Source organism: Sporolactobacillus shoreicorticis, from assembly GCF_024125445.1.
GTDB classification, from domain to species: Bacteria; Bacillota; Bacilli; order Bacillales; family Sporolactobacillaceae; genus Sporolactobacillus; species Sporolactobacillus shoreicorticis.
The window spans coordinates 1-51005 of the sequence record NZ_JAMXWM010000033.1 but is presented as its reverse complement, the minus strand read 5'-3'; the positions used below and the strand labels follow the sequence as shown (position 1 = coordinate 51005).

The window sequence follows — 51005 nt, the reverse complement described above, 5'->3', positions numbered from 1 at the left end:
GGGCGGCGGAGGTCTTATTTTCTCGTATTGAGTTTAATGTTATTTCTTCGGTACGGTGTTAATGGGGAACTGTGTCGAAAGTAAAAAGACAGTGCTTTCTGGATTAGATCTGCACGTAGTCGATTGATTTTATGATCATCGGCGATCCGACCTAATTTAATTAATGAGTGTGTGATAAACAGTACCCCGCAATACAACCTGATCTGGTTCGTTTTCAAGAGAAAATTTGCGATAAACTTCCCCCATCCCTCACCTGCAATCGGTTAAATTTTAGATTTGCTGAAATCCATGTCATATTTTTCCAATCCAAATACGTGATGCGTGATCAATGAACAACCACCAAGCACTGTAGCCAGGGTAGTATTTGACGTAAGGTGGATAGTAAGCTTTGTCTGAGAAACGCTCTCGTAAGCCGTTTGGATCCCTTGCAACAGTTCCGGAATTTCTTCAATAAGCGGCGAGTTAAGAAAAATTTCATCAGGATCCAATAAACTTACCATGTTGTAAATCAAGCCGGCGATGGCGATGGCGAATTGCCTGAGAATGCGGGTGACCGCCTGATCTTCTTTTTTATAAAATTCGACAAGGTCTTCCCGATTAAGATTATTTAAGCCTTTGTGTTTTTCAACCTGGGCAATAATGGCATCTTCAGAGCACAGATTTTCAATATGTTGAGGTTGCATGCCGTCGCCCGAGTTAATAGCAATATTTGCCATTGTGCAGCCGACTTCGCCCGCCTCACCATGCTCACCACGGAATAATTCTCTTTTCAAAATAATCCCTGCACCGATGCCTTTATGTATACTGATGGTGACCATACTATTCATCGTTCTGGCACCGTTGAAATCGCGTTCAAAAATAGCTGACAAATTTGCTTCATTCTCAAGTATGACCGGAATACCGTATGCTTTGGTAAATAATGCATACAGATCTACTCCGTCCATATCAATCCATGGTGAATGCTTAATTTGATTATTGACGACAATTCCATGAATGGAGAAACAGAGCCCTAAAAGCCCGTTTTCCGTTGGGTCGTTTTGCCGGTACTTGGCAATGTAATTTCTGATCAAGTCAACCATTTCGTGAATTGATTTATCTTTGACCTTGGTCTGTTCATACTGCCAAACATCGCCATTCAAATAGTTGGCAATCACATGCAGATGACGATAGCCTAAGTCAAAAGTCACTGTATATCCGTAATTTTTATTAATATCAACCAACATTGGCTTGCGTCCGCCAGCTGTTGATGCTTCGCCCAAACCCAGTTCAATCAGATAGCCGGCAGCCATTAAACTATTATATAAAGATGATACCGTCGATTTGTTGAGTTGTAAATTACGGGCAATCTCAATTCGCGAAGTAGGGCGATTATTAAAAACCTGCTGCAAAACAAGTTTCAGATTCTGATTACGCAGCTGATTGTTATTCATGCTGTGGCGAATCATCTTGGTGTCCCCCTAACCAATATGACATATAAAAAGATACTGACAGAAAATATGAATAAGTTTACAATTTACATTAGTATAAGTAAGCTGGATAAGTCAAGGTGTTTTAACGTGTGATTTCGATAATCTTGGATAAGAAAAGGTGATAAAAAATCACACCAAATCTCCATGCGAAGCAGAAAACGAGCTTTGATTACTTTGAGAAATAACTGAAACAATTTTCACGACTTATCTATTGTTTGCGGGATAAAGGAAAGAGGAGGCGCATCGTAGCATCGCACAGAACTGATGTGTCCCCTCTTTTTTCATTACAAAAATTTAATTGTTATTCTTTCTGTATGATAAATATAACTTATTACCTTCTTCCTTTATTAGTCAACATTCCGCAAGCTGCTTGATCGCAGTGAAGCCTCAATTTGCTCCAGGCTTTTTCCGGCGGTTTCAGGAACCATGCAGAACACGAAAATAAATGCGATGACCCCCATGATTGCATATACACTGAATAATGCTGTGCCGAATCTCGCGAATAGGCTGGGGAAAGTCAAAGAGACCATAAGATTTGCAAACCAGTTGATTACTCCGCTGACGCCAAGGGCTACTCCACGGATGCGCAATGGAAAGATTTCTCCCAGAAGCACCCACATGACAGGGCCCCATGTTAATGAAAAGAACATAATATAGACAGAAAGGCTGATGACAGTCATAATGGATGTTGCTGCTCCGCTACCACTGGTAAAAGCCATGAGAAATAGACTTACCGACATGCCAACGTTACCGATCATAAGCAGCTTTCTTCTCCCTGCCCGGTCCATCAGCCAGACGGCCAGTACCGTCACGAGAACATTCACAATGCCGATACCTATAGTCCCTAATAGAGCTGCTGAAGAGCCTAGCCCGACTTTGGTAAATGTTGTCGGTGCATAATAGAGCACCGTATTACAACCAATTACCTGCTGAAAAACGGCCAATCCGATTCCAATAATTAATGATGGTCGGGCCCAGTCAGCAAACAGATCTCTGTATCCGCTATGTGGCTGATCATTTGTCAGTTTAATGTCGCTGATTTCATCATCTACACCAATGCCATGCCGAAGCTGATTCAGTATTTCTCTTGCCCTGTTTTCACATCCTTTTTCCACAAGCCATCTTGGACTTTCCGGTGCCAGTAGCATTCCAAAGAAGAGGAGAATGCCAGGGATAAAAGCAAATCCAAGCATCCAGCGCCAGTCTCCGGCTATATTTGCGAACAGATAATTAATAGTATACGCGAGTAGAATACCGATCATGATCATAAGCTGGTTCAGAGTTGACAGTGCGCCTCTGACTTTTGCAGGAGCAAGCTCGGAAAGATACATCGGAACTAATGTTGAGGCACCGCCTACCGCGGTTCCTAAAATTACTCGAAAAAAAATCAGTGATCCGACATTCCAGGAAACGGCGCATCCTAAGGCACCTATACAAAATGTTACCGCAGCTGCCAGGACGATTCGCCTCCGTCCATACCGGTCAGCAAGTGTGCCGCCGACTGCCGCACCAATCATTGCTCCCAGCAGAATTGCACTCACAACAATGCCTGTTGTAAACGTGGTTAATTTAAGTTCTTTGTCGATAAACAGGATTGCTCCCGAAATAACTCCAGTGTCGTAACCAAACAGCAGCCCGCCTAGAGCACCAAAAAAATAAATAAGCCCATTATTGATTTTATGCATAAGCCTCACTCCCCGTGTTATAAATGTTGAGCTTGATAGTCACTGTTTAACTCGGATACTGCGTGATACTTGATGTCTGTTCCCAAAATATTTAACGAACAATGTTATCGGTGCCAGATGCCATTAAGGTACTGGTGTTAAAGCTTCATTCGACCCAACTATGGACGGCTGATGATTGGTATCGACCCCGTGTCTATCTTAAGCTTTCACTCAGCGATGTTCTTTCAGAAGGCGGAAAACACTGCCCTTCGTGATTATCAAATTGATCCATCGTTAAAGCGCTGTTTAATGAGGACAAAACCGCACAGTTGCAGAGGCCTTCTGGAAGTTTGCTTGGCGCGCTGCAATTTGTCTGCGATTATCTCGTTCAACGAGAATTTTTCAGAGAAGGTGGGAAACATGAAAAAAAACCGGTAATCACACAAGTAATTATTATTATTGTGACCGGTTGAAAAGAGTAGTGAAAAGTACTAAATTAAGATTTTTGAAAACAGGTTGCCCCTATGGTGCATGATCAATAGGTCAACGTTTTAACAGACTGCGCTATTTCATAGGAACTTCGTGGGTAATCCATTCGTTCTGTTTTTCACTCCGCAAATCCTCTTTTTTTACATCTTTAAACATAGTAAATAGGTTCATGTTATCGTGACGGCGATAAACGTTACAAACTATGTTGCCGATAGTTCAGCAACTCCGCGCTGATGTCTTTTGTCCGCGCGTATACCTTGCGATAGATCTCGTAAATTTGCTGATATTTCTTAACATGATCCGAATCTGGTACGTAAACTTTGCCAAAATGGATGAACTGCTCGGTGCATTCCTGAAGGGAGTCAAACCATCCCATACCAACTGCGGCAATCATAGCTGCACCCATGCCCGGCCCCTGTTCATTTTTTAGACTGACAACTTTTCGGTTAAAGATGTCCGCCTGAATTTGCAGCCATAATGGACTTTTTGAACCGCCACCGGTAGAGACGACGGTATCAAAATTACTGCCATTTTCTTCATAGATTGCAAAAATATCGCGAAACGAGAAGATAATTCCTTCCAAAACAGCACGGACAAAATCATGGCGTTGGTGAGTGCCGTCGATACCGATAAAGCTCCCACGAACGGATGCATCTGCGTATGGAGCTCGCTCGCCGACAATGTAAGGCGTAAATAGTAATCCATTCGCCCCCACGGTCGATCTTTCGGCATTGGTAATAAAATCTGCAAAACTTTCCGAAGCTGCAAAGGTCTTTTGGAACCAGCTCAGCGAATAACCTGCCGCCAGAGTTACGCCCATAGAGTAAAATTTATTGGGAATCGCGTGATCCTCAAACTGTAAGACACCATGATAGTCAGTCTCTGCATTGGTTTCATATTTCAGAACCACACCGGAAGTGCCAATACTGGACAGCACTCGATTCGAATTCAAGATACCGGTGCCGATAGCACCCGCGGCATTGTCGGCCGCACCGCAGAAGACCTTTGTACCAATAGTCAGTCCGGAAAATGCGGCGTAGCTTGGTGTCACATTACCGGCCAGATCAATGGATCTGATCAATGGCGGACATAGGGAGAGCGGAATATGAAGCTTCTCGCAAATCGTCTTACTCCACGTACCGGCAGCGACATCCAGCAACACCGTTCCGGTTGCATCGGAATAGTCCGTTGCCAACCTGCCCGTCATTCGAAAGCGGACATAATCTTTGGGTAGGAGAAATGTCTTTGCTTTTGCCCAGATATCCGGTTCATTTTCTTTAACCCACAGTAATTTTGGCAATGTGAAGCCTTCCAGTGGCCGATTTTTTGTTATTGCAATAAACGAATCACCAAGCAATGTCTCGATTTCTTTGCATTGGGCCGTTGTCCGGGTATCGTTCCATAAAATAGCCGGGCGAAGTACTCGGTTATTTTCATCAAGAAGCACCAGTCCATGCATTTGACCTGAAAAACTAATACCGGTAATTGCTTTCAGTGTTAAGTGATCATGTTGAATCAGCCGTACAATCGCTGCCGTTGTGCCGGAGACCCAGTCTTCCGGATTCTGTTCGCTATACCCTGGCCCAGGTTGAATCAAATCATAGTCAGCGCTTTCCTGGGCAATGATCTGTCCGTTGCGGTTCAAGGCAGAAACCTTGACCGCACTCGTTCCCAAATCAATGCCGAGCACGTAATCACTCATGGATATTCCTCCTCAAGACACAGCATGGAAAAACAGGAGACAAAGGGCCCCTGTAACTGCACTTTTAATTATGACTTGCTTAGGGTATCAATGATATAGTGATTGATCGTATCTTTTATTTTCTCAAGATGATCCGAGTGTGTTGCCGCAATCAATTCGGATTGCGGTTTATCGATGATATAATCTTCAAGGGACTTGAAGTCGGCTTTGCCGTTTTCGATAGCTGCCCCAATTCCGGACGTATAGGAACGGTAACGATCGCTTAAAATATCATCCAAAAACCCGTCTTCCTTCATTTTCGCGGCAACTCGCAGTCCGGCAGCGAAACTGTCCATGCCTACAATATGGCCGTAGAACAGATCATTTGGTTTGTAAGAGGAGCGTCTCGGCTTTGCGTCAAAATTCAATCCGCCGCGAGGCCCGATACTTCCGTTCTCGATAACTTCATACATGGCGGCAGTGGTTTCATACAGATTGGAAGGATATTCGTCAATGTCCCAGCCTATCAGCTTGTCGCCTTGATTTGCATCTAGAGAACCAAGCAGGCCTGCTTCACGCGCCACACGAATTTCATGCTGGTAAGTATGGCCGGCCAGATTTGCGTGATTTCCCTCCAAATTAAGCTTAAAGTCATTTTCCAAGTCGTATTCTTTCATGAAAGCAATGGTCGTTGCCGCATCAAAATCGTATTGATGAGTCGTCGGTTCCTTAGGTTTCGGTTCAAGTAGCATTTGGGCAGTGAATCCAATTTCTCTAGCATAATCTTTAGCCAGATGGAAAAATTTTGCCGCATGCTCCTGTTCTTTTTTTAAATCCGTATTCCAAAGTGATTCATAACCTTCCCGTCCACCCCAGAATACGTAATTTTCGGCACCGACCCGTTTGCCGATTTCCAGACTGTGTTTCAACTGAGCCGCAGAATATGCATAAATATCAGCATATGGTGATGTTGCGGCACCGGCGACAAATCGAGGATTAGTAAACAGATTTGAGGTGTTCCACAGAGCCTTTATACCGGTCGTTTTTTGGTAAGCAACGATGCGGTCAATGATTGTATCCAGATTTCTGTTGGTTTCTCTGAGCGTATCGCCTTCAGGAGCCAAGTCACGGTCATGGAAACAAAAATAATCGACACCCAGCTTAGTAAAGAATTCAAAGGCAGCATCAACTTTTGCCAAAGCTAGATCCATGGAATCACTGTATTGGTCATATGGCCGCTGAGCCGTACCGGTACCGAATGGATCGACCAGACGCTGATCAAAAGTATGCCAGTAAGCAACGGAAAACCGCAGCCAATCCCGCATCTTCTTGCCATGAATCACTTCGTCCGGATTGTAATAGTGAAAGGAAAGTTCTGAACGTAGGTGATCGTGACCTACATATCTGATTTTACCGACATCGTTCCAATAAGTCTTTTTAACATTCATAAATGAAGCCTCCTAAATAGTTGGTTTATACAACAAACTTACATAATTAATTATAAAACGCTTTCATTTATTGCACAAGTGTTTTTTATGCAATACATATTTTCATAAGATATAATAAAATTGATATGTTCATAATTTTGACGCTTATCTGGATCTGATGAATAATCAAAAAAGAGCATTTTATCACCAAAATTGAAGTAAAATGCTTTTTCTCCTGTATTTTTATCTGTTTCCGAGAGGTTTTGCTCGGAATCTATTTGAAAAGTGGCAATAGCACATCCGCAACCTGTTTACGGACAAAAACCGGAATTTCTTCGATAGGTGCTTCGGTGACAATAGTTTGACCGCCAGACTTTGTTTCTTGGGTATAAACATTTACCCAATCGGTACCCTGAGGGAGATAAACATCCCTTTGCGTTATCTGTGCATACATAATCGGTGCAATCAAAAGATCATGGCCAAACATATACTGATTTTCAATGGCCCAGCTGTTCTGATCTGTTGGAAAGTCATAGAACAGAGGCCGGATAATTGGCGTTCCTTTCTTATGTGCGGCCGCCATTTGTTCACGCAGGTAATCACGCATATGCTCACGAATTTGCATATAGCGGATCATGATGTTATAAGTTTGATCTCCGTATGCCCAAGGCTCCGTTGGTGCTCCTGAAGGCATTTTTCCTCCGCCGGACACACTTAGTGGCTTCGTGTGAGGCTCACGGTCACCATGCATGCGCATGACCGGACAGAAGGTAGAAAACTGAAACCAGCGGGTAACCAATTCACGAAAATCGGGATCATCGTTTATGCCACCATGAAAACCGCCGATATCGGTTGTCCACCAGGGAATGCCGGCAATTGCTATATTAAGCCCGATGGCCAGCTGATTACGTAAGGATTGAAAACTGGAATCAATGTCTCCGGACCAGACGAGTGCACCGTATCGCTGAGAACCTGCCCAGGCACTACGGACCAGATTGACAATCTCTTTCTGTCCGACGGACTTCATACCGTCGTATACCATTTTTGAGTAGACGGCCGGGAAAATGTTGCCCACTTGAAGGTTGCTTCCCCGATAGTAACGATAATTGTCGAAGTCATATACCGTATACTCCGGTTCGGCTTCATCAAGCCAAAATAAATCAACACCTAAATCGTAGTAATTCTTTTTCAGTAATGCCCATAAGTAACGCCGGGTCCCGGGATTGGTGAAATCCGCGAATCCATTGTTTCCTAAAAAATTCATCGCAATTGGTACACCACGTTCAACTTGAATTAAATAACCATTTTCAGCCATCTCTTTATAATGCGAGCTTGTCTCATCAATGGTTGGCCAGACAGAAACCATCAACTTGATCCCCATTTCATGAAGTTCATTAATCATGGCACGAGGATCTGGCCAATATGCCGGATCAAAACAGAACTCTCCCGATTTTGGCCAGTGAAAATAATCAATTACAATCACGTCAATAGGTAGATGGCGTCGTTTAAATTCACGCGCAGCTTGCAGCAGTTCATCCTGAGTACGATAGCGTAGCTTGCACTGCCAATAGCCTAGTCCATATTCGGGCATCATCGGAACAGTTCCGGTTACGGCAGCGTATTGTTCCTCAATCTGACTTGGTTGATCGCCGTCTGTAATCCAAAAATCCATTTCTTTTGTGGATATTGCATGCCACTCTGTTATATTCTTGGCAAAATGAACGTCGCCAATTGCCGGATTGTTCCACAAAAAACCATAACCTTGATTGGAAAGGACGAACGGTACACTGGCCTGAGAGTTTCGATGTGCTAATTCCAATTTAGCGTTTTTCAAGTCAAGAAAATCTTGTTGATATTGCCCCATACCAAATAATTTTTCTTCTGGATTGGACTCGAAGCGAACGTAAAGTTCATAATCGCCGCCTATGTGAGCTTTAAATTCACGTGAATTAATATTCAATGCACTGTTAAAGTGAGCGGCTTTGTTGTGATCAATAGTGGTTGTCATGTCATCGATACGATTGCGCTGATAACCTTTAAGCAGCAGTTTGCCATCTTGATTGTAAAAAAGTATGTTTTTGTGTGCGTTAATTTTTGCCGTTAGGTCTCCATTAGTAATGGAACCGCTCGAACCGGAAGCATCAATAGTAATTTTCGGATGCGCTGATAATTTGGGCGCAGGTAACAGTGCATGGCTACTTCCCTGAAATTTCGGATACTTACTACTCCTGACGCGAAAACTATTTTCACCCCACGGTTCAATTTTCAATAACTCATTACCATGACGTAGAATTAAACTTTGCTCTTGTTGTGACAGCATTTTTCGACCTCCTAAAATTTTAACTTAAACAACGGATTAATTTTCCAACTGAGTATCTTTCTCTACTGTCAAACGTACAGTGTCTTCCATCTTTTCATATTTGCGATAGAACAGCAATGGCAAAATGGCAAGAGCGAACGCAAATATCGTCACCCAATTGAAAGAAATAGAAATTCCGGTTAAAGCATAAGCAGTTTGAGTTTTATTCGCTACATAACCAAAGGCCGACAAAATAATTGAGGGAATAAAACCGGCAATACCACTGCCTACTTTAATGCAAAATGAACTGCCGATAGCGGTCAGTAGACCTGCTGCATTGACCTTATTTTTCCATTCGCCATAATCTACCGCAGAACCCAGCATCGCAAATGGCATGGAACAAGCAATTCCTGATCCCATATTGGCAATAATCCAACCGATTAGGACAATCGGCAAGGATTGACCGCCGACAACAATGATGAGTTGACCGATGATGGCGGCAATTAACGAGACAATCCAAAGAAGCTGCTTACTCATAAACTTATTCAGAAGTGGTATGGAAAGCATCGCGATAATCTGGATTGATGCAATCGAATTAAAGAAGGTTACTAAACCCTTGTTGCCAAAGTTGTACGTGAAGTAGTAGACGAGTGTCGACGTTCGTTCTGTTAAACCAATCCAAAACAATAAATTGCTTATCACGATAATGATCCATGGCCAGTTACGTCTCATCGCGTGGATTCCCTGCTTCAGAGTTGTACGTTTAGCAGTAACCTGTACTCGTTCTTTGATGTGCCGAAAGGAGAACAAGGTCATGATGGCACATAAAACAGCAAAAATGATAATGGTCCAACGAAACCCGACAACGTCATTTCCGCCGCCTAAAAAAGCAACTAAAGGTAATGTCAGTGCGTTAACTGCAAGTACTCCCAATTGTGACCCGGTCATTCGCTAGGAATTCATTTGTAATCTTTCAGACGGATTGGGCGTTATTAATGGGAGAACAGCGGTTAAAGGTGTGTTCAATCCTGTATACAGGATTCCACAGATAACATAGGTAATGCCGCAATACCAAATACGGCCAGTCATACTGATCTGTGGTGCCCAGAAGGTTAAAATGCCAAATAGCGCAAAGGGAATCGCTACCCAGAGGAAGTACGGCCGGGCACGCCCATATTTGGAATTGGTAATATCAATCAAGCTCCCCCAAATTGGGGCATCAATGCCGTCAAAAATCCGTGCAATCAATAGAATAATACCAGCGGTTGCGACTGGTAGCCCAGCTATGTCTGTGTAAAAGTAGAGAAGATAACTGCTAATCATCGTAAAGACTAATTGTCCGGCGGTATCAAGCTGAGCATAGCTGAATTTTTCCAAGGTACCGACATGTCTAACGGGTTGCTTAAGTGTTTTTGTAATCGATGGCTCACTCATAAGGTTCTCCTCCTTAACAGGTAAATGCAAACATTCGAATGTTGACCCATACGTATAAACGCTTACATTCATACTGTAAGCGTTTGCTTATTTCTCGAAAACTAATAAAATAGAGAAAAAGGTACACAAATTTTAAAGGAGGTACATAAAATGAGTGAAAAAGTATATATTTTCACACTAAAGCAGCCATTTAGCTATTATAAAGCCGGACATTATTTCTGTAATGATGGGTGGCGACATAAACAGATCACCAATAATGGTGATTATGAACTATTCATTGTGTTAAGCGGGGAGGTCTATATTCAAATTGGTACAGAGCGTTTTGTGGTTAAAGGGCATGATTGCCTGCTTATTCCACCACGCATCTGTCACATTGGTTACCAAGGATCAACAGCTGACACGCAATACTATTGGATGCATTTTTTTCCCGGAACTGCTGTGAAAACAGATTTACAGTTTAACACCCAGAAACTGCAATCCGAAGAAATCGCAATACCACAATTATTCCAAATCAGAAACTTTGAAAAGATCATATTGCTGGTTCGTCAACTACTGGATAGTGCTAATGACGAAAGCGATTCTGTATTGACACCAAGTTACTTTATTTCCGTATTAGCAATAGAATTATCCAACCAGTACATAAAGAAAACGCAGCAGAAGACTACTTCCAACACGGCTACTTTTGAAATGATTATCAATTGGATTAAAATTCACAGTCACGAATCATTAAGTGTGGCGCAAATTGCTAATGAATTCGAAATAACCCCCAATTATTTAACCCGTCTTTTTAAGCGATATCAGTCAACAACAACGATTGCGTATATCAATCAAACTAAAGTCAATCAGGCCATGGAATTATTACTGACTACAAATAAAACGGTAAAACAAATAGCTTTGGAATTAAACTTTCTCAATGAAAAGTATTTTATGCGTATTTTCAAAAAAACTTCCGGCACAACGCCAAGTCAATATCGTAATGCATTCAGCAAAACGTACGTTAATAATGTTGACGTAGATCCGCCAATTCCGACGCCCAAAAATTTTGGTTGGTAATACTACTATTTTTTTCACCAGAATTTGATTTCGATGGGCATTCTCTGATTTACTTAGTAAATTAGTAAAGTATTTGATTTTACAGCAAAATAAGCGGCTGTGAATCAATACGCAGATGTGAAACCTCTACAAGAAGATCAGCGAGAGGCCATTGAAAAAGTCCAACCTAGAGGCTGTCCCAAAAGCGTATCGAACCTGCACTGCGCTCCGGTTGCTCGTAACGTGAACAACTACCCGCGCACTTAATTCCAAAGGTATGTCATTTAATGGGTGTCCCATCGTCATTAGACTTTTGACACCCTCTTTTACTTAGTTTATGTCCCTTCTTGAACGCTAGCGACAGATTAATAATAGTTGCTGAATCATAGCTGACGTCATCATTTGTTTTAATTACTTCAAATCTGTCATTTGCAGTAAGTGGTCGACTGACTGGCAATGATTGTTTTGCTCGTAAATGGCCCGTCCGGTTTACCTGAAATGTTGATCACACGGGCCAGCATATAATCTGTTCTATTTCATAGTGCGCCCGGCATGGGCGACAGCTTGGCGGTGAAAGTCCGCTACAGGCTTGGCAGTAAGAACTGTCAGCCAAGGGCAAGGGTGTCCACCGTGAGGCGGAATCTGAAGGAAGCCGGAGGCAAACTTCCGGGCTAATGAACAAGAACTGCATGTTATGGCTGACTTGAGACGGATAAGCCTGCAAAACAAGGTGAAGTCCAATACTGCCCGAATCTCATTCAGTAAATGCAGCAGCCACATGGAAGGAAAGCGGTCGTTCTTACCCGGGGAGATCTCGTCAGGGCGTCCGACAAGAAGGATGAAGTTCCTACAGACGCAATCCAAACGTAAGTCGCCAGACAAGGTTCGGATGAACGGCGAGAAGTCAGCAGAAGTTATAGTAGTTTCGGTGAAACGAAGGACTGAACCTTAATTAATCTGGAAAAATCAGGAGGTGGGAGCCTTGCGATTAAAGCAGAATACATCGACAGATGGGCTACCTGCAGGAAAATAGGCTGAAGGTAATGCAGAAGCGTTAAGCAACGAAAACACCCAACGACAGACCCCCGAGGGAAAATTGAACGAAGCTTTTTCTTCATTAAACAAAAAGTGCGGGCTTGGCTTAGTGCACGCCAAAACGGCTGAGATCGTTGCTGTATCTATCGATATGGGCATTGCAATGGCGAATATCGACACGGTATTACGCTTTTTTTGGCTTTGTTGTTTGACATACAAATTAAAGAGACTTATTTGGAAATTAGCTATGAAACGACGGAATGGGCCAAAACTTAACTAGTCTAATCCAGTATCCGCTAAATAAAGCATTTTTGGTCATGAAACATCTTGATAGTAATTAGTTGGTATGATATACTAACCAAAAAAAGAAAGCGGATACATTATTATTTTTATTACACTGCTAATAAGTATCCCTCTTTTAGGAAGAGGAGGCATCTCATGGTTATTTTTACACAGGGAGATAACTATTTAGAATTTCATAACCAAAACGAAACTGTCAGAATCACTGCATGGGGAGATAATAGCTTCCGTATCACAGCAACACCGGCTGGTCCACTGGATTTATCTAATGACGCACTGTTATCGACAAATTCATCTGCAAATATTAATGTTCAAGAACCCGGTGAAGCAACGATTCAGAATGGCAACATTAAAGCTGTTGTAACTTCCAATCGATTTAATACCCGTTGGGGAATTATTAGCTTCTATAATCAAGACGGTAAGCTGCTCTTACGTGAAACTGACCGTGGCGGTGCACTTAATAAACGGCCTCGAAGTTATCACACTATTTCCGGAGACGATTTTAAAGTTACAGCTACTTTTTTGGGGAACTCCAACGAACAAATTTTCGGCATGGGTCAATACCAAGATGGAACTTTCAATTTAAAAGGTTCCGTCTTGGAACTTGCTCACCGTAATTCACAAGCATCTGTGCCGTTCTATGTGTCCAACCTAGGTTATGGTTTCCTGTGGGCAAATCCAGCCATTGGTAAAGTCTTCTTTGGCAGTAATCATTCTGAATGGACAGCTGATAGTAGCAGGCAACTTGATTATTGGATTACAGCTGGTGATACACCGGCACAAATCGAACAACAATACAGCTCTGTCACCGGTCACGTACCAATGATGCCTGAGTATGGACTAGGCTACTGGCAGTGTAAACTACGCTATTATAATCAACAGCAGGTCTTAGATGTTGCACGAGAATACCACCGTCGTAAGATTCCGGTGGATGTAATTGTGATTGACTACTACCACTGGCCACGTTGTGGAGATTATCGCTTTGATCCGGATTATTTTCCGGATCCTGATGCAATGGTTAAAGAATTAAATGACTATGGTATCAAACTCATGGTTTCCGTTTGGCCACAAATTGATGTTCGTAGTGAAAATTATGAAGAAATGCGTGATAAAGGGTTATTGGTGCGTACTGATCGCGGAATTGATGTTCAAATGCTGTTTCATGGCAATAACGTCTTTTATGACGCAACCAATCCGGAGGCACGAAAATTTGTCTGGAATAAGATTAAGCAAAATTATGAGAAACACGGAATTGAACTCTTTTGGCTTGATGAAGCTGAGCCCGAATATGGCCAATATGATTTTGACAACTATCATTACTATGCTGGGGCAGCTGTTCAAAAGAGTAATCTCTATCCGCGAGAATATGTACGAGGCTTTTATGATGGTCAAAAGCAAGAAGACAAAGTGACAGTTAAATTAGCTCGCTGTGCTTGGATCGGCAGCCAAAGATATGGAACTCTGGTATGGTCAGGAGATATTTCATCTACTTTTGAAACGCTTCGTCGTCAATTGATCGCAGGTCTTCAGATGGGAATAGCTGGCATTCCATGGTGGACAACCGATATTGGCGGTTTTAGCGGTGGCGATATCACAAAACCCGCATTTCAAGAGTTGCTAATCAGATGGTTCCAGTTTGCAACCTTCTGTCCGGTGATGCGCATGCATGGTGCTAGAAATCCTTTTCAAAAGCTATTTAAGAAAAATGGCGAAGAAACGGAAGGAACAGGCGCGGCAAACGAAATTTGGTCTTATGGTGAAAAAAATTATAAAATCATGAAGAAATTCATTGGTATTCGTGAACTGCTTCGGTCATATTCCAGAAACACAATGAAAGAAGCCCATGTGTCTGGAAGTCCTGTCATGCGCCCTCTATTTTATGGATTTCCAAAGGATAGAAACACTTGGCCGGTTGATGATGCTTATATGTATGGTGACGATATCCTGGTTGCACCGATCATGCAGGCCGGTGCAACTCAAAGAACAGTCTATCTACCTGAAGGTGCAAGCTGGACTAATGCCCATACCGGAAAAGAATACCAGGGAGGACAAAGGATCATGGTTAATGCACCTATAGAAACACTTCCGATCTTTTTAAAAGATGGCCACTGTGCTGAACTTATCAAAAAAATTTAATTTTGATTAAATGCACACAGTATTCTCTGGATTTAGTAATTATTCGTCCGTTTAACTGATAGCCTTTTTTGCTTCGTAGACTTGAAACAAGGATGTGTAAGATATATTTATGAAGCGAAAATCGTGCGCTCAAATATTCAAAGTCGAAGTCACGCTCGAAATTCTGAAGGAGGAAAAGACGTTAAACGAATTGTCCTCTCAGTACGGTGTTCATGTCAATCGGCTGAACCAACGGAAAAAGACATCTCTAGATCAGTTCAGCTGCCACAACTCTTTGATCGCAAGCGGAATGATCGGAGCCGGATTTAGGCGGAATACAAAGAAAAGATTGTTCGACTGTACAGTGAGTTGGCCGCCTAACCACGGAACTCTCGTGGTTTAAAAAAATTCTGGATCGATGCACGAGATGAACGCTTTGCTTCCTGAACCACGGCTGGATGTATCTGGCCGTCATTATCGACTGGTATTCAGGCTACGTTATCAGCGGGCATTGGAGAACAGACACTGGAAGATTGAGCTGATCACAAACCGTTAAAACGCACTGACGCAAACGAGACCGGAGATCATGAACAGTGATCAAGGCAGTCATTTCACAAGCCCGCACTATCTGTATCTTCTCAAGGAAAAATCCGTTAAAACCAGCATGGATGGGAAGAATCAGGCACTGGACAACATCATTATCGAGCGATTGTGGCGTTCAGTCAAGTACGAAGAAAAAGTCTATCTTAAAGACTACGAAAGTCCAAGAGAGGCGCATAGGCATTGGCAACTATCTTGATCTTTATAACCATGAACGCCCTCACCAGTCGCTCGGGTATCAGACGGTCGCTGTTTATCATCAAGGGGTAGTGAACGTCTCTTCTCATCTTTGAGCAAGGATCTGTAGTATGTCAACACTAAATCAAACAAATTTTTAAAGGTGCTGTAACTTGTATTCAATCGGTGTTAGATAGTCTAGTGATCCATGGATTCAAAGGTTGTTGAACCAACGGACATAGTAAAATAATTCAAAATTAAGAACATGTTGGTTAGGAAAAACACACTCGGTAACCAACTCTGTTTTGATCGTCTTAAATGTTGCTTCCGCAACGGGATTATCATAAGGCATGCCCTTATGACTTAAGGATCGATTAATTGAAACGTTTCCAAAGCACCATCAATGAGCTTATCTTTAAACTGATTCTCTCGATCAGTATGGAATAATTCGTGAGAAGCTTCTTCGTTCCCGTTTCATTTTTCCGGTCTCCCTTGGGAGCGTTGAAGTTTACATGACCTTAGCTGATTCGTCCAATTAAGTGTAACCTACCATGTTCTTATAGTAAAATGTAGAGGTGTCTCATTGTCTATAGACTTTTGAGACACCCCAACCTTATTTTTGATTATTATCGCTCTGCACGCTCGCGGTCATCAAATATATCGTAGTCTATGCCCCAATCTAAGCTGAATCACTTTGACGGGTTCGGGATTACCGGGCTGCCATATACGGTCAGTTCGTTAATACCGCGTGCCCAGCTAGCGCTCTGGCCATTATTAACATTTGTTGAGTTATTGACTTTAATTCGGACATAACGAAATGTATCGGTATTGTTAATTTCGTTTTCGTTAAAACCAATAACCTTGTTATCCGTGCAGTCCTTTAGTGTCACAAAGTGAACGCCGTCATTGCTTCCCTCCAGAAGATAGCTTTGATAGGTTTCAGACCCATTGACCCTTTTAAAAGTTATATCAATTTCATTTATTAGCGACGGTTGGCCAAGATCAACTGTCCAAGTCCATGGCTCGACGCCAGCGACAGATTGATAATAGTTGCTAGAGTCATAGCTGATGCCATCATTCGCTTTGGTTGCTTCAAATCCGGCGTTCGCAGCGGTCGATTGATTGGCAACGACCGGTTTGCCCAAAGATAGATTCTCTCCTGCCTGCACGGGAATGACAATGCCTTTCTCCACATTGTATTCAATATTCTGGTAATAATCGAATGCTGCATATCCGTCTTTCAACGCAAGCGGCATTAAACGGCTTCCAGCAGTAATCGGGTCAGGATATTTCCAGCTGTTGCTCCAACGGTTTGCAGCCATAACTGCCGTATTGCCGATCATAAAGATACCACCGGATTGCGTACCAAACGTTGATGTATTACCAACCTGGCGCAGTGGTGCGTCGGCAAGTCCTTGAATGGTTGGGGCAGCGATGTATTTGCAGGCACTTGGATACCAGCCCGCTGCCTCAGATGAGAAAAGATAGTACCAGTTTTCCTGCTTAATTAATGCTGGGGCCTCACGCCTTTGGCCCTTTAAGACAGTAATCGCCGGGGAAACCTGTTCCGGCAAAACCTCCATCCAGTCATCCGTTAGCTTATAGATGTTTATATCTTGATTTCCATGGGCAGCAGAAATCAAGTAACCGTTTCCATTATCATCAACATAAAAATTGAGATCACGGGAATCGTTGCCCTGAGGACGAAAACTGGCGTGTACTGTAAACGGCCCGCCCGGTTTACCCGAAATATTGATCACACGGGCCAGCGTATAGTCCGTTCTATTTTCATAGTGCGCCCAGATCACAATCGTTCCATCGGATCGCTGTTGAGCACCTACCGACTCCAGTTTACAGGATTTCAATTCATCAACGGCCCCAATAAGGGCCACGGCTTTTTTTGTGCCATAGGTAATACCGTCCTTTGATGTGCTTTGCCACATCGTTAAGGAGCCGTCATCAGCCCGCTCAAAACCAAACTGATAATAATTCTTTCCCATTCTGAACTTAGACTTAAGACCTTGAATGGAGGAGGTTTTTGTGTTATCAAAAGTGTTCAGAGATACTCTGCTTCTGCAGTTTACAGGCTTACCACTAATCACTTCTGAAGTGGCAAGAACATTCCCTTTAGCGTCCAGTGCCTGAACCCTATAATAGGTTCTATGCTTTAATCCATAGATTTCGTAGGTGCTGCTGGTTGGTGTGGCAATTTGTTTATACTTTCCCTTCTTATAAGAAGAACTGCTTAGTGTATAGCTAGATGCACCTGTAACGGCGTTCCAGTCAAGTTTGATGTTGTCAGCCTTCTTTTCGCCCTGAATCTTAAAGGGAGTAGCCAACACATGCAAGGATACCGTATCCTCTGATGCCTTTACATCCAGAGGGCGCAAACTGAAGAGAAGCATAAGACTTAAAATCAGTACTGTAGCCTTTAAAATCCGGCTTGTTTTGAAATCGACAGTATCTCCATGGACCGCTGCTTTTTTTTCACCCTTCAATTCACCCTTTTTTTTCACGTAACTTCCCCTCCTTTTGAACGCAATAGAAAAAAGATGATCGGCCGGTACGGCAAAGCGTTCATGAATATCGTCTATCACATCAATCATATTGGCGCGACTACAATTTTTTCCATATCGCCGCTAAATGTTACCTTATTTGCCATAGACCTGTACTTCAGTAAACCCTGCCGCCCAAGATGCGGCATTGCCATTATGGGCATTCACAACCCTGGAAACGGCGATTTTTACATAGCGGTAGGTGCCACTAATGTCATCTGATATGAAGCTTGTTGTTTTATTTTGCGACTCATCTTTCAGAAGCGTCCATTGACTGCGATCATTGCTGCCGTATATTTGAAACTGTGCGTAGGTTTCTGAACCATTATAGCTGACAAAGCTTATATCAATTCTGGAAAGTTTCTTATTTTTTTGCAAGTCCACCTGCCACTCGAACGGAACATTCACAGGCATATAAGCGCTGCTTGGATTCCAAGAGCCAAGTTCCTGCACATAATTGCCGTCATTGGCTTGATTTAGCGAGAAACCAGCCTTTGCTTCGCTGCCTGTGACCGGTTTGTTTTCTGACAGCAGTTTATCTTTAGATGTCTTAATTTTTCCTGTGTGAGTCAGCTGCCATGTACTGACATAATTCATTGTTACATTAGTTCCCTTAAATGTTAATGGCAGCCAGATATATTGCGAAGATCCTAATTTGCTCGGATTCCAGCGATCACCCATATAAATGTACTGGTTTTCCCCGTTTGGCCTAGAAATTTCCATAATATTTGTTGGCTGACTATAAAAGGTGGAGTTATTGCCGACAGGTTGCATGTCAGACCAGCCATTGGGATCAGAGATATCCTTTGTGAAGGAAACCATTGCCTGATTGGGATACCATCCGGACTGTGACGAAGTAAATAAGAAATAATAATCGCCGACTTTTACTAAAGCCGGAGCTTCGCGTTTCTTGCCGGCAAAAAGTGGGTATGAGTTTTTCCAGTCTACATTTGTGTAATCATCGGTTAATTTATAGACGCGCATTACTGAACTGTTTTGCGTTGAAATTAAGTAGGCTGCGTGATTGGACGTGTCATTATAAACGGTAAAATCACGGGATCCGTAGCCATAGTTTCCGTCTGTTCCTGTGTATGTCGGGTCAACCCCCGGATCGGCTACCTCTCCCGCGCCCGGACGGAAATTTCGGATAACCTTATAATCGCCGCCAATCGCCTGAGATGTAGCCACTAATAGATGAGAGGAAGAATAGTTTTCACCATTTTCCCAATGTGCCCATAGAACAAACATCTTGGTTTTTTCGTTATAAATTAGCTTGGGGCGTTCAACAGTTTTGCCGGTTAAATTTGGATTAGCGCTCATCGACAGGATCTGATGAACAAATTCCCAGTTTTTCAGATCTTTGGAACGATACAGATTAACGCCATTAAAGCGCGCCGAGTTTGTTAACTTATCCTCACCGACCCAATAATAATAGGCGCCGTATTTCATAAATCCTCCTCCGTGGGCCTGAATCAAATTCCCAGAAGTATCGAACCATTCCTGTCCGTTCTTGATTGTTCTGGAGTCAGCTGTCGCGGCATCGGTCGGCTGCGTGAATAAAAGCAGCGTCAGAATAGAGACAATTACCCAGCTTGTCTTTTTCAGAACATTCCTTTTCATACAATCCCCACCTTAATTTTTTATTTCAGAAACAACAATGTTTCTAGAAATCTTGGCAAATAAATCAATCCGCAAAAAAGTGAACTGGAGTATTTAGTTAATTTATCTTGTTAAGATCTTAACTGGAGGATAATAGTATATGAATTAAGAAGCAGAATAATGGAAACGTTTACTAAAAGTTTAAACTCATATGTAAACGCTGTCAATGATGGGTTTGAATTTTTTACGTGTGTTTAAATGATGAATCCTTCTCCCTTAGGTCAGATATATTGGAATCTGAAAAACCTGTCAGGCACCGTTTGCTGCAGTTGTTGCATCCAGATTTGAACGTTATTGATCGGTGTAAAATATACGATATTTAGATAGAATTATCTAACAGGTCTAATTATTATTTAGGGTTTGCTGAGTAAAAGAAAAATTATTTTATAACAAGAATTATTAATAGATAATTCAATCAATGTGCAAGGTTTTTGAGCAAATCATTACAAAAACCTTGCACAAGAATCAGAAATCTTTTATCATATTGGATAAAAATTGATCAGTGGAACCAAAAATTTGTTGTTTTTGCCATATTACAGCCAGTTATCTGCATTCTTAATTCCAAGGTTACAAATGTAAAAATATGTAACCTGTGCAGAAAAACCTATTAATCCATCATTATTTTATCTGATTATTGAAGCGGTTTGGATGTTAAATTAGTACAAGAAAAAAAACGCTCAATTTTTGAACGTCAGTAAAAGTTTACCACTTCTAGTATTGATACTAACTATTGTGATACGGTTAAAAAACTACATTTCCTGACCTATTAAGGCTCCGTATTTCTGGTTGCCAACCCAAGCACTGCTCACCAAATTGACGATATGAGACTGACCGGTAGTTTTTAGCCTGTCGTAAAAAACTTGAGAGTGCAAGCGTGGATAAATATTGCCCACTTTAACATTAGTAACGATAATTATCAAAATCATAAACACTGTATTCCGGTTCTGCTTCGTTCAACCAGAACATGTCAATGCCATATTTGTAGTAGTTTTCCCTACATTGGCTTTTGGATCCGGCCAGTAAACAGGATCAAAGCTCCATTCACCTTGATGAATCCAATGGAAAAAATCGATAACGATGACATCCAGAGGAATTCTCAGCCGTTTATATTTTCTTGCAACGTCCAACACTTCCTATTGCGTGCGATAGCGTAACTTACTCTGCCAAAGGTCCATCACATTTTCAGACATCATCAAGGCACGCCCCGTCACAACAGTGCTGCTTTCTACGATCTGGAAAGGCGTATCATTGACAGTAATTCAGTAGTTCATCTGATCAGTTACTTCCGCAAGCCATTCGGTATAGTTTTTACCAAATACTACCTTACCGACTGCTGGATTATTCCATAGGAATCTATAATCGAGATTGGAAAGTGCAAAAGGAACAGAAACCTGTGAATTCCTTTGAGCCAGATCCAATACACAACCCTTTAAATCATCGAGATATGCGTGTTGATACTGTTCCATCCTAAATATTTTCTTACTGTCATTGTTTCAAATCAAACATTCAGGCTGTATTCGCCACCCTTGATCGGATCAAATTCACGAGCGACGATTTTCAGAGAACGACTCTCCGAACTGTCAGTTCCCCACCCGTGATAATACTCTCGTAGAATCAGTCCTCACCCTTGTAAAAAGAAATAACACCGACGGGATTGATATTGATAGTGGCTCGGATCCTTTCATTTTGAATGGTTGCCTTTTTAGCGTCCACTGCAACTTTTTCCGCGCCATGCAACGATTCGAAAAGTGCCCAATTGATCATGATGAATCCCTGAAATTGGGGCGAGCCGAAAGGGATACTGGCGTCTTTACAGGAATATAACGATGCACCAGGCTGTGACAAACAAAACACTCACCGTCAGATCTTTGCGGGTTTCGGAACAATATTGTTTGCTGTATATGGTTTTGAATGTAATGGCACTTCTTCTGCATTAATTAATGCTTTTAATATTCAGAAGGTAGTTTGTGAAACGCTTTCAAACGGCTGTATTCTTCATCCGAAATTTTTAAGATGGTACCATGTTTGTAGCCATATGGGAACGAAAAGTTTTTATCACTGCGAATGAAGTTACCACTTTCAAGAGTATCCGCTATAAAAGGAATGTATCCCTGACCTTCAGCGCCAGTACCATAATAATCCAAGAACAACGCCCAACGTCCATCTTTAACTTTTACGGCTGTTGGGGCTTCATATTTTCCTTGTTCAATTTTAGACATACTTCTATCAAAAGCTTTCACACGTTCAAATGGCCCCGTTATGTTCTTAGAACGTAACAAAATGATGCTCTGAGGATTATTTCCAGACTTAACGAAAAGGTAATACCAGTCGCCTTCCGCATACATAGCTGAATCAATTACATCACTATCATCTTTTTTATATAAAATTTGAGGTTCGCCGAAGGATTTAAAATCTTTAGTGCGACTGTAGAAAATAGCTTTTGATTTAAAATTGTCGCATTTATAAGATGAAGACCAATGAACGATATAGTCATTGGTTTTTTGGTTGAAGATGACATCGGGTGCCCATAGGCAACCAAAGTCTTCAGTTCCTAACGTTAACATTTTCTGATCCTGCCAATGAATTAAATCATTTGATTTCCACATGACAAGTGATTTACTGCCGTTTCTGGAGATTTCACTCCATGAATTATGGTATTGATTCAGCATACCATAAGATAGACTTAAATCAGTTGCTAAAATAACGAATTCACCAGCTTGTGTACGTATAATTGTATGGTCTCGGACTCCTTTATCACCATAATAGCTTCATAAGACCGGTTGACCATTATTCACTAGCTCCCAAGTGAATCCATCCTGACTGATACCAAAATATACCTGTTCTCCATCAGGAGTCCGTTTTTCTTTAAAATGAATAAACAAATACGCTGACATAGTATCTCTCCCTTTTTATCTGAAATTTCACAATGTCGTACTTTGATGCTCAGGTGTTTCTTGTCATCTTTATTAGTCATTTCCAAATAATATAAATCCTGAAAGTCAGGGCTGAGATTGATCATTCAACAAACAGACATTGGAATACAATCCTAAGGTTACGTTACTTAGACAACCGCCGACATTTAAAGTAAATCTCAAAGTACACTTGATTTGAAAAGACTTGTCACAAATTTTTGCCTATACTTAATTTAAAAACTAATTTTGGGTACGGGATTAACGCTTATCACAGTGAACAAATGACACGGTTATACATAGAAATCATCTCTAGTCATCATTATCCGTTGTTGTATCATTAAAATAAAAGGTTCCTTTGATTCCTTGATTGTGATTACCAAATTGATTACCAAAGATCGTGCAACCACCAATGTTTTTTGCAGTGTCTTTTACTTCGAATCGTAGCGTCCACGAATTTTTAGTTGAATCAATATCGCTGATGAGGGTGTCAGCGGCGTGTTGACCGTCAATAAATGAGCCATGTTTCGAGATCCGAAATAATTTGAGCATCCCATACTGATTCATATCATTATAAACCCATTCAGGAGTATACCGTCCACGAATATCAGAGAAGTCACCAGGACTTGTCCAAGTTCCTATTTCATGATCGTCTAAGGAAACCGTGATATCCGATGGCCAACGATTATTCGAAAATGGAAACTCCGAGCTAAGTTCCACTGAAAGTTCAATCATCTCTAGAGATTGATTGGTTTTTAGATAGTTAGGAACACGGTATTCAACAAAGCCTTTGGAAAACCAAAGCATTCCGGCCTCATAACGCTCTGGATCCATGAAGTAACTGGGATTATCTACTTTACCGATAAAGCCGCTTTGACCAGCTAATCCACAGGATGGAGTGACGTCGTAATTAGTAAATTGTCCAATAGGAATTTCAATATCCCAGTTTTCGAATGGAATATAAAGTTGGTTTGGAAATGAGATGTTAATGGTATCTACTTTTAAGCTTGAAATTCGTTGATTACCCCGTTTTTCAGAGCGGATAATATTGGCTTCTTCCAACTTATTCAAATGCATTACCGTAATAGGGCTGGTAAGGTGAATTGCTTCAGCAATTTCGGATACATTCATTTTTTTCTTTGAAAGCAGCTGAATAATTTGGATTCGAACTGAACTGTCCAGTGCGGCAAAAACGACCTTTGATTTAATTGAAATATCTAAATCCATTTAGAAGCTTCCTTTATTAATTATTATGTTATCATTATACCATTATTTCCCGTAAGCAGCAATAAACAGTTAATGTTTTTAGATATATATTAAAATTATTTATTTGTTTTTAATAAAAATGATATTTACTTCAATAAATGTAAGCGCTATACTAACATTATTAATACTTTACAGGTAAATATTAATATTTTTGTTATTTATGATTGGAAACCATTAGGAAAGGGATTCATGCTTATGACAATTGAATTACTGACACAAAAAAAGGGGCCTAAGATTAGTAAGTATCTGTATGGTCAGTTTTCCGAACATTTAGGCCATGGTATCTACGGTGGTATTTATGTGGGCGAAAATTCTGATATTCCAAATGTGAATGGACTTCGCAGTGACGTTATTGAAGCATTAAAGGCGATTCACGTCCCTGTCGTTCGATGGCCAGGTGGTTTATTTGCGGATACTTATCATTGGGAAGACGGCATTGGCCCAAAGGATGGGCGCAAGAAAATCGTTAACACAAATTGGGGTGGTGTTACCGAAAACAACTACTTTGGCACCCATGAGTACTTTGAACTGCTCCGCCAGTTAGGTTGCGATGCTTATATTAATGCCAATATTGGAAGTGGTACTGTTCAGGAAATGGCCGAATGGGTTGAATACATGACCATGCCTGGTGAATCACCAATGGCGGCTTTGCGTCGGAAGAATGGTCAAGAGGAACCTTGGTGTGTTAAATTTTTTGGCATCGGTAACGAATCTTGGGGCGGCGGCGGCAACATGCGCCCAGAATATTATGCAGATGTATATCGACAGTATCAGACATTCTTACCTCAATATGATAAAGAAAATCCCATCTATAAGGTAGCTTGTGGCCCAAGTGATGATGATTATGACTGGACTGAAAAAGTCATGAAAATTGCGGGTAAGTATCTTGACAGCATTAGTTTGCATTTTTATACATTGCCGACAGGTGTTTGGCAAGATAAGGGAGACGCGACTAATTTTCCGGAAAGTGAATGGACGTCAACGATGAATCGAGCTAAGTACATGGATGAATTGGTGACCAAGCATTCGACAATCATGGATCACTATGATCCGGAACATAAAATTGACCTTATCATTGATGAATGGGGGACTTGGTATAACGTAGAAAAGGGCACAAATCGAGGCTTTTTGATCCAGCAAAATACCATTCGTGATGCTATGGTGGCCGCAATCACGTTGAATATTTTTCATAAACATGCGGATCGAGTGTATATGGCGAATATTGCCCAAATGGTAAACGTTTTACAAGCAATGATTGTCACTAAGGATGATCGGTTGATTAAGACACCAACCTACTATGTTTTTGACATGTATCAAAAGCATATGGAGGCACAATGGGTAGAAGGTGTTGGTGATGTCCCAGAAAATATAACTTATACTGCTTCACAAAAAAATGGTGAACTCACCCTTTCACTAGCCAATTATGATTTGCATGAGACGAAAAAAATACATTTTACTGCTTCAAGTTCGTATCGCAATATTATATCTGCCAAAGGTCTTTTTGCAGATAAGATGGATGCATGCAATACATTTGATCATCCGGATGAGGTATCGGAACAACCATTTGATGGGGTTGAACTAAACAATAATCAGATGATTGTAACATTGCCGGCTAAAAGTGTTGTATCCATTACACTAAAGTAAGCATGAATCAGGTACGATTGATTAATCGTACCGTTTCTTAACAAGAAATGAAAACGGTTACTTACGAGGAATTACATCTAAATTTTGAGGGGGAAAGTTCCATGGGGACAAAATTAACAAAGGAGACCGTAGTAACAGGCCATCCGTCAGAAAACATCACAAATGCCAGAATTACCGATGAACAACAGCCAAAATTCCCGATTTGGTTTGGCGTTGCGATGGTCATTGGGCCATTTGTTTGGCTGGCACCGGCCGGTAATGTGCGTAATGTGCTGTTACCACAGTATTTTAGCCAGGTCGATCCAAGTGGAAAGGTTACCGCCATTGCAATTATGGCCTCGGTGACTATGGTTGTGGCCGCCATTTCTAATATTTTATTCGGCGCTCTGTCTGATCTTACACGAAGCCGGTTTGGCAAACGTAAACCGTGGATCTTAATCGGTACAATTGTAGAATCGGGACTCATTTGCGTGGTTGCTAATTTAACCAATTTATGGGCGATTATAGCCGTGTGGGGAGTTGTGGCTGCCGCCGAAAATGCGGTTGCTGCTGCCATGATCGCCCAAGAGGCAGATCGAATTGCACCTAAATGGCGGGGAACAATTTCAACTCTTTACGGAATTGGCTATACGGCGATTCAAGTGGTCGCCATTGTTGCAGCTCAGTTTTTGGGCAATCCTAAGATGGGTATGTATGCAATGGCCGGTATCGGGATGATCACAGGAATTTTGCATGTATTGTTTGCAAATGAAAAAAGCAACGTGAATGAACCCAGAGAGACGCTTTCGCTACGGTCGGCTTGGACTCATTTTTCGATTCCAACTAAGGGTGCCCGTGATTATTGGTTAGCGATCACAGGTAAATTGCTACAAGTTATGGGCGGAACGATTGTCGGTGCCTATATGCTCTATATTTTAACTGACTACATGCACCTGAGTCAGGCCGAAACCGGAACAGTATTATCGTTATTTGCTACGATCAATCTGTTTGTTGGTGTGCTCTTTACCGCGATTTCCGGTCCTATTGCCGATAAAATGGGACGATTAAAATTACCGGTTGCAGTTTCCACTTTAATGATTGGAGTTGCCCAATTTTTCCCTTTTCTCTCACCTCATCCTTGGACAATTTATGTTTATGCGGTACTATCAGCAATTGGCGGCGGCATTTATGCGGCCGTAGATGGTGCTCTAAATTTAGCTGTTTTACCTAACAATGAAACGGCCGGTAAAGATATGGGCTTTATAAATCTTGCCAACACGTTATCACAAATTGCCGGAGTTACTGTGGCCTCACTTATTGTAACGTATTTGGGCGGTTATCGAGCGATCTTCGTAGTGGCGTTCCTGATTAATGTAATTGGCGCGCTGTTGATCTTTGCAATTAAAAAAGTTAAGTAATCAGTTAGAAATTTACTTGAGAGTGGATAGTGATCCTGTCCATTCTTTTATTAATATTAACACAAAAAAGGAGTAGCTTATATGAGTATCCCCGTACTAAATATTAAAGGGAAAAAATCAAGATCGTCATTAAACGACTTATATGGTATCTTTTTTGAGGATCTCAATCATGCTGCTGATGGCGGGTTGTATGCGGAAATGGTTCAAAATCGTTCCTTTGAGTTTGAAGCGTTGATCATGAAAATTATTCGCCAACGTATGCTTGGCAATTTAACGACCCATCGTTCTTTGCGGTTCGAACTGATAAGCCACTTAATGAGAATAACCAACACTATTTGACCATTAATGCTCATGCTACAGCAGTACTAACGAATCTGGGATTTAACCAAGGTATGCGTTTTATAGCCGGTAATCAGTATAATCTGACATTTTTTGCTCAAAAAATTAATCATGGTTCAGGTAAAATTCAAATCGTTCTTAGTGATGATCAAGAAAACACATTATCGAACTTTGCAGTTATTCAGGTGACTGCGGTTGGTTGGAACAAGTACAGAGCTGTATTGACAGCTACTCAAACAACGTTGACAGGAAGATTAAGCTTGTATTTTGAGGAGAATAGTCAAATTGCGTTAGATATGGTTTCACTATTTCCCGAAGAAACGTTTATGCATCGAAAAAATGGTGTTAGAAACGATCTTGGTCAAGTTTTAAAAGCACTCCATCCTAAATTCATTCGTTTTCCGGGTGGATGTCTGGTTCATGATGGAACATTGAATGCTGAGGATCGCGAATCAATGTATCGCTGGAAGAATTCGATTGTACCGATCGAAGAGCGCCCGGTTCGACGAAATAAATGGGGCTATAATCAAACATTAGGGTTGGGGTTCTATGAATATTTTCAATTAGCGGAAGATATCGGCGCTAAACCGTTGCCGGTTCTTCCTGGTGGCTACGATCCCCATCATAAAAGAGCGGTACCCATTGATCAGTTAGGTGAGTGGATTGACGACGCGCTTGATTTGATTGAATTTGCCAATGGCGATGAGAAGACCAAATGGGGGAAATTTCGGACAGATTTAGGTCACCCGGCTCCGTTTCATTTGGAGTATCTGGCCATTGGTAACGAGGAAGTTGGTCAACCGTTCTTTGATCGGTATCCCTATTTTCATAAGGCGATTAAGGCCAAATATCCGGAGATTAAGTTGATTAATACCAGCGGCCCATTTTCAGCGGGTAGTGAATTTGATCGTGGTTGGCGAAGCGCCAAAGAAAACCATTCTGATTTGATTGATGAACACTACTATATGGCTCCGGAGTGGTTCCTGGCTAATCACCATCGATATGACAATTATGATCCTAAAGGACCAAAAGTATTTTTGGGTGAGTATGCTTCAGAAGCCAATAAGTGGTATAACGCAGTTGTTGAAGCAAGCTATATGCTTGGTCTTGAACGCAATGCGGCCAAGGTCGGCTTGGCATGCTATGCGCCGTTATTGGCCAATAGTGATTATATTAACTGGCAGCCTGACTTAATTTTCTTTAATCAACACACCGTAACGCCTAGTGTGAACTACTACGTTCAGCAACTGTTTATGAAGTATCAGGGAACTCAAAATGTAGGCTATCAAATTGATCAGTTGCCGAGGGCAAGGATAATCGATGATCGGCCAATTATTGGTGAATTTGGTATTGAAGGTGATCTAGCAGATGTTAGGTTTGATGATGTTACGTTTGAAGCAAATGGCGAGACGCGAACGGCTGTCAGCGGTCAAATATCAGATCGCAATCGAATTAAACTCGGTCACGTTCAGGATGCCGATTACACGATTAGCTTTACTATTACTAAGACAGGTGGCCGAATGGATAAAGGGGTTCATTTCTATTTCGGACAGTCAAATATCAAGAATCACTTTGTTTGGATACTCGGCGGCTGGGAAAATCAGGACTCCATAATTATGCAACGCAAGGCCGGTGATGAAAGCGTTTGGTGTCAGTGTCAGTGGCATATTGAAATGAATCGTCAGTATCACTGCCGGATTCGCGTGGCACACCGTCGTGTAACGGCCTGGATTGATGATGTGAAGTACAATGATATTTTGATTAAAGAAACCAAAGTAGCTCCAATTTATAGCAATGTGACCTATGATGCGGCAACAAATCAATACTATTTAAAGGTGGTCAACGTTACGGATGTTCCCCAAGCACTGGCGCTTGACCCCCGCTATTTTGCTCAGGGAATCTTACATCGGTTATCGGGACAGCCAAATGTGATGAATCGGCTTGGGGAGGTTAATCAGCTAACCGTTGAGGATATTCATTTTGAGGACCCTACATTAACCATTCCGGCCTACTCGGTAAATGTTTTGGTCAGTGGCGCCAACAAATGACAGAAGGGGAGGAGCTCTTTGAAAACTGATTTTCGTCATGCTGCTTTAGTACCACCTAAAGGATGGAATAGCTGGGATGGTTATGGTGCATCCGTTAGGGAAAATGAAGTTCGTCGCAATGCTGAATATATGAGTAAACATTTAAAATCATCTGGTTGGGAATACGTTGTGGTCGATATTCAATGGTATGAACCAACTGCTGACTCATCTCAATACCATGATTTTTATCCATTAGTGATGGACCGGTATTCTCGCTTATTGCCTAGTGAGGAACGATTTCCTTCAGCAGCAAATGGTAAAGGATTCAAACCTCTTGCTGACTACATCCATAGTTTGGGTTTGAAATTTGGCATTCACATCATGCGGGGTATTCCTCTGCAGGCGGTTCATCGTGCGACTCCGCTCAAAAGTACTCAAAAGACGGCTCGGGACATCGCTTTAAATAACATTTGTCCATGGAATACGGATATGTATGGTGTCAATTTAGCTATACCAGAGGGCCAGGATTATTATGATTGCTTGATGGAACTCTATGCGGATTGGGGTGTTGATTTTATTAAGTGCGATGATATCGCCAACTCAACACTGTATCGAGGCGCTCATAAAAAAGAAGTTGCTGCTCTACGAAAAGCAATTGATCGCAGTGGCCGCCAAATGGTGCTCTCATTATCCCCCGGACCGGCACCCATTACAAATGGAGCTTTCTTTCAACAAAATGCTAATATGTGGCGGATAACAAACGATTTTTGGGACCAATGGCCGTTATTGTATGAAATGTTTGCACGGTGTGAACAGTGGGCCCCCATTTCGCGGCCGGGAAACTGGCCGGATTGTGATATGTTGCCGCTTGGCCACATAGGCATTCGTTCGGTTGAGGGTCCTGGTGGCGATCGAATGACGCGTTTTACAAAAGACGAACAGAAAACGATGCTGGCTTTATGGTGCCTAATGCAATCTCCACTTATTATTGGAAGTGAATTACCGGATTTGGATGATTGGACATTAAGTCTAATAACAAACTCAGACTTACTTGCAATGAATAATGAGATCACGGAGAAGTATCAGTTATACCGTGATGATAAGCTTATTGTCTGGCAGGCGGAGAGTCCGACATACATCTATTATGGATTATTTAATGTTTCTAATCGCCCACTGCAGCTTTCGATTGAACAATTGCAAAAATTTGGAGTTCGTGACAAGGGATTTGATATTTTTAAACAAGAATCGATTGCTAAGCAAGGCCAAAGAATCGAAAGTCATGATGTGTTGTTAATTAAAGAGGCATTGTAACTAAGGTAAAGAAAATCTGACAAAACCAATTTTTGGGCGAGCGTTATATTTTTTATGGTACAACGAAAGGAGCTTGTTATGAGAAATGATGTTAATCTAAAAGCCCTTACCATTATGGATCCTGAAGTATTGCGAGCACAGGATAATACGGTTCGATACTTATTATCATTGGATCCGGAGCGTTTTTTATTCGAATTTGATCGCGTTGCGCATTTCACACCAAAAGCTCAACAAGGCTATCTAGGATGGGAGCGTAGTGACGGCACTAATTTTCGCGGCCATTTTTTTGGTCATTACTTATCTGCGTTAGCTCAGGCGCTCAATTCGGTACAAGAAACATCTGTACGGATGCAATTACGTGGTAAATTGATGACTAGTGTTGCCGGACTGGCTCGTGCTCAGGAGGCGTATGGTAAATTAAATCCACAGAGTTCCGGATATGTATCGGCATTTCGAGAAGTTGCACTGGATGAGGTGGAGGGGCGGCCAGTGCCGACTTCGCAAAAAGAAAACGTTTTAGTACCCTGGTATAATTTGCACAAAATATTGGCCGGATTGGTGACTGTGTATCAAAGTGTCGGCACCTTTGACACCGACCTTGCCAATCAAGCGTTAGTGATTGCAACGCGATTTGGCAACTACGTCTACCGGCGAATGGCCCAACTTTCTGATGTCGGGCAAATGTTGAAAACCGAGTATGGCGGAATGAATGATGCATTGTATCAATTATTTGAGTTGACACATGATGAGCGACATTTAATTACTGCAACCTACTTTGATGAGATGTCCTTATTTCAGTGTTTAGCGGAAAATAGAGACGTTCTACCGGGAAAACATGCGAATACCACGATCCCCAAGTTGATTGGAGCGTTGCGTCGCTATGAATTGTTTCAGGATCGAACATTAGCGGATCGCTTTTTGTCTTCAGCAGAAAAAGAGGCGCTACCCATGTATCTGGCAGCTGCCAAAAACTTTTGGGAAATTGTGAGAACACATCACATGTATATAACGGGAGGAAATAGCCAGAGTGAACATTTCCACGAGGCTGATCGGCTTTTCCACGACGCCGCTATCATAGATGGCGCCAAAACGTGTGAGACATGCAATACACATAATATGTTGAAATTAAGCCGTGAATTATTCAAGGTGACAGGGGATAAACAGTATCTAGACTACTATGAACGAACCTATATCAATGCCATCCTAGCCTCCCAAAATCCAAGAACGGGAATGATGACTTACTTTCAACCTATGGGGGCCGGTTATAATAAAATCTACAACCGTCCTTATGATGAATTCTGGTGTTGCACGGGAACCGGTATTGAAAGTTTCACAAAGTTAGGCGATAGTTATTACTTTCAGGATTCACAGAGAGTTTATCTAAGTATGTATTTTTCGAATCAACTGGAGTTACCGGCGTTAAATCTTTGCTTAAATGAGCAGGTTGACCGTAAACATGGCAATGTTGTCATTGAAGTTCAGGCAATTGATCTTAATAGACCAGCCGGAACGGTTTCGCTTGCATTGCGCCGCCCTGATTGGCTTCAACAACGGCCAACAATCTATGTTAACCATAAAGCAGTTACGTGTAATGATCATGCCGGCTTCTGGAATTTTGATCAGTTAACGGCAGGTGACCAAATGCGTTTACATTTGCCAATGACATTGACCATCGATCAAATGAAGGACAACCAGCATTATATTGCCTTGCAATACGGACCATACGTATTGGCGGGAAACTTAGATCAATATGAGATGATGGATGATCGGCCGGATGGTATCTTAGTTCGGATTGCTACACGCAATAATTTGGCCGCTACGACACTAACGACTCATGAGGATTGGCCAACATGGCAACAAGCCTTGACATCGGAAGCTCAATTTGATGATACAAGCTCTGAATTAGTGAAAGTCAGGATACCGAAAATTGAAGAACAAATTGACTTTGTGCCGTACTATCAAGTACATGATCAATGTTACGGAATCTACTTCCAGTGGCAGCAAGTCGGATCTGTAGAAGCAAAGCGCCACACTCGAATGCTGAAACAATTGGCCGAACAAAAGCGACGCACCATAGGAGAATTGGTTAATTTTGACAATAATAACGCTGAATTTAATTACCATCTGCAGCAAATTGCATCAAAGGTTGGTGATTTTAGGGGGCGACGGTACCGACAAGCCAATGCTCGTGGCAGCTTCAGTTATCTGTTCGATCTTACACGGACAAAATCATCATCACTACAGTTAGTTTTAAGGTTGCATAAACAAGATCTCGGCCGGACATTGACGGTTCGATTTAATGATGACTTACAAGCAGATTACCAAGTAAAGATTAGCGAACATCAGTCAACGGATGATCGGGGATTTTTTGAAGTGCCCATTGTGGTCCCCCAAGTTAATCAGTTGGGATCTCAGTTGAAATTAACGTTTTTAACCGATAGTCGGTCCGGCGCCAGGCTATTTGGAATTCGATTGTTAACGGTAGACTGACTGACGAAGTTTACTTTGATTTGCATCTCGTTAAGCTGATGAGTAGAGAATAAAATTAACTTCATTTAGTCCATTTAACGTATGCCAAAAAGCCTTCAAACGAAAACGAGCGGGTATTTTTCCCTCTCGTTTTCGTCCATTCTTGAAGGATCAGATAAAAAATCACTTCTTTTTATGAAATCTCTGTGAAAGTAAAATGTTGATATTTGATTCCTAACCGAACACTTGCCTTAATGAACATAAGAACAGAATGTGTTTCCTAAATTTATCAAATTTTCAACATTAAAATTTAACATAGTCTTCATGAAATAGATCAGCTACCAATTATTATACGGAGGTAGTTTTCATTCTACTTAATGGATTTCATCAAGAAGGGAGATGCCTTCAACTTCACACAAAGAAGAACCGGATGTAAGATGTACAAATCCGGTTCTTGAGTTTAACAGTTTTTTAAGCCTGTCTCGGTTTTACGGTGTAGACACGAAAGATAGGACAAAGATTGGGGCAAAAACTAATTTATTAAATTATTATCTGTTAAACGTCATTCATTTAACCATACGGTCATTTGGTGATCTTCTCAGGTTGGCCCATGCATAATATGGAATCAACTTGAGATGTGCCGATTCAAATATTTTTTTACGGTTGGCGGTGTAAAGTTGGTTGGTGCTTTGATCTGCAAGCTGTTTCTTAACATTATCAGTTTCTAAGACCCCGACCTCGTTCAAGAGGTCTGCATTAAGACCGACAGGATAAAGCACCTGTGGCTCCGCGACTCTAAAAAACTGAATTTATCTGACCAGCCATCCTCCATCCACTGCAAGCACATGCCCGTTAATGTAATCAGATGCATGGCTTGCAAGAAAAACGACTGCACCCATCAGTTCGTACGGTTCTGCCCAATGCCCTGCGGGGATACGATCAAGAATTTCTTTGTTTCTTGTTTTGTCTACCCGAATCGGTTCGGTATTGGCGGTTTTGGTATAACCCGGTGCGATACAGTTGACTTGGATATTATAGGGCGCAAGCTCATTTGCAAACGCTTTGGTCAGTCCTGCCACACCGTGTTTGCTGGCAGTATTATGGAGAAATAAATTTTCCGCCTTGGAAGGAGAGCATTGAGCCAATGTTGATGATTTTACCGCTTTTCTGTTCTGCAAATGTTTGAGCGACTCTATGTGACAGGTGATAAACTGAATTTAAATTAATATTGATGACAGCTTCCCAGTCTTCGTCTTTAAGGAGCACGACGAATTGTTTTGGCGTTATTTACAAGTATATCAATGTGTCCAAATGCGTTGATCACGCTTTCAATTACTGTCGAAGCTGCATTTCTTGCAGTCAGATCAACCTGGATGAAATGTATATGTCTTCCTTTTGATTCAATGAGTGCACGCGTTTTATCCCATCCGATCGTTTTGCGTGAGGCAATGACAATATCGGCGCCCGCTTCGGCCAGTGCCACTGAATACCCTTGCCCAAGGCCTGCTTCCGCCGGTAACAATAGCCGTTTTTCCCGCCAAACTGAACCAGTTCATGTTAAATGTCTTAAGTTTGTCAAGGCTTGACATCTACAAATCATTCCTTGAATTTATAAAAGATTTAAGTAAAAATGATTCTTTCCGATACCGTTCCTATGCTTTTGGATAAGGGGAACAGCGGTCAGTAAATCTCAATCTTTTTCCAAAAAAGAAATTAAGTTTCCAATTAATTATAAATCGTGCAGCAGCAATTGGCAAACTTCACCTGAATCAGAATAATCAATGAAAAGGATCGTTATAATAGATTATGGGTCGGCATAGTCAATACACAGGTCTTGCGTGATCGATGTCTTAATATGCGCATTATATTATTATATGGATAAGAAGATGTATGTCGAAAAAAGAATGATTACAGAAGGAGACGGAAATATCTATTATTTTTTATTTGACAGAAATGACATATGTGGCTAACAATGTTATTAAGGAATGTACTCGATTGAAATTGCCAAAGCGGCGAATTTTCTGCGTCCCAGATCAATGAGTGTTTTTGTACTTGATTGGAATCTTTCTCCATTATTTATCAATATAATTGGGCGGTTTTATGTTATGATTAATAGCTTGCAGAATAAAGCGTATAAACAAATATTAGAAGATATATTAAAACTGAAATACGTTCCAGCCCAAAGGATTACTGAAAAGGAATTGCTTGCAAGTCTAAATATAGGAAGAACACCTGTCCGCGAAGCGATTTTAAGATTACGCAATGAAGGACTGCTGGATGTTATTCCTCAAAGTGGTACTTATGTTTCGAAAATTGATTTGCATGCGGCACTCACGGCTCGTTTTGTTCGACAAAATCTGGAGAAAGCAGTAGTTCGTGAATGTGCAGTACTTGCATCTGCCCGCGATGTACTATGGCTTAAACAAGCACTGTCACATCAGCAAGAAGCTGCCAATCTGCATGACAGTAATCTCTTTTTTGAGTTAGATGATGATTTTCACAAAAAATTTTATTTAATTACTGATAAGGCGATTGCCTGGAAATGGTTACAATCCATGAATGTTCAATTAGCCCGTTTTCGGAGGCTTCGGGTCATGAAAACAACATTACCCTGGAGATTGTTAATACAGCAACATACCAATATTGCAGAAGCGATTGCGGCGCATGATGAAGATCGGGCGGAACATTTGGTGGATGAACATCTGAATCTGATGCTTAATGAACAGAAAGTATTGCTTGATGAGTTCCCGGATTACTTTATTCACTGAAATGGCTTAAAGTCACAATGGTGTGTCATTTAGATCGACTATATAAACCGTACAGTTCTAAAGCTTAAGGACCGGGCTATGCCTGGTTTTTCTAATACAGCAGATTGACACCGTTTTCATGCGGTGATAAACTGAATTTGTTAATATATTAATATATTAATTTTAGTGAATTTGGCCAAATATTCACTTGTGTTGAGGCGGTTTTTGCAGAAATCAGTTTTGTTAAAAATGAAAGCGTTTGCTGAACGGCAATCAAAAACACATCTTTATGAATAGGGGATTTGAACAGTGCGAAAAAAAATCACGTGGTTTACGCAATTTTCGTATGGTACAGGGAATCTGCTTGGAAGTGGGCATTTGGCACTGGCGGGAACATGGATTTTGTTTTTCTACACCACATTCTGTGGCTTGTCAGTCGTTGAAGCAAGTACGATTTATGCAATCGCAACCTATTTCGATGTATTTGGAAATCCGATCATGGGCTTTATTACCGATAACTTCTATAAAACAAAGCTTGGACGTAGATTCGGGAGAAGAAGATTCTTTATTATGATTGGCATTCCATTAATGTTCTTCTATCCATTTCTATGGGTCACAGGAAAGGATTTTATATACTATCTAGTCACCTATTTACTGTTTGAAATCATTTATACAAGCGTGATGATTCCGTATGAGACGCTGCCGGTTGAAATGACGACTGATTTTGGAAAAAGGACATACCTGACCGGGTCAAAAGCGATTTTTGGTGCTGTTGCCAATTTTCTCGGATCTTCAATACCGGGCATGTTCTTTACTTTAATTGGTAAGGATGATCCGAAATCATTGTTCTTCTCAGGTCTTACCTATTCATTGATTTTTGCGGTTTCTCTGTCGTTACTTTACTTTAATTCATGGGAAAAAGAACCCGAAGAAGTGGTGGAAAGAAAATTTGGTAATCCACTTTTGGCAGCCTACCATTTTGTAAAAGATATATTCTCTACACTAAGAATAAAAACCTATCGCCACCATCTTGGTATGTATCTGTTCGGGTTTGGTTCTTTATGGTTGTTTACGGCAGTATTTACTTATTTTTTAGCTTTTGCCCTTCAGCAGTCAACAACCATGATCTCGCTTGTAAACAGCATTGTATTTGTTGTTCAGTTTATTGCAACTGCCCTGTTCATTGTCTTTTGCGCTAAGAAAGGATTTACGAATCCATTTATTATAGCGTCGATTATGGTGATTGCGTCATTTGCTGGTTTTATCTGCCTTTACCTTCTGAATCTGCAAAATAATATGATTCTTCTCGTGTTGATTACCATTATATATGGTTTCGGCATCGGCGGCATATACTATATTCCATGGACAACTTATGCATTCATGCCAGATATTGATGAGGCAGTGACCAACAGACGCAGAGAAGGTATCTACGCAGGATCAATGACCCTGTTTGGAAAGCTGGTTCGTGCATCCGTCGTTTTTCTTTTAGGCATTATTTTAAGCAGGGTCGGTTTTGTTTCAAGCGCGCATACTCAGCCGCAAAGCGCAATCTATGGTTTGATTGCGCTTATTGTCATCGGGTGTGTAGGCCTGACTCTTTTAGGTATTGTAAGCGCCAAATTTATGAAGCTTAACGAAAAAACACACTCAGTATTAATTGAAGAGGTAGAGCGTGTTCATAATGGCGGGAAATTGGAAGATGTCTTGCCGGAAAATAAAAAGGTGGTTGAAGCACTTACAGGGTTTAAATACAATGAATGTTTTGGAAACAATAGAGTGGGCAAATAGTGAATATCTGACTAGCAGATGATGGTTGAGATGGTTTGTCCTCTAAATTATTGAGGACTGACCATTTATATTATTAAAAAATGAAGAGGATCTGATTATTTATGACTGGTTCCAGTTTTATAATAAACAGCAACACACGGCTAATATTGAATGGCAGTGCAACACTCCCAATTATTCATGCGGTAAATATTTTGAAAAGGGACATGGAGAGAACGCTTGCATATAGTAATGCGTATTACAGTGACAAAATCGTCATTAATTATCTTTCTGATGAGAAGGCAAGGAATAAAGAAACATTTTCAATCACATTCACCGATGAAGAAGGTGAACATGCACTGAACATTACAGCGTATGATGATTTAGGTATAATTTACGGGATCCTGTATGTCAGTCATACATATCTCGGTGTGGAGCCTTTCTGGTTCTTCAATGATAAAGAACCAGAAACAAAGGAGTACATTGAAATTGAGAGAGTGGATTATGTTTCTTCACCAAACAAAGTCAGATACAGAGGTTGGTTTGTTAATGATGAAGTTTTAATCAATGGTTGGAAAACAGGCAGTGAGTCTACTCAGGTATGGGAGATTATCTATGAAACGCTGCTGCGATGCGGTGGAAATATGATCATTCCCGGGACCGATAAAAAGGCACTGGAAAATCGACGTGCGGCTTCAGAGTGGGGACTGTACATTACCCATCACCATGCGGAACCACTGGGTGCGGAGATGTTTTTACGGGTCTATCCAGATAAAGAGGCCAGCTATGCGGTGCACAGTGATTTATTCAAGAAGATCTGGGAAAAAGGAGTTATTTCACAAAAAGATAAAAAAGTCGTTTGGAATATCGGTTTTAGAGGTCAGGGAGATGCAGCGTTCTGGAAAAACGATTCAAGATATAAAACGGATAAAGAACGAGGCAGACTGATCAGTCAGATCATGAGAATACAGATGGGCATTGTTAGAAAGCACGTAAAGAATCCTGCTTTCTGTACGAATATTTACGGAGAAATTATGGGACTTTATAATAAAGGTTACATTGATGTGCCAGACGGAGTCATTAAAATCTGGGCGGATAACGGATTTGGAAAAATGGTTTCAAGGCGCCAGGAAAATGATAATCCGCGTGTTTATGCGCTACCTACCTCAAAGGATAAAGAAGGAAACGGAATCTATTATCATATGTCGTTTCATGATCTTCAGACATCGAATCATCTGACCATGCTGCCAAATTCACCGGAGTTCGTTGCGGCTGAAATTGAGAAAGCCTTTGATGCCGGGGCAGATGACTATATGATTGTCAATTGCGGGAATATTAAGCCGCACACATATACTCTGGGGGTCATTAGTACGCTTTGGAAAAGCGGTACTATAGATGTTGCCGGCTACAGAGCGGACTATGTCCGAAAATATTACTTATCTGAACAAGATCAAATTCAAAAATGCTATATGGATTATTTCAAAAGTCCAATTCAATACGGCGAACATGAAGATGATAAAGCAGGCGAGGAGTTTTACAATTATCTTACCCGGGAAATTATCTGTCATTTAGTTCGAGGAGCAGAAAAAGAAGAAACACTAGAATCACTGCTTTGGGCAACCGGTGAACTTTCATTCAAAAATCAGGTCAAATGGTTTAAGGAAAAATGCGAAGAAGGAGTGGGCTTGTGGGGAAAATATCGTAAAGAAGTACAAAGTGTTTATGATTCAATAAACGACGCAAAAGACAGGCAGCTATTTTTTGATAATATAGTGCTGCAGAGCATTATTCACGATTCTGGATGCAGAGGCGCCGTAAAAGTCTGCGCTGCTTATGAAGAATATTTAAAGAAAAATTATTTTGAAGCCTATATGCTTGCTCAGGATGGGATGAAAATTTTTGAAGAAGCATTAGCGGCTATGAAAAACGCGGAACATGATCAATGGAATCACTTTTACTGGAACGATTGTCTTGTCAATGTCAGTCTGACTGTCTATACCATTGATTCACTAAGAAAATATTTAAGAATTTTGGGGGACGGTCCTGTATTTAACGAATGGGAGAAGCAAGAATTGTTCTCTGCAAATGACCGGCAAATCGGTCTCCAGACCGCCTATTTTAATCAATTGTCAGACGATGAGCTGTATGGAAAAATTAGACAGACACAAAGTCAATTTCGAAAGGGGCGACCGATTGAGAACGTATGAATGATTCAACTCAATCAGAGTTTGACATCATTGATACCAAGAGATCCATATCATTGACGATTTTTTTTAAAATTGTAATGAAAGCGTTTAATCTATTGCTTTTTATGCGTCTTTTTAAACATTTATTGATGAAAATGAAGGAGGATTACAGCATGAAAACGAGTACGCGATTCTTGCATTTAGGTGTTGCACTGTTAGTTGCTGCTGGCGGGTTCACTATTCATCCACTTCAAAGTAAAGCGGAGGTGAATAAGAACCATAATCCGGCTTCAAAAATTGTGATCAACCAACAATCCGATTACAACCGGGCCTTTGATAAGAACCAGATTTTGGAGGTTCGGAACGGTAATTCTTCGAGCTATAGACCATTATTCTATAATGGTATTCAAATCCGGATTGACAAATTAAGGGATATTTATAGTTATAATATTAACGACATTCGTAACGCTTTCAAACAAGCGAAAAACGATGGCTTTACAGTCATTAACAGTCAGATCCTTTGGTCGGATATTCAAAAGGATCCGTCCTTAAATCCGTCCGACATTGCCTATATCAAAAATGGTGATGATGCCAAAACAGATTTTGATGAAAGCAAGACGACTCTTAAGTTACAGAACAGCAGTCAGTCCAAGTCGCTTGTTTATTTAAAATACAACCTAAATCAGCTGACAAATGGTAAATTTAAGTTCGGTGCTTTCGATGGCGCTAAATTACGAATCTACGCCATGAGTGCCAGTGATGCGAAACTGACTATCTACGGATTAGATAAAGATAATAATTGGAACGGCCGGATTACTTGGAATACTGCTCCTTTCAAAGGAACCGGACTTAAGTCCAGTTCAGCCTCGCCAAAATACGATCCAATCAAGAATGAAAACTACTATGACTTTGATGTGACTCACTTTGTTAATAAACAAAATCATGGGAAAGTAACTTTAGTGCTGCAAGCGGATGCTTCAGCCGAACTGGATATGGGTGGCGGCGCTAAAATCGCTGACAATACTTCGAACGAAAAGGCGTTAAATGAAAAGCCGCGGTTACTCCTTTCAAAAAAGAATAACTATGATTATGATTATTTAGATCAAATAATTAAAGCAGCCCGAGATGCTAACATTAAATTAGAAATTTTATGGTTTGGCAGTGACACGACCAAAGTCTCGACCGAGTGGCGGATGCCATTTTATGTCCTTCACAATTACCAAAAGGTGCTCAAGCAGAATGGCGATCCTGTTTTTAAAAAGAGTGGACCGACCTCAGCAATCGGGCAATATAGTTACTTAATGGATAAGAATGATTTTAACCTGCAAAAGCAGGAAGGAACCGTCGTTAAAAACGTTTTTAATCACATTGCTAAAGATAACAAAAAGGCTGGCTACACAAATACTGTGATTGGTGCCCAGATGCCCAATGAACCAAGTATCACCCGCTCTTATGCGCGGGCAAGTAACGAAGCCAGAGAGGCTCATCAAGATTTAACGGACGCGCAGTTCAATACATGGACCTTGTGGAACTATACGAATAACTTAGCTGCTCAAATTAAAGAGTCTAACTATCCGGTCTGGACTCGAGTTAATAATGCCCCAGGTGACGGCGGCGATTCACTGGTTGCCTGGAACGAAAAGCAGCGTCAGGATGAAGCAACCCGTTTAGACGCAGTCGGTATCGATCCGTACACCTATAATTATGATCAGCTTTATAAAGTCGGCCACACTCAACCATACGCACAGGGGCAGAATCTGCCGATGATCATGGAAGACGGTTTAGGCATTGAAAATAGTTGGGCAGAAGGTAATTATGCTGCTGAAGATGCCGGACTGCGCATTATTACTGCGCTGGCTGGCGGTGCAACACACAACTATTACGACTTCAAGAGCGGTGACGGATTTGACCTCTATGACAGTGAGAATGCCGATGGGACCTTCAAACCACATATTTATAAAGGCAGTGCTGCCATTGACTCTATTAGAAACGTTAACCATCTGTTGACCAAAATTGGTCATGCCTTAGCAACTAAGCAGGCCGATGGTGCTGGCGGAAAGCAGCTCTTATTCTTTAACGCTGTTCCTGCCGCCGGTGATAGCTTTACAGATACGAAAAAATTGAATAATACAGAAGTAACTTACAGGACGGACTCTAATAAGAGTATGGGCATTGCCCTGCAGCGTGATAAAAACAATATCGTCCTTGCAAGTACTTTGGACTCTGACGCCACCTTTACATTAAAAGGAGTTGGAAAGATTCGTTCCGTAAAATACGGACAATACAAAACTGTGCAATCGGATAAGTGGGAAACAACAGATGGACATGTAAAATACAAGAATGACAAAAATGGCACGATTACGATTACGGTTCCTGACAATACGGTAGTTAACGTTTCAAAGAAGACCTATAATTCACACAGTAATTGAATACTGGAACGAATAGCATCAACCAACACGTCAAATTCAAAAGGTAAATTAAGATAATCACTTGGCAGCATCTGAGATTCTGTATGATAACATACAGGACTGGACTGGAAATCAACGGGAAGAAGGAAGTAAAGCATGGTTAACATGCAAGAACATTAGAGTTTGGCTTCATTTTTGCCTTATTAGAGTATTCGTTCTGTAGATTTCCCATTCTAATCTAAGTTGTCAATGAATAGGTGAGATGGTCCTGAAAAAGTATTCAATGTCACGGTTGCGCGCATTACAAAGACGATCCCTCAGGAAAATTGCACCTTAAGTGCTTAAATCAATACCCTGCCTTAAGAAAAGGTGTCTCATAGTCAAAAGACTTTTGAGACACCTTCAATTTTTCAAAAAATGATTAATTTATAATCGAGCGACGTTATCGTCAATTGATAAATTATAAACCGCATTCTTATCAATTGTAAATTTTGGTTTGTTCTCGTTTGCTAGTTTAACATTTTTGAAAGTTAAGTCATGGCGGTTATTGAGATAGATTTCTTTGGGGTGTCATTTTTATTTCTAATGGTTATACTCCCCAGAAGAATGTTCTGGATGTCATGATCCGCAGACGGGTTCTCATTATCTTTGCTAAATTCCATTAATCCGACTATTTGGCCCATAACCGGCTACTTTTTCAACTTTCAGTTCTAAATAATAAAGACGTAATTTTGATAAAAGTATGAAAATAGATTACGAATTTGAATTAAAGAATGCTGACAGAAAAAGAAAGGGAGACTTGTAACGAAAGCGTTACTAAAAAAGGCGTCACGGTTAAGGCGATTTGCTGAGTTGGCAAACGTATCATGCGGCGACCGTTTGGCGTGCGTTAAGTGATAGTCTGCTTGTTTTGTAGATGATCAGCCGCTCTCACAGACTGCTTTCGCGCAACACCAGCTTCGTTCCCACAGTCACACGATGAGGAATCCGGTGAGTGGCGTTCATTTTTTGCAAGAGTAATTCTACACCTTGTTCACCCATCTGTTCCGTGTACACTCTCACAGTGCTTAGTGGCGGGTATGTATATTTTGCAATGGAGATATCATTAAAGCCAATGATCGAAACACGTTCAGGAACTGCGATATTCATTTCATGCAAGGCACGCATAGCGCCGATTGCGATTGCATCGTTTGCGGCAAAGAAAGCCTTTGGAAGATCTGAGCCCATTTTTTGAATTACATGCTTCATCAGTTCATATCCGGAATCGGGTGTAAACACTCCGAAAAAAATATGTTCTGGCGATTGCTTCGTTTTTGTCTGTATATAATTTTTGAAAATAGTTAATCGAGCATCCTGAAGGAGGGTTACGCGATCACTTGTATATTCTTTTCCTGCCAGCATACCGATTGTCTGGATGCCGCCGGCAATAAAATGATCAATAATTTGCCTGACGGAATGTTCAAAGTCAGTAACTACACAATCATAGCCTAAAGAAAGTGTGTCAAAGTCGATAAATACTAAATATTTACTAATAGTATCTAGTTTTTTTATCTGTTGGTCACTGAATTTACCGATGGCAATAATCCCATCAAAAGTTCCATGTCGTTCTATATTTTCGTTTGGGAAAATATGAACAACTTCGAAACCTTCGGATTGGATTTTGTTCTCAACACCTAATCGAATGGATAGATAGTATAAATCATTCAATTCTTCCTGTTCTGTGTACCATAACGCAATAGCCAGAGTGCCAACCGTCTTTTTGTTTCGCACTTTTTTTTTATATTTTGAGTAATTTAGCATTTCTGCAGTCTCAAAAATTCGCTTACGTGTTTCATCTGAAACAGACAGTGTCCGATCATAGTTAAGTACTCTTGAAACGGTGGCGCTCGAAACGCCGGCTTTATGGGCAATATCTCTAATTGTGGACAAAAATACACTTCCCCTGATATACAAGATATAAATCGGTTTAATGAATGCTTTTAATAAATACTATATGAAGAAATATTCATTTTGAGCGATGATTCATGCCGGTAATTCCTATGCAACAACAATATATCAAACCTTATGGTTCATGACAAATTATTTGGATAAATCAAAAGAGATACCATACTGAAAGCATTTTATTTAAGTAAAAGTATGAAATTTATGCTTAACTGTTCGTTAACGATTCGCAAGGGAACATTACTGATATATTAGTAAACATATTCAAACAAAATTTAGTAAAAAGTATTGAAATCTGAAACCGGTTCCAATATAATTAGTAAACGAAGTAAACATAAACTTTAGATTTGGAGGAACTCATGTATGGCTACTAAAGAAGAAATATCAATGGCAGGTTTTGAAATTGTTGCTTATTCAGGTGACGCGAAATCAGCACTTTTAAAAGCATTGGAGAATGCGCGCAAAGGTCAGTTTGGAGAAGCACGCAAGTTGGTGGAAGAAGCAAGAAAGTCGGTTAATGACGCTCACCAGGCTCAAACGAAAATATTGAGTCAGGAGGCGGGCGGTCAGGATATGGAAGTTACATTTATTATGGTTCACGGTCAGGACAGCCTGATGACGACGATGATGCTTATGGAAGAAGCCAAATTTTTTATTGATAGTTATGAAAGGCTTTACAAATTAGAAAATCAATTAAATTAATTTTGCTGGAGGGGGAACAAACATGAATGGATTTGTTGCAATGATTGAAAAATGGCAGCCGGCGTTTAAAAAGTTGGCGGCAAATAAATATCTTTCCTCTATTCGCGATGGCTTTATTGCTCTTATGCCAATTGTATTATTTTCAAGTCTTTTTCTGTTGATTGCTAATATTCCATTGATTTGGGGCTATCATTTGCCGACAGGACTCAATGATGCGCTGAATAAGTTCTACAATTATTCAATGGGATTAATGGGTATGCTTGCCGCGGGAACTGTTGCCAAGGCATTAGGTCAAAAGCTTAATCTGGAATTGTCGAAAACGAACCAAATGCCGATCACAGCCGTTCAATTCACTGCCAATATCGCGTATTTCATGGCTGTTGTCGATCCTGTTATGACGAAAACAGGAGTTAACGCAGGCATTAACTTCGCGTCCGGTTATATGGGTACAAAGGGTCTAATTGCCGCATTTGTCGTTGGTTTTATCGTTCCGAACATTTATAAGTTCTGCTTTAAGCGGAACTTAACTGTGAAAATGCCACCGCAGGTACCGCAAAACATTTCGGACGCGTTTAAGAACGTTATTCCATTTGCGTTTGCGACAACTTTTTTTTGGTTGTTCGACATTGTATTTCGAGCGCTCACCAGCCAGAACCTTGCCGAATGGATCATTAATGTGCTTGCACCGATCTTCAGCGCTGCAGATTCGTGGGGCGGATTAGCGTTAATATACGGTGCGATGCCTTTTTTCTGGTTCATTGGTATTCAGGGACCTTCAGTCGTCGAGCCGGCCATTGCCGCGACACAATATGCCAATGCTGATACAAACATGGCTTTGTTCAAGGCCGGTGAACACGCAACTCATATATTGACTTATGGTACCCAATATTTTGTTGCAACTCTCGGTGGTACCGGTGCGACTTTGATGGTCACATTGCTGTTCGCATTCTTTGCAAAATCGAAGCAGCTTAAGGCTGTCGGACGCGCGGCTTCTGTGCCTGTCTTTTTTGGAGTAAACGAACCGATTTTGTTTGGAGCACCGCTGATTCTCAATCCGACATTCTTTTTCCCGATGATTGTTGCGCCTATTCTGAACGTCTGGCTGTTTAAGTTTTTCGTTGAAGTTCTTAATATGAACAGTTTTATCGCGTACATGCCGTTCACGATGCCTGGACCGATCGGTCTGCCGCTGTGTACCGGATTTGCACCGCTTGCGTTTGTACTGGCTATTTTGCTTCTGGTTGTCGACACGATTATTTATTATCCCTTCTTTAAAGCATACGATATCGCAACTTATAAAGATGAACTGGCTGCTGAAGCCGCGGAGGGTGCTGCTAATGTCCAAAGTACTCAGACGGAATCAAATACTTTAACAGCCAATACAGCAGCATCAACATTAGAAACAGCAAAAAAACCAGAAGAAAAGAAAACTGAACAAGCTCCCGTTCAAGCGAATAATGGCGATATTCCTCTGGACAAGGTAAAAGATGGGAAAACATTAAACGTTCTCGTTCTATGTGCCGGTGGCGGAACCAGTGGTATTCTGGCGAACGCGTTGACCAAATTAGGCCAAAACAACAATTTACCTATTGAATCAATAGGTAAAGCTTACGGGACACACAGTGATTTACTGCCGGACATGGACATCGTTATTCTTGCACCACAAATGGATACAATGGAAGACGAGTTAAGAAAGGAAACATCACAATATGATGCTAAGATGATCAAGACTAGTGGTCGCCAGTACATTGATTGGACGCAGCATGCTGAAAAAGCATTGAAAGCGATTATTGATGAGATCAATGAGTAATCTGAGTGAACGAAATCTAAGTACCAGTAGATGAGTACTCATACAAGGAGGAATCATTTTGACATTACTAAACAGAGTTAGAGCATTACCGAAAGGCTTTGTCTGGGGCGGTGCAACCGCGGCGTATCAGGTCGAAGGAAGCACAAAGGTTGATGGCAAGGGAAAAACGATGTGGGATGATTATCTGAAAAAACAAGGACGTTTCGCACCGGATCCGGCGAGCGACTTCTATAATCGTTACTCGGAAGATATTCATCTTTCGAAGGAATACGGGTTGAACGCGATTCGAGTATCGATTGCTTGGACACGTATTTTCCCGAAGGGCTACGGTAAACCGAATCAGGAAGGCGTTGCATATTATCATCGTCTTTTTAAAGAATGCTTGGATAATGGCGTAGAGCCTTATGTTTCGCTGCATCATTTTGACTCACCTGCGACTTTATTTGAAGATGGCGACTGGCTGAATCGTAAGAATATCGACTACTTTGTAGACTATGCTCGTTTTTGTTTCAAAGAATTTACTGAGGTCACGAATTGGTTCACCATCAATGAATTGATTTCGTTGGCTTACTCCCAATATATTCAGGGGAATTTCCCGCCCAATCATCATTTTGACGTTACGAGTGCGATTCAGGCGCAGCATAATGAATTGCTTGCTCACGCACGTGTTGTTAATCTTTATAAGAGCTTGAATCTGAAAGGGAGAATTGGTCTCATCCATGTTTTGGAAAATGTGTATCCGATCGTGGCAACACCGGAAAATCAGCATGCGGCTGATCTCCAATATGCATTTATGAATCAGTTCTTGCTGGATGGAACATTTAAGGGCGAATATACACCGGAGACTATGACGTTGATTAACGAATTGTTAGACATTAACAACGCGAAGCTGGAAATTCAAGATGGTGATCTAGACGAATTGAAAAAGGCATCAACGCAAAACGACTTCTTTGGTTTAAATTATTACCAAAGTAAATTTGTGAAGACATATCATGGCGAAAGCGAAAATCATTTTAACGGCACCGGTGAAAAAGGTACATCAAGCTTTAAATTCAAAGGTGTTGGTGAAACCGTTAAAAATCCGGATGTTCCAACAACGGATTGGGACTGGAACATCTATCCTGAAGGATTGTATGATATTCTGAAGCGGATCACAAAAGAGTATCCAAACATTAAAACAATTTACATTACCGAAAACGGCTTGGGCTATAAAGATAAGTTTGTCAATGAGAATACCGTTATTGACGATTCACCGAGAATTGATTATATTGAGCAGCATATCGAAAAGATACTGCAGGCCCGATCCGAAGGTGTCGATGTTCAGGGGTATTTTGTTTGGTCTTTACAAGATCAGTTCTCATGGGCGAATGGTTACAATAAGCGCTACGGTCTGTTCTATGTAGATTTCGAAACTCAGAAGCGTTACATCAAGAAGAGTGCGCAATGGTTTAAAGAGTTAGCAGATACAATGAAATGATTTATTGCGGTAGCCACGACAATACGAGCGTGACAATGGGATTGTGCCGCCTGAGAAAGCTGATTGATTTTCAATTCCCGTGCCAAATTGTGTGAAAATCTAAATCAGTTTAGATGGACGATCATTTTGCTGCACCCTAAGTTCTTCATTTTGTTCTCTACGAACAAAGCGAAGAACTTTTTTAAAAGCTTGAATTGTCAAATCAAGTGCAACACCTGATGATAGAAGATCTCAAAAGGTGTTTGTCATCCCAGACATTTGCGTGAGTCCATCAATTGTGTGTTGGACGTCGGTAACCGTTTTTCCGTCGGGTATGGTATCTCGGCATGAACCGCCGAGTACGTGCCGTCCAAGTTTTGGTTTTTTACTTGTCTACCTAAAGGGGAGTATACTCAGCAATTAAAAAAAGACTTATGCTATAGAAGATGATTTCTGTATTGAACAGGAGTCATCTTTTTTAATCCCATTGATACCTGTAGTTGTTATAGTAGGATGTATTCCTTGATTTCCTTTTTTAGCTCTCCGAACGTCTGGCACTGTTTGATGCAACATCCATCTTTTAAATGCCTAAAAAAGGATTCTTGAGGAGCCTTATCTTAACAGGTTCCTCGGCGTGACATGGATTGTCGAAGCTTAAATTTCTTTATTAACTTTTGAACAGTAGGATTGGTATTGTGAAAGACTTGATCCGAGTGAATTAAGGCATCTTGAGTTAGTTTGACGTGCGGGTTACCTTTAGCTTATGCAGGGATTTCATGACACGAGACAAAGTAAGCTTCTCTGATAAATGATCGGCCGGGATTTCATTCGTTGAGCTATCCTTGATCTTTCTAATGATGCATTTATTGTGAACGTGCCGATCTATAATTTTATGAAACAATAAAAAAACGGAGATAAGATCTTTTCTCCGCCAACTTATTGCATAAATACGGTTTGTGTGATTAAGCATTAACTCTTTTAAAGATTTTCTACCCTGCCAATATACACAATCGTGAATTCTCCCTGTTCATAGGTAATTTTGGTAACACTCGTATTTGGAATTGTGGTTACATGACGCTTTTGATCGGAGAGGATATAGAGAAGCGTATTAATGAACAGACCGTGGCTGACAAATAAAAGATTCTCTGCTTCCTCGGTACGTGCCTTATCCAGAACTCTGGCTATACGATCAGAGACCTCTTCAAAACTTTCTGCAAGATTGAGAGGGTCAATACGCTTGATTGTATCCAGAATATGGATTTTATCTTTATCTGAAGAACTTTCATCAACAGCCAAATCAGGTGCGGCTTTGCTTGCTTCTGCCCATAAAACATCGTTTGAACCTCCTTCAAATGAACCGAATGAGACTTCTCTGAGATCTCTTGTTTCAATGAGCGGTGTATTAGGATTGGCTAGATTACGGACGATACGCTTTGCCGTTTGCCGAGCTCTGCCGAGATCGCTTGTGTATACGGTATCAAATTGAATATTATTTTCTTTTAAGTACAGTCCCAACTGACTCGACGCTTTCTCACCAAGTTGAGTGAGCGGAGAATCTGAAGCTCCTTGAACTTTATTCAATTTGTTAAATAAGGTCTGTCCATGCCTGATAAAATACAGATTTTTCATGATCTTTCTTTCCTCCTCAAAAATGATTAAGTCTACAAGATGAGTACCGATTACATTTTTTAAATAAAGCGTTTGCTGGTGCTTCGTTATTCAGCATATTCATGAACGTGCGAGCTTTTCGCATGTTTCAACAGATGAGTATGATAAAGATATCAAGTTAACATCATTAGGATAAAGGAAAGATAGAAAATATGCAAAGAAGAATCATTTGATTATTTCATCACCTTTTTGACTTTGACTTTACAAATGTGAAGTCGTAAAATAATATGATAGAAAACGCTTACAGATATTAGGAGGAGATTAGGCAATGAAAATATTACCATCAATTCTATCTGCAAATTTTGCACATCTCGCCGGAGACGTGCAGGAAATAGAACACGATGTCGATCTCATTCATGTTGATGTCATGGATGGTCATTTTGTTCCGAATATAACGATTGGTGCTCCGGTTGTAAAGGCCTTAAAAAAGGAGACTCATGTTGCTCAGGATGTGCACTTAATGGTGGAAGAGCCGGCCGGCCTTTTGACGGATTTCTTAGAGGCAGGCGCTGATATGATTTCTGTTCATGTAGAAGCGTGTAAACATCTGCATCGCGCGATTCAGATCATCAAAGACGGCGGGGCGAAAGCAGGCGTTGTGTTAAATCCTTCAACCCCGGCTTCAGCACTAGAAGCAATTGTCGCAGATGTTGATTACGTCTTAGTGATGACTGTTGATCCCGGATTTGGCGGACAGACGTTCATTTATTCAATGATTGATAAAATCAAAGCGGTGCACGAGCTGATTATTTCGAAAAAATCTTCAGCAGTGATTGAAGTAGATGGGGGTATTAATGCGGAGACTTTGCCGCTTTGCCTTGAAGCAGGTGCGTCGCTCTTTGTTGCAGGATCGGCCGTATTCAACAGTAAGGATCGTCATGCAGCCATCAAAGCCTTGATTCAAAGCGGAAACAAAGCCCGATAATTTTAAAAGTGACGTTTGCAAATAATACATCAATAGTAGATGAAGATCCGGATTCATATCCGGATCTTTTTTTGTACGATAAGAAAGTATATAAATTTAA

The 51005-nt window shown here is 41.0% G+C and carries 28 protein-coding genes and 6 pseudogenes; 17 read left to right on the top strand and 17 right to left on the bottom strand.

Going from position 1 to position 51005, the window contains the following annotated elements; translation table 11 throughout:
• Positions 1–263: 263 nt before the first annotated feature.
• The 6 genes and pseudogenes from NIE88_RS19385 to NIE88_RS19360 all read right to left on the bottom strand — a co-directional run bounded on the left by NIE88_RS19385 (position 264) and on the right by NIE88_RS19360 (position 10463).
• On the bottom strand, positions 264–1445 hold the full coding sequence (locus NIE88_RS19385) for an ROK family protein (RefSeq protein ID WP_253064937.1): 1182 nt from the start codon (positions 1443–1445) through the stop codon (positions 264–266).
• 371 nt (positions 1446–1816) lie between these two features.
• Entirely contained in the window at positions 1817–3154 is a 1338-nt protein-coding gene (locus tag NIE88_RS19380; protein WP_253064926.1) for a sugar porter family MFS transporter, read from the bottom strand.
• Between the two features lie 661 nt (positions 3155–3815).
• Positions 3816–5324 carry a xylulokinase gene (gene xylB, locus NIE88_RS19375; protein ID WP_253064924.1) on the bottom strand — a complete coding sequence of 503 codons (1509 nt, stop codon included), beginning with the start codon at positions 5322–5324 and terminating at the stop codon, positions 3816–3818.
• Between the two features lie 68 nt (positions 5325–5392).
• On the bottom strand, positions 5393–6751 hold the full coding sequence (gene xylA / locus NIE88_RS19370) for a xylose isomerase (protein ID WP_253064922.1): 1359 nt from the start codon (positions 6749–6751) through the stop codon (positions 5393–5395).
• A gap of 253 nt (positions 6752–7004) precedes the next feature.
• Complete coding sequence (locus NIE88_RS19365) at positions 7005–9050, bottom strand: glycoside hydrolase family 31 protein (RefSeq protein ID WP_253064920.1); 2046 nt, start codon at positions 9048–9050, stop codon at positions 7005–7007.
• A 36-nt stretch (positions 9051–9086) separates the two neighbouring features.
• Positions 9087–10463, bottom strand: a pseudogene (locus NIE88_RS19360) (MFS transporter).
• Between the two features lie 150 nt (positions 10464–10613).
• Here NIE88_RS19360 and NIE88_RS19355 point away from each other — a divergent pair.
• The 3 genes and pseudogenes from NIE88_RS19355 to NIE88_RS19345 all read left to right on the top strand — a co-directional run.
• Positions 10614–11516, top strand: coding sequence for an AraC family transcriptional regulator (locus NIE88_RS19355; protein ID WP_253064918.1), 903 nt, complete (start codon positions 10614–10616; stop codon positions 11514–11516).
• Between the two features lie 1452 nt (positions 11517–12968).
• Positions 12969–14966, top strand: a complete 1998-nt coding sequence (locus tag NIE88_RS19350; RefSeq protein ID WP_253064916.1) for a glycoside hydrolase family 31 protein — start codon at positions 12969–12971, stop codon at positions 14964–14966.
• Positions 14967–15504: 538 nt separating this feature from the next.
• Positions 15505–15838, top strand: a pseudogene (locus NIE88_RS19345) (transposase); the annotation flags it as partial.
• Positions 15839–15936: 98 nt separating this feature from the next.
• On the opposite strand, the pseudogene NIE88_RS19340 reads toward NIE88_RS19345, so the two are convergent.
• The 7 genes and pseudogenes from NIE88_RS19340 to NIE88_RS19315 all read right to left on the bottom strand — a co-directional run.
• Positions 15937–16172: pseudogene (locus tag NIE88_RS19340) on the bottom strand (IS3 family transposase); the annotation flags it as partial.
• A 239-nt stretch (positions 16173–16411) separates the two neighbouring features.
• Entirely contained in the window at positions 16412–18238 is a 1827-nt protein-coding gene (locus NIE88_RS19335; protein ID WP_253064914.1) for a discoidin domain-containing protein, read from the bottom strand.
• 135 nt (positions 18239–18373) lie between these two features.
• The gene (locus NIE88_RS19330; protein WP_253064912.1) at positions 18374–19897 is read right to left on the bottom strand and encodes a family 43 glycosylhydrolase; all 1524 of its coding nucleotides are present in this window, start codon (positions 19895–19897) and stop codon (positions 18374–18376) included.
• A gap of 992 nt (positions 19898–20889) precedes the next feature.
• The gene (locus NIE88_RS22895) at positions 20890–21066 is read right to left on the bottom strand and encodes a TIM-barrel domain-containing protein (protein ID WP_373689464.1); all 177 of its coding nucleotides are present in this window, start codon (positions 21064–21066) and stop codon (positions 20890–20892) included.
• A gap of 129 nt (positions 21067–21195) precedes the next feature.
• Positions 21196–21402, bottom strand: coding sequence for a hypothetical protein (locus NIE88_RS19325; RefSeq protein WP_253064910.1), 207 nt, complete (start codon positions 21400–21402; stop codon positions 21196–21198).
• 480 nt (positions 21403–21882) lie between these two features.
• Positions 21883–22830, bottom strand: a pseudogene (locus NIE88_RS19320) (glycoside hydrolase family 43 protein).
• Between the two features lie 327 nt (positions 22831–23157).
• The gene (locus NIE88_RS19315) at positions 23158–24072 is read right to left on the bottom strand and encodes an ArsR/SmtB family transcription factor (protein ID WP_253064906.1); all 915 of its coding nucleotides are present in this window, start codon (positions 24070–24072) and stop codon (positions 23158–23160) included.
• Positions 24073–24300: 228 nt separating this feature from the next.
• Between NIE88_RS19315 and NIE88_RS19310 the strand changes: the two genes are divergently transcribed.
• The 6 genes from NIE88_RS19310 to NIE88_RS19285 all read left to right on the top strand — a co-directional run bounded on the left by NIE88_RS19310 (position 24301) and on the right by NIE88_RS19285 (position 33319).
• Positions 24301–25755: an alpha-N-arabinofuranosidase gene (locus NIE88_RS19310; protein WP_444965500.1), complete on the top strand. Its 1455-nt coding sequence runs from the start codon at positions 24301–24303 to the stop codon at positions 25753–25755.
• A gap of 101 nt (positions 25756–25856) precedes the next feature.
• Positions 25857–27152 carry an MFS transporter gene (locus tag NIE88_RS19305; RefSeq protein ID WP_253064902.1) on the top strand — a complete coding sequence of 432 codons (1296 nt, stop codon included), beginning with the start codon at positions 25857–25859 and terminating at the stop codon, positions 27150–27152.
• 81 nt (positions 27153–27233) lie between these two features.
• On the top strand, positions 27234–27491 hold the full coding sequence (locus NIE88_RS19300; protein WP_253064900.1) for a hypothetical protein: 258 nt from the start codon (positions 27234–27236) through the stop codon (positions 27489–27491).
• 53 nt (positions 27492–27544) lie between these two features.
• Positions 27545–29539: an alpha-L-arabinofuranosidase family protein gene (locus tag NIE88_RS19295; RefSeq protein WP_253064898.1), complete on the top strand. Its 1995-nt coding sequence runs from the start codon at positions 27545–27547 to the stop codon at positions 29537–29539.
• An 18-nt stretch (positions 29540–29557) separates the two neighbouring features.
• The gene (locus NIE88_RS19290; RefSeq protein WP_253064896.1) at positions 29558–30829 is read left to right on the top strand and encodes a glycoside hydrolase family 27 protein; all 1272 of its coding nucleotides are present in this window, start codon (positions 29558–29560) and stop codon (positions 30827–30829) included.
• 78 nt (positions 30830–30907) lie between these two features.
• On the top strand, positions 30908–33319 hold the full coding sequence (locus NIE88_RS19285) for a glycoside hydrolase family 127 protein (RefSeq protein ID WP_253064894.1): 2412 nt from the start codon (positions 30908–30910) through the stop codon (positions 33317–33319).
• A gap of 788 nt (positions 33320–34107) precedes the next feature.
• Here NIE88_RS19285 and kduD read toward each other — a convergent pair.
• A pseudogene (gene kduD, locus NIE88_RS19280) lies at positions 34108–34887 on the bottom strand (2-dehydro-3-deoxy-D-gluconate 5-dehydrogenase KduD).
• A 516-nt stretch (positions 34888–35403) separates the two neighbouring features.
• Here kduD and NIE88_RS19275 point away from each other — a divergent pair.
• From NIE88_RS19275 to NIE88_RS19260, 4 genes are all read left to right on the top strand, one after another.
• Entirely contained in the window at positions 35404–36066 is a 663-nt protein-coding gene (locus tag NIE88_RS19275) for a GntR family transcriptional regulator (RefSeq protein WP_253064892.1), read from the top strand.
• Between the two features lie 288 nt (positions 36067–36354).
• Positions 36355–37833 carry an MFS transporter gene (locus NIE88_RS19270; protein ID WP_253064890.1) on the top strand — a complete coding sequence of 493 codons (1479 nt, stop codon included), beginning with the start codon at positions 36355–36357 and terminating at the stop codon, positions 37831–37833.
• Positions 37834–37934: 101 nt separating this feature from the next.
• Positions 37935–40016 (top strand): glycosyl hydrolase 115 family protein, encoded by a 2082-nt coding sequence (locus tag NIE88_RS19265; RefSeq protein WP_253064882.1) that lies wholly within the window; start codon positions 37935–37937, stop codon positions 40014–40016.
• 152 nt (positions 40017–40168) lie between these two features.
• Positions 40169–42424, top strand: a complete 2256-nt coding sequence (locus NIE88_RS19260; protein WP_253064881.1) for a CBM96 family carbohydrate-binding protein — start codon at positions 40169–40171, stop codon at positions 42422–42424.
• A gap of 909 nt (positions 42425–43333) precedes the next feature.
• Here the strand turns inward: NIE88_RS19260 and NIE88_RS19255 are convergent.
• Entirely contained in the window at positions 43334–44332 is a 999-nt protein-coding gene (locus NIE88_RS19255; RefSeq protein ID WP_253064880.1) for a LacI family DNA-binding transcriptional regulator, read from the bottom strand.
• A 375-nt stretch (positions 44333–44707) separates the two neighbouring features.
• On the opposite strand from NIE88_RS19255, the gene NIE88_RS19250 reads away from it, so the two are divergent.
• Genes NIE88_RS19250 through lacG form a run of 3 tightly spaced genes read left to right on the top strand, consistent with a single transcriptional unit; the run spans position 44708 to position 48333 of the window.
• On the top strand, positions 44708–45046 hold the full coding sequence (locus tag NIE88_RS19250; protein WP_253064878.1) for a PTS lactose/cellobiose transporter subunit IIA: 339 nt from the start codon (positions 44708–44710) through the stop codon (positions 45044–45046).
• 22 nt (positions 45047–45068) lie between these two features.
• Positions 45069–46856 carry a PTS transporter subunit EIIC gene (locus tag NIE88_RS19245; RefSeq protein ID WP_253064876.1) on the top strand — a complete coding sequence of 596 codons (1788 nt, stop codon included), beginning with the start codon at positions 45069–45071 and terminating at the stop codon, positions 46854–46856.
• 58 nt (positions 46857–46914) lie between these two features.
• On the top strand, positions 46915–48333 hold the full coding sequence (gene lacG, locus NIE88_RS19240) for a 6-phospho-beta-galactosidase (protein WP_253064875.1): 1419 nt from the start codon (positions 46915–46917) through the stop codon (positions 48331–48333).
• A 416-nt stretch (positions 48334–48749) separates the two neighbouring features.
• Here the strand turns inward: lacG and NIE88_RS19235 are convergent.
• Both NIE88_RS19235 and NIE88_RS19230 read right to left on the bottom strand, forming a co-directional pair.
• Positions 48750–49040, bottom strand: a pseudogene (locus NIE88_RS19235) (IS3 family transposase); the annotation flags it as partial.
• A gap of 250 nt (positions 49041–49290) precedes the next feature.
• Entirely contained in the window at positions 49291–49941 is a 651-nt protein-coding gene (locus tag NIE88_RS19230; RefSeq protein WP_253064873.1) for a histidine phosphatase family protein, read from the bottom strand.
• Positions 49942–50248: 307 nt separating this feature from the next.
• On the opposite strand from NIE88_RS19230, the gene rpe reads away from it, so the two are divergent.
• On the top strand, positions 50249–50905 hold the full coding sequence (gene rpe / locus NIE88_RS19225; protein WP_253064871.1) for a ribulose-phosphate 3-epimerase: 657 nt from the start codon (positions 50249–50251) through the stop codon (positions 50903–50905).
• Positions 50906–51005: the final 100 nt, after the last annotated feature.

Coding starts and splice junctions, on each gene's coding strand:
- NIE88_RS19385 (WP_253064937.1), bottom strand. CDS start 1,445: ATGATTCGCCACAGCATGAATAACAATCAGCTGCGTAATCAGAATCTG.
- NIE88_RS19380 (WP_253064926.1), bottom strand. CDS start 3,154: ATGCATAAAATCAATAATGGGCTTATTTATTTTTTTGGTGCTCTAGGC.
- xylB (WP_253064924.1), bottom strand. CDS start 5,324: ATGAGTGATTACGTGCTCGGCATTGATTTGGGAACGAGTGCGGTCAAG.
- xylA (WP_253064922.1), bottom strand. CDS start 6,751: ATGAATGTTAAAAAGACTTATTGGAACGATGTCGGTAAAATCAGATAT.
- NIE88_RS19365 (WP_253064920.1), bottom strand. CDS start 9,050: ATGCTGTCACAACAAGAGCAAAGTTTAATTCTACGTCATGGTAATGAG.
- NIE88_RS19355 (WP_253064918.1), top strand. CDS start 10,614: ATGAGTGAAAAAGTATATATTTTCACACTAAAGCAGCCATTTAGCTAT.
- NIE88_RS19350 (WP_253064916.1), top strand. CDS start 12,969: ATGGTTATTTTTACACAGGGAGATAACTATTTAGAATTTCATAACCAA.
- NIE88_RS19330 (WP_253064912.1), bottom strand. CDS start 19,897: ATGAAAAGGAATGTTCTGAAAAAGACAAGCTGGGTAATTGTCTCTATT.
- NIE88_RS19325 (WP_253064910.1), bottom strand. CDS start 21,402: ATGGAACAGTATCAACACGCATATCTCGATGATTTAAAGGGTTGTGTA.
- NIE88_RS19315 (WP_253064906.1), bottom strand. CDS start 24,072: ATGGATTTAGATATTTCAATTAAATCAAAGGTCGTTTTTGCCGCACTG.
- NIE88_RS19310 (WP_444965500.1), top strand. CDS start 24,301: ATGCTTATGACAATTGAATTACTGACACAAAAAAAGGGGCCTAAGATT.
- NIE88_RS19305 (WP_253064902.1), top strand. CDS start 25,857: ATGGGGACAAAATTAACAAAGGAGACCGTAGTAACAGGCCATCCGTCA.
- NIE88_RS19300 (WP_253064900.1), top strand. CDS start 27,234: ATGAGTATCCCCGTACTAAATATTAAAGGGAAAAAATCAAGATCGTCA.
- NIE88_RS19295 (WP_253064898.1), top strand. CDS start 27,545: ATGCGTTTTATAGCCGGTAATCAGTATAATCTGACATTTTTTGCTCAA.
- NIE88_RS19285 (WP_253064894.1), top strand. CDS start 30,908: ATGAGAAATGATGTTAATCTAAAAGCCCTTACCATTATGGATCCTGAA.
- NIE88_RS19275 (WP_253064892.1), top strand. CDS start 35,404: ATGATTAATAGCTTGCAGAATAAAGCGTATAAACAAATATTAGAAGAT.
- NIE88_RS19265 (WP_253064882.1), top strand. CDS start 37,935: ATGACTGGTTCCAGTTTTATAATAAACAGCAACACACGGCTAATATTG.
- NIE88_RS19260 (WP_253064881.1), top strand. CDS start 40,169: ATGAAAACGAGTACGCGATTCTTGCATTTAGGTGTTGCACTGTTAGTT.
- NIE88_RS19250 (WP_253064878.1), top strand. CDS start 44,708: ATGGCTACTAAAGAAGAAATATCAATGGCAGGTTTTGAAATTGTTGCT.
- NIE88_RS19245 (WP_253064876.1), top strand. CDS start 45,069: ATGAATGGATTTGTTGCAATGATTGAAAAATGGCAGCCGGCGTTTAAA.
- NIE88_RS19230 (WP_253064873.1), bottom strand. CDS start 49,941: ATGAAAAATCTGTATTTTATCAGGCATGGACAGACCTTATTTAACAAA.
- rpe (WP_253064871.1), top strand. CDS start 50,249: ATGAAAATATTACCATCAATTCTATCTGCAAATTTTGCACATCTCGCC.